Origin of the sequence: Legionella pneumophila subsp. fraseri, assembly GCF_000586315.1 — a bacterium.
Classification (GTDB): domain Bacteria; phylum Pseudomonadota; class Gammaproteobacteria; order Legionellales; family Legionellaceae; genus Legionella; species Legionella pneumophila_B.
This window is the reverse complement of record NZ_JFIM01000017.1, coordinates 1-57,671: the sequence shown is the minus strand read 5'-3', so window position 1 is coordinate 57,671 and position 57,671 is coordinate 1. Positions and strand designations below refer to the sequence as shown.

Below are 57,671 nucleotides of genomic sequence, written 5' to 3'. Positions count from 1 at the left end.
ATACCTCGATTGAAGCCTATTCCCACCATATTCAGCGATTAATGATAACAGGTAATTTTGCTTTGCTGGCGGGTTTGGATCCCAAACAAGTCTGTGAGTGGTATCTTGCTGTCTATGCGGATGCCTACGAATGGGTGGAGTTGCCCAATACCTTGGGTATGGCTCTTTACGCAGATGGAGGGCTTATGGCCAGTAAACCTTATGCTGCCAGTGGGAAATACATCCAGCGTATGAGTAATTTTTGCCAATCCTGCTATTATAATCCCAATGATCTTTTGGGTGAAAAAGCCTGTCCATTCAATGCGCTCTATTGGAACTTCCTTCACCAAAATCAGGAAAAGCTGAAAGACAACCCTCGCCTTCATTTTGCCTATATGAATTGGCAAAAAATGGGTCTTGATAAACAAACAGCAATTATTCATAAGGCACAACAACTATTGGCCGACTTGGATTCCTCCATTCTCTGATGTCTTATTTGATATAACCTGCCACATAGATAGTCGCTATCGAACTCCAGGAACACAGTACTATGCCCCATAGCCAATCAATAAATGCCATACCGATGGGAAAATCCTTAAAAATCGCAAGGCAGGTAAAATCATAAACTCCATAAATAATAGCGCCAAGAAGCGCACCATATAATGCGGCATAAGGTAGCGAAGTTTTAGCCAGCGGTATAACAAAGACAACAATACTCAAGGCAAAAAGCAGATAGACTAATAGGGCGGACCACCAGATTGGCTTTAATTGCCCCTCTGAAAGACGCAGCCACTGCTGGTATTGGTCAAAATAGAGATTTCTGGCGATGAACCCAAGCCATATCATATCTGTCACAATAAAGATAAAAAAGGCAATCGCAAAGACCTTAAACGTCCATCCATTCATTTTATTCCCTTAATGATGATTTTTATCCTTCTGGTTTTATATTTTACATTCAATTGGATTCAGGTAATAGAGCTTCATTTCCAAAACCTATCATTTAACAAATAACAAAAAGTTAATTTTATGGCTAGTCGAGATAAATGCTTCTTACTATAAAAGGGTATCGGTAATTACGATACTTGAATATGGTGTTTGATATTTGTGCAACCATTCTCTTAATTAGCTCCATCTTGGGATCAGCTATTTCGCATGCGAGAGCATGTTTGGGGGCTATTATTTCGCTTTGTGCGTTGCTCTCAATATTTACTTAATTTTCTCTTAATGATGATTTTTTATAATATCACGTCATTTTTATTCAAGTTTGTAAATATGTGAGGTTCCTTATGAAATTGCTTCGGTTTCATGAATTAAAGTCATTGCCAAGCATGGACGAGAAAGCATTAGAATTGTTGATAAAGGTTTTAGGCAACAAAGGCATTAGAAAACTAATAAAATCCGCTGATGGCAAGCCTATATCACGTGAAATAATGATTCATGAGTTTGGAATAGATTGTCAAATTCTATTTATTACCACCGAGGCATATCTTAAGCCAATCATCGTTCCCACTGAAAACAAGATTTCAGGAGGTGGTAAATCTTATTGCGAGCAATTTAAAGTTTATGCTTTGGATGATGGAAAAACTTATTTCCTAAAATCTGTTAAGATCGATGCTGAAAGCTTGACAGAGTTTACCAATGAGAAAGATACCTTAAGCAAATTGGGTCGCTTGGTAGGCACTTTTTTTAATGAACAAACCCAGGTGCATTATATTCTCACAACTTTTATAAAAGGGATTGATTTATCCCGGTATAAAAATGCGCTTCCTCTTAATGTTAATCTAAAACATTTTTGGGAAGTTCTCGGCATTATGATTTCTGTATGCCATCAGGTGAAACAATTCCATGAATTAGGCTTAATTCACCGCGATCTTAAACCTGGAAATATTATGCTGGATGCGGATATGCAGTGTCATTTAGTTGATTTCGGCAGCAGTTCTTCTGATAAAGAACCTAAACCGGCATCATGGGGAACCGCATGCTATTTAGCCCCAGAACTTAAAGCAAATGAGGATTTCATTGCGTTCTCTCAGGCTAGCGATCTTTTTGCTTTGGCCTATTCCCTCAATGAACTTTTTAATCCATTCAGACAGGTTAAATTTGCGAAGGTGGATATAGGAATTAAAAACAAGCATCTTGCGCTTTTGCACGCTGAAATCGAGGAATGTATTACTGGGCTCATGTCAAATGAAACATTAGTACGAACACTTTATTTTTCTCGTATCCTGCAATTACAAAGAGTCCCGGAGAGTTTCAAATCGAAACCAGAAGCATATACCTACATGATTATGCTGCTCACTCAATGGAAAATCTGTTATGAAATACCGGAAATGAACAAGGAGTTAGATGAAATCATTGCAGAAATAAAAGTGGCTTATGAAAACCATGAACAGGATGCCGTAAGGATTATAACATTGCTTGAGCAGTTATCTAAAGCGGACGGGCTGCTTAATTCTCATAAAGCCTTGCTCTCTGTTTTGATTAAATCGCTTGCTAATGTCCAGCAACAAGAACTCGGGCACGACGACATCTTGCCGCGTCGCTTTGAATCAGACGTTGTGAGCCACCTGATAAAAACTCCAACAGCTAAAATGATGGCAGCGATTAAACAAGTTTCAGATGCTATCGTAAAAATCCTGGAACAATATGAACATTCCCCTACCGAATCTTTTGAGCATGAGGTTTTACAAGATTTTCTCGAACAAATGGTTCAATCGGACATTCTTTTTGGTGCCCCCAAAGAGAAAATTGAGATTTCCGATGTTATAGCAATACTTAAGGCAAACAGGCCAGAAGATTTCGTACAAATTCAGCATATTTCTTTTAAATTTGCCCAAGTTGCTTTACGCGATCTTGCTTTGCATGACCTGCCAAAACATGAGCCAAAAGGCGCATTTTTAGAAATTTTGCGAAAATATCAAGCAAAATATGCGCCTGAAGAGACATCACTTTTTGAGCTCTATCATCACATGGCAGGTGTTAGAGATCACAACCCATCGAAAGTAAAAAAAGGAGAGGGATACCGCTTTAGAGCATTCATTTGTGATGAGCTTTTTTATGGAGATGAAATTTTTACTACCGGGGATAATCGTGGCCGCGAAGGCAAGCCTAACCAAAGATTACAAACTAATCAAGTTGGTTTAATGAAGTTCGAACATTCAGCCCACACCAAAGGACTACTGACGTTAAATGGTCAATCCTGGTATGCTGATTGTAAGACCCAGCTACCAAACTACGATTCAATTCATTATCTCTCAGCCCTGAAAACGGACTGCCCTTATATTACGGGGCCTTCCGGGATGACTTCATTATTTATGAATATGATGTTTCTTCTGCTCAATCCTAAGGATCAAGATGTCATTCTCTCTTACAGCCTTGGGGTAATGACTTATGTAGTTGGTGCTGGCTACCACAGCATTAAAGAAATTCTTATTCCGATGGTCAAGTGCGTAGGTATTGTGCCTGAGTATCCACAGCATAAAGGAACAGAGTGTCTTACAGCCCCGCCTTTATATAACCATTACTTTAAGGCAATAGAGGAGTTTGATAAAGAGTTTGCTGAGGTTCATGAAAAAATTTGGCAGGAATACCTTGCGTATTTCCGTATGACTTATATGCCCGTTTGTATGCGTAGTCATTGCCTGCCACATCAAGTCCCCTCAATGGAGGATATAAGCTCAGAAGTAAAAGAAATGCTTGAAATTGTGTCTAAGTCTGTGAAAAATTGCTTAGAAGAGCATAAAGTTAAGCGTACTGGCGATATGGGTTTGTTCCTTTCAACACCATGTGGACAAACAAAGGCGCTTGAGGTTTTAAGTCATGTCTGTCAACAACAGGTAGGGCTAACCGCAATTTTTAGGCAGATTCAGGCGTATTTTAAAGGAACTTTTGAGACAGAAGAAGGAATAATAATAAATAGAGAAATGCAACTTAAATTTATTGCTCATTTCTTTGATGTATTGAAGGAAAGCCCAACACTGCTTTCACAATTCAATTTGACCTTAAGGATAGAAAATACGATTGGTGTGCATCAGTGCGAACTGGGAAGCTCTAAGCGAAAAGAGCTCTTCCTGGAGATTAAGAAGACGTCCATCGCAGCAAATGAAGAGCGGATGGTCGCAAATCATGAACCCAGGAAAGAAAACCACAACGTCATCATTTTGCCATATTAACCTCAAGGAAGGCGCTCTATGTTAAGTAAAGAAAAAATTAACCCTTCTCTAAAAAATACAAAACGCCAAGGCAGCGATAACCTTGCTGCCATGGCTGATCCGACATCATTAAAAAACACGGGTGACTACCGATGTTTTAATTCAAAACCAGAGGCTTACACTTATTTTATTTTTTTATTAAATCAATGGCAGACCAATTACATGGGCGACAAAAGAGAAGCCATAGCTAAAGCCATTGATTCAATAAAAATGGCTTATGAAAATCATGAGCAAGATACTTTGGTCGTTCACAAAACGTTACGTGGCTTGAGTCACTTGCTTGAGCAGGAGCATGCCGATGAGCTAAATGCTTTATGCTTGGTGCCTATCAAAGACAGTCAATCTAATGAGAACAATATTCTGCCCCGGAGATTTGAATCAGAGCTGGCTTGCCGCTTGATAGAGTCACCAACGAAAAGCATGATGCAAGCAATTGATCTGGTATCTCAAGCTATAATCAATTTAATCGAAGAGTATAGTAAACTAGACTCGAAATCTTCCGAACGAACTGCGCTGAATTTTTTTCTGCAAGAGTTAGAGGGTTCTGATATAGAGTTTGGGGCTTTTAAAAAAAAGCCGTCTCTGGAAGAAGTTATTGCTATTTTAAAGGAAAATAATCCGAAGAATTTTATTCAAATTCAATTCATATCCTTTATGTTTGCTCGCAGTGTAATCGGACCATTTCCATTACGAAATTTGCCACCATTTAAGCCAACTGGCCTTTTTGCCCAAGTTCTGGATAAGTATTTACAGGCTCACCTCGATTTGAAAGAAGAAGAGGAAGGCTTTTCCTATCAGCTTATGGCAGCTAAAAATGAGGCAGAAGAATTTAGAACTTTCATCACTAAAAAATTATTTTACCAGGATGAACTTTATACTCAAGGAGAAAACAGAGGGCGTCAAGGGCCTCGTAAAACCTACTTAAAAACCAACCAGTTAGGATTGATGAAGCTGGATCATTCAGCGCATAGCGTGGGGTTAACCGTTATTCCTGAACAAATTTGGTGTGCGGATGCTCAAGCACAAGAAGCCAATCAGAATTCAATATATTACAAGACTGCACTTACAAATGATTGTCCTTATGTCACTGGCCCTTCTGGCATGACTTCTATCTATATGAACATGATGCTGCTGCTTTTAAATCCTCAAAATATCGAATTAATACAAGCCTACAGCCTTGGAATTATAGCGTATATCGTCGGTGCCGGTTTTCACAGTGTCAACGAAATTCTTATTCCCCTGGTGAAATGCATTAACCTTCTACCAGGTTATCCAAACTACGATGGACTTGAGTATTTAACCCATCCTCCTCTTTATCATGAATACTTTAAGCAAATTGCACAATTTGATTCTGATTTTATTCAGTTAAGAGAACAAGTATGGGCATACTATCTAAATTATTTTAAATCCTGCTATATGCCCTTATGCATGAGAGATTTCTGCGAGGTAGAACAGCTTGCAAATTGCCCTGACCCCGCTCCTGAAGTAAAAGTATTATGCAGTATTGTGCTTAAATCAATTGAGGACTGCATTAATTTTCATAATCTTAATAAGCATCTGGACAGCAGGTTTTTAGGTACGCCTACGGCGGACATTGATGCTCTTAATCAATTGAAGGAGGCTTGCGCGAGTCAATCTTCAATTAGCGGTATTATGCGATTATTGCAAAAATATTTTTCAGGGGAAAATATTGCTCGGCCAACAGTAATGCATAAATTTGAAACTCGTTCTTATATCCGTTTTTTTCTTGATGTTTTAAAAGATAACCCGCAAATCATATCTCATATCAATGAGAAAATGAAATTGGATCCTCCATTAATAATCAGTACAAAGGCTGAAATTTTTTCAGATGATTTTCGAATAGAGTGCTTTAATATGCATCGAATTCTAAAAAGAGAACACCAGGTGAGTGAAGATTGTAATAACACTAGCCAGTTTTTAAAGTTGTAAAGGAAAAAGGGAAATAGTTTAAATTTTCCTTAAATTTCATTATAATGAAAATTATATATCCAGGTAGAGTAATTTGTGATATGAAAAATGCAACAATTATCAAAAATCGAATTTTCTTAAACCTAGATAAACCTGTTAAGCGCTTTCTGGCGAGTGATAAAGCAGATACTCCCATGACAGCGGAATTTTATGCCGAAAAAGATTTCGAACAGCTCTTTTTAGATTTTTTATCCCAAGCTACTGGTAGTTATGATGAGCAAATCAGCACGCTAATTGCTGAATTGGATGCAGGAGCAGATCGTGTTGCGCAAAAATTAATGTCAGCCTTGTACTCACCATGGCAAAAGAACCTATTGCCCAAGGCAATCAAGACTATTGCGAACAAATCTGAGGAATATCCTTTGATGTGTGATTTGCTAATCAAATTTTGCCAGCAACATGTTGGTTCTGTAGATGCTGTTGATGATTTTGGTGAGACAGCCCTAGCCAAAATCTTAAAAAAAGATCAGCAAAGGAAGTCCCCTCTTTTATTTTTAGTCAAGCACGGCGCAAAACATTGCCAACTCACTTCTGCGTTACAAGATTCCTTTATTGTTAATAATTCGGACATTTACAATGTCGCGGAAGATAATACTATGGATTGGATTTCCAGCCGCCCTCAACCCTAATTCTTCAGAGGGCAATATTCTGTTGGTTCAAAGATGATTGCTTCAGGACTTACGAAAACCCCAATCTCTATGTTAAAAAAAGTTTTTAATTCGGTCATTTAGTTTATCTAAACTCCCTCATTAAAAACATTTTTTGCCTTGACCTTGGAGTTTTTCGTAAGTCCTGTACTTATCTCGCAAAGTAAGATTTAGCACGATTTCGCTATAGCCAGTTTGTATTTGGCTTAAGAGAAAACTTGGGAACAGTTAATTGAGAAGCCATATCACGCCATTGAGATAGGCGGCAAAAAGAAGCCAAACGAGATAGGGGAGCAACAATATAGCAAGGCTTTTTTTCTTATTTTTTAGGCTCAAAATCAGAAGCTCAGTGAGACTCGCCATCACAAGAATCCATAACAAACTAAGCCCAGTCCAATGCAGCACAAAAAAAAGCGGGGTCCATGCCCAATTCATCAGCATCTGTACTGAATATAAATAAAACACAGATCTCATCTCAGACTCATTTCGAGAGCACCATAAAACCCAACCAACTATTGCAAGAAGGGCATATAAAATCGACCAAACAATTGAAAATACTGGTCCAGGAGGAGTTAAACCGGATTTATTGAGCCCCTCATACCAAGAGGGAATATTCGCTTGCGTCAGCATTCCTAAAAAAAAACCAATTGCTTCAAAGGTAATGATCCAGGCAATCAGCTCCGTCCAACTTTTTTTATTCAATGGGGTCTCTCCAAATTTTAGTTAATCTCTTGTCAATCCATTCCTTTTTTTATTTGCTGATAGTAACTCAATGCCTTAGTTCTCGCTTCTTGGTGATCAATGATGGGTTTGGGATATTTTTTCCCTAAAAAAATGGAACTGGCGTCAGCATCTGTCCAGGGTTGATGAATTGACTGACTATTTAATTGGGCAAGTTCGGGGATCCATTGGCGTATGTAAACGCCATCCGGGTCAAATTTTTGGCTTTGTAAAACAGGATTGAAAATACGGAAATAAGGTGCTGCATCCGCACCGCATCCTGCTACCCATTGCCAGCTCGCGCTGTTATTCGCCAGATCCGCATCGACTAGGGTGTCTAAAAACCACTGTGCGCCCGAACGCCAATCAATCAGTAAATCTTTGGTAAGAAATGATGCGACAATCATGCGAACGCGGTTGTGCATGTATCCTGTGGCCCATAATTCTCTCATTCCAGCATCAATGATAGGATACCCAGTCATTCCCTTTTGCCAGCAAGTTAATAATTGCTCATCATTTTGCCAGGGGAATGCATCAAATTCTTTTCTGAAATTCTCGCAATCCAGCTTGGGGAAGTGGTAGAGCAGATGGACAGAAAACTCTCTCCACCCCAGCTCTGATAAAAAGTGTTCTACGGAGGCCAGGTCACAGGTTTGTTCCAGTTTAGCCAACTCCAGCGCCCTTAAAATGGCCCAAGGACTGATTTCGCCAAAGTGCAAATGAGGTGATAAACGTGATGTCGCATTTTTTGCCGGAAAATCACGGTTCTTTTTATATCCGTTAAGGTGATGAGCAATAAACTCATTCAGTTTCTTTTGCGCGCCCTCTTCTCCAGGAGTCCAATATTCAGCAAATCGTGCTGCCCAATTAATCGTTGGCAATAACTTCCACTCTCCAATGTCATCACCTGTAATTTCGATTCTTCTGGGGCGTTTAGTGAGTATGACAGGCGAGGGGATATCAAGAATTTGTCTACATTGTTTCCAGTAAGGGGTAAAAACCTTAAAAAATTCTCCATTTTTATTTTTAATTGTCCATGGCTCATGAAGTAAATTCCCATTGAAACTCTGAACCTTAACTCCTTTTTCAACTAAAGCAGCTTTAATTTTTTTATCGCGCCCAATGACTTGGGGTTCATAGCAGCGATTCCAATAGGCTGATTTCACATCATACCGGGTAACTAATTCTAGAATGATGTCTAGGGGATTTCCTTTGCGAAGAATGAGGCTTAAACCCTGTTGGTTTAACGATTTGCCCAAAGCAATTAGACTATGATGGAGCCACCAAGCTTGAGCTTGCCCTAAAACACTGCATTTATCATCATAAATATAGAGTGGAATTACAATTTCATGATGGGAGCATGCTTCGATGAAGGCGGGATTATCGGTCAATCTTAAATCTTGACGGAACCACACAAGAGCAATAGTCATTCTTTTCTTCTATTGATGGAAAAACCATAAAATAACATGCTTATGATTTTTTCTTAACTAGAGGAGTTCCTTTTAATTTCTACTAAACGCACTTTTATTTCAAAAGATGGCTGATAAGGGGGAGAAGAAGTATATTGAAGAGTCCTACTAAAATCATAGCCAAACTGGCAATGGCGCCTTCCGTATTCCCTATTTTATGGGCCTGAGCGGTTCCTGCCGCATGGGCTCCAACCCCTAAAAGCGCGCCTCTGGCAAGAGGCGAATGAAAAGGCAGGCGTGACAGCATGAACTCACCGAGAATGGCTCCCAATATTCCTGTAACAACAACGAAAATCGCAGTCAAATCAGGTGTTGCACCAATGCCGCGTGAGATTTCTATCGCAAACGGTGTGCTGATAGAGCGAGGGAGCAGACTTAAACGTAAATTGTCATCAAGACCAAGAAGGCTTGCCAATCCCCAACTGGATACTATGGCAGTGAAACTTCCTACAATCACGCCAATTAAAAGTACTGGCCAATGCTGGCGAATGAGGGCACGTTTTTCATAAATGGGAATGGCAAAGGCTACGGTTGCAGGACCGATTAACAAGACTAGCCATTTTGTTCCGCGGAAATAGTCCTGGTAGTTGACATGCAGTAAAAGAACTATGCTGGCAACCAGTATTGGTGTTAAAGCAAGTGGCATTAGCCACCAAAAGGGCCACCTTCTATATAGTTTCTGGGTAATAAAATACATGCCTATGGTGATGAGCGACCAGAAAAATGTCTGTATTATGGATTCAGAGAGAATGCTGCTTGGCATGATGCGTTCTCCAACGATAGCAATAATCAACAACAAGAGCAGTGACTAGCATCACCATGATGGTACTGAGCAGAATAATGAAGAGAATTTTAAGACCTAAAAGGCCAATAAATTCCTGATGCTCCAGTATTGCAAGTACACCTGGAATAAAAAACAGTAACATATTGGCAAGGAGTAACTCAGCACCCCGCCTTATTCGGTTTAGTTTTAGGCAGTTTGTCGCCAAAAGCAGTAAAACAATTCCCAAGCCAAGAATGCCCCCGGACAAGGGAAGCTTGACCAGTTTGAGCAATAATTCGCTAGCTAACCAAAATAAGCCAACCAATACTATTTGGAAAAATGAATTTTTCTGAATTTTTTTTGCCATATATATGCTCATGATGGGTATTAATTTTTCATTTAAGTTTACACTTTTAATCAAGATGAATAAAATGAATTTATAGACTAATAACCTTTCCAATATGGAATAATTATGGAATTTAAACTGCTTCAGACTTTTATAGAGGTTGTACGGCAGGGTAGTTTTTCCAAAGCAGCTGAAAATCTCTTTGCGACCCAGTCTACCGTGAGTAAAGCCATAAAACAGCTTGAAGAAGAGTTAGGGTTCACGCTCATTGAACGATTTAAAAAGCGTAACATCCCAACTGCAGCAGGTGAAATTGTTTATCAGCGAGGAACCAAACTGCTTGCTGATCGAGATGATCTTCTTAAAGAATTGGATGAAATCCGAGGTTTGAAACAAGGACGATTACGTTTGGGTATTTCTCCCGTGGGGAGCAGTACTTTATTTGCGCCTCTTTTTGTTCTCTATAGACAACGTTATCCAGGCATTGAAGTAGAACTTGTGGAACATGGCAGCGACAAACTGGCAGAGTGTTTACGAGCGGGAGATATCGATTTTGCTGGAGCCTTGTTACCAATCTCTGAAGAATTTGATTATCAATTAGTACGCTCTGAACCGTTGGTTGCACTTCTGGCATCCAAACATCCATTAGCCACTCAACATTCCATTTCTTTACCGGAACTGAAAGAGATACCATTCATCCTTTTTGGCAGTGGTTTCGCTTTACATCGAATCGTATTGGATGCATGCCGCCAGGCCGGTTTTGAGCCAAAGGTGGTCGCTCAAAGCAGTCAGATTGATTTTATGCTGGAACTTGTTGCAGCTGGTCTTGGAGTTGCTTTTTTGCCACAGATGATTGCCACTCAAAGACCTGTGACACAAATTCGCTCTCTTTTACTTAAGGGAAGTGAGTTTCAGTGGAATATGGCCATGACTTGGCGTAGAAACTCCTATCTCTCGGAGGCGGCAAAGGCGTGGTTATCTCTGGTGCGTGAAGTGCACGTTGATAAATAGTTTTAGATTGGGGAATGCATGAGGTCTATTTTCTTATTGATCTAATGAGGTGGATATATTGAAAAGCATAGGTTGTGTAGCGCATACTTTACGTCTAATAAAATAAATTAGCATAACCGTGATGAACAACCAGCAAAAAATCAAATGCCCCATTTGCGACAAGCAAAATACCTGGCGCCCTGATAACCAGTTCAGACCTTTTTGTTCTGAACGATGCAAGCTAATTGATTTAGGCGAATGGGCTAGCGAGAGTCGGAAAATTCCTGGGAGTCCTATTGATCCTGAGTCTATAGTGACAACCGATAATAAGCAGGATAATTTGGATGAGCAGTAGGCAACAGAATACAAAGCCCAGCTTTTCAAATTTCGAACAATATTCAGCAATTACCGACTGTCATCGCTTGTTTTTTCACTCTCCGCTGCTGATGAAATTTCAAGGAGTATGTCTTTACTTTTTGCATAACGTTCCATCTGAGTATCAACAAGGGTAACATGACCTACCTTGCGATCTGGCCGGGGTGTTTTTCCATAAGCGTGATAATGAACTCCTGGAATGGATAAACAGGGCTCCAATGGCAGCAGATTGCCAATGCAATTTAGTAAAAAACAAGAGCCGGGCACTTCAGTACTTCCTAAGGGTAAATCAAAAAGAGCGCGCAGGTGATTCTCAAATTGGCTGGTATGTGCCCCCTCGATAGTCCAGTGGCCGGAATTATGAACGCGCGGTGCTATCTCATTAGCGATCAATTGATTGTCTCGATAAAAAAACTCAATGGTAAGCACGCCGACATAATTCAGGGCTTCTAAAATTTTGACTGCATGAGTTTGCGCCTCCTGTTGTAAGGTATGGTGATGAACAGGGGCTTCTGAGAAATGCAAAATGCCCTTTCTGTGATGATTTTTAATCAATGGGTAGAAACTTGTTTCACCACTCGTATTGCGAACAGCAATTAACGAAAATTCACTTTCAAAGGGGATTAATTCCTCAAGAATGAGAGGCTGACTGCCTAACAGGCCCCAACTTTTTGACACATCTGCTTGGCTTCGCAAAACATATTGGCCCTTGCCATCATAACCAAATCGCCTTGTTTTTAGCACAGCAGGTATTCCTATGTCTGAAACAGCTTGCGTCAACTCATTTTCTGATTCTATCGGTAAAAATTCTGGTGTAGGGATATTCAGCGACCTGAAAAAGCTCTTTTCATATAATCTGTCTTGAGTAATTTTCAAAGCTTGTGTGGAAGGATAGAAGGGCTTTATTTGGGCAACCAGTTCGGCACAAGCGAATGGTATATTTTCCGTTTCTATTGTGACGCAATCCACTTCCGATACAAATTGTTTTAAAGCCAATTCATCAGTAAAATCAGAGGTTATCAATTTAGTGAGTTCGCCTGCGCAAGCATCAGGGCTGGGATCCAGGCAGACAGTGTGAATCCCTAAGGGATAGGCTGCTAATGCCAACATTCTTGCCAGTTGGCCACCACCTAGAATACCAAGCTTCATGACTTTTCCTCTTTAGGGTTTGGATTATCGAGCACTTTTTGTGTTTGTTGTTCTCGATAGCGTTTTAAGGCAGCTCGAATATCGGGATATTTATTAGCAAGCATTGCTGCGGCAAACAGTGCGGAGTTGATGGCACCTGCTTTGCCTATCGATAAAGTGCCTACAGGTATACCCGCCGGCATTTGCACAATAGATAATAAGGAGTCGATGCCATTTAAAGTGTGTGACATGACGGGAACACCTAAAACAGGCAAAGAAGTTTTCGCGGCTACCATACCAGGGAGATGAGCGGCTCCTCCGGCTCCTGCAATAATCACTTCCAAACCTCGTGTCTCAGCCTGCTCGGCATACCGGAAAAGTTTGTCGGGTGTTCTATGGGCGGAGACAATTTCCGCCTCATAACCAATATTTAAAGTATCCAGAGTTTGAGCCGCGTGAATTAATGTTTGCCAATCACTCTGAGAACCCATAATTAGCCCAATTAAAATGGGTTTCATAGCGTACCTCCCTTGTTTGAATGTTTATAGCATATCATTGAATTGATGCTCATGAATGGTTATGGATTACAATAAGGACAATATCTTTGGTCAGCAAATTCTAGTCCATCATCTCGCGCTTGATAAGTCTTGAATTCACATTTTAGACAATTTAAAACTTTTCGATGGTAAAGTTCCGTCGGGGTTCCACAAGAAACGCAGGTCAAATGACCCTCTGCAGAGATTTTTCCAAATCCTGGTGTATGGCATTGAGGGCAATGCTGCTGAATACGGTGAACCAGTTTCACTGCAAGTTTATTAATGGTATTCATCCGAAGCGGGTTCATCATAGCCCGCATATCAGTCTCAAGGCGGATACGCGGGCTGAACTCAAAGGCTTTCTTAATCGCTGTTTTAAGGTAGTCGCGGTCACGTATCCCTTTTTCAATGAAATGATTTTCACTATCCAAGGCACGAATAATGATGCCATGGCTTGGAAATTTTGCTTTATCGAGAAATGCTTCGTAGTCATCTTGGTCACTGATATCAATGTGACCATAGTTTGTCTCTGTAGATAATTCGTGCTCCGCAATAATTAAATCATTGTCCAAATCAACAAAGGCCATCAACTCAGTATCAGCCGGACAAAAATAAAGCTGCGGATGGGGACCGAAGCTTCCCTCACTGGATATAACATATCGGTACCCAAATTGTTGCGCCGCTGCTTTGGCTTTCTGAATTAATGTTTCATAGGCGGAAGCTTTTCTTGGTATTTCTCCAGTGAAGGTGCCGAACTGATCAGTATCATAATCAACAGGAACATGGATAGTGCAGCCTAATTTCTCCTCAAAAGGAGGCTGAATCGCTTTTTCTTTTTGATGTTTTGAAGCCAGTAAAACACGCTGATTTTGATAGTGCATAGGGGGTTACCTCCAAGGTTAAATACTAAGAGAAATAATCAACTCTAGCAACAGAAACATCGGACACAAACATCACACCGGAATTCTTTTGAAATAGAGTTTTCATCCCAAGTGCAATATTTGCAATGGCTTCCTCAGGCGCTACGGCAATAAACATGACGAATGAAGCTTTGTCGTTAAACAATATTTTACCTTCATGAAACCCATGATGTCCTTTTCCAGAGACATTTCTCAATAAAGTAAAACCTGAAATATTTGCCTTCTCCATCATGGTAGCGACCATATTTTCATTTTCGCCCGAAACGATTACTTCGATCTTTTTCATCGGATGTAAGGTGATATTCATGTCTTTTTTCTCGGACACTTGAATTATATTCATTAGGGAGCTCCTGTTATTGAATTAAAGTCCATGTATTGGTTTTCTCTAACTGGTAAAACAAGTGATTTCGTGGATCAATCGCTACCAAATGAACCCATTCATTAAAAAACAAGGTTTTTAAGATATCGTGTTTTTCAACTAATCCACTGATGATTTCGCGAGGAGCATACACTATAGTTAATAGGCGTTGTGGCTCATGAAAGGATTTGTCATCATGGCTCATGACAGATTGTAGTGGCAATCCATGCATTAAATCACTGGCATTGCCTTGCATCACTCCAATTTTTCCAGCGACATTATGAGTGATTTTACTGCCACTTCCATATGCCACGTTGTCGATTGTTGAAAACAGGTATTGAGTATTAATCCATTGGGCAACTACCATAGGCGCAGTCAAAATGGTTTCCAGCAAAGCACCGTCCTTGTCCTGGGACCAGTCATAAGAGTGCAAGAAACAACGCCCTTCCAGATTAATGTTTTTTGTCAGTTGGCGAGGTGCTACGATGAAAGCGGCATTGCGAGCAAGTCCCCATTCTGGCCTTGTTTCAGACCAATCTGTGCTTCTTCGTGCAATGTCTTTCTCCGCACAATCTATGGAATTCAAATAGTTAATTCGTTCTAAATTGTTATTGTGCTTAGCCATGTTTAAGTCAGTTCTAAGCTGGTCCAGGATATCTTGGTGAATGAATTGACTGACATTTGAGTGATAAATTTCAACCTCATCTGTCGTCGTGTCATGTTGCGCGCCATAAAACAGGGTATCTTGAGGAATATTGATTCCATTTTCTGCCAAAGCCCTTCTCACTGTTATTTTATTGAGGATAGACGCCAGTAATTGCGCATTTTTTCCACCTTGATTACCTCCACAAGCGCCGCAATCCAGGGCCGAAGCATAAGGGTTATTTTGAGTAGAGCTGCCATGACCACAGAAAATAACAAGTTTGGCAAAGTTATCAGTCAGTCCCATAAGCCTCAATGCCATTTCAGCATAGGCAATTTGTTCTTGAAGTGAGATCCCTGCCTCTTTGTCTAATAAATCCAATTCAAAAACGGGCTGTGTTTGAATGGATGGACATATCATTTCGTTTAAGTCTTTGTTAATGCGCCTGGCGAAAAGTGGAATACATGATTTTAGGAGCATGGTAATCCCACACCAAATTCCTAATGATTCTACCAAGGCAAATGGGGTTGAAAAATTATACTTTAATTGCTGATAGACCCTGTTCAAAATATTTTTAAATTCTTTACCTTTCTCATGATGCTCTATGCAATGTTCATTTGCAGCAATTGCTTTTTCATGGATATTAAATCGTGGGTTTAATAGTACGGGGCAGGAGTCTTTTATTGTTTCACCGTCATAATCCCTGATGCTTACAGGTAAACCGAAGAATCCTGCAAATCCCAACGTCTCGTAGTGCCCCAGTTTTTCTATACAACGCCGAAACGGTTCTGAACGTACATCAATGCAAAAAACCATCTGGGCATTAGCTCTATTTTCTTTTATATGAACTTTGTTTAACTCAGGCAAAAGCTTTTTTAAAAGCAATTGCCTGTAATCATTTTCTTTATTCTTTATATTTTGAATAAGTTGTTTAGTATCCGCACTATCTTTTTTCTTTTTTTTTTCTTCCTGGCTTGCTTCTGGCCATAATACGCAGGTGATGACTAGCCTCACCGCAAGAAAATCGACAAGGCTTACAGGGTTTTCATTTTTGCTATTTCGGTTTTTCCATTCGCTTATCCATTTAATATATCCAGCCCATCCAGGTAAGTGAGACAGTGTTGTTTGGAGAAACTCCTCTTGTTTTTGGTTTAATACACCAAGTTTGTCAAGGCAAAGGCGGATAGATTGTTCAGGTGTTTCTGGCAGGTTAGATAACCAGCTCTTTGTTGATTTATTGTTTTGATGCAGTGCACTGTCAAAAGGGGCTAGCTTTAAAAAACCAAAATATAAACCTTTATCACGATGAGGCATTTCAATCGTACCTTGCCCAATGTCCAGAAAGCTTCCACACCATTTGATCATGTGCCAATTGACTCTTTCCAGGTTTTCATTGAATGGAGTATCCTTTTTTGCTGTTTGGTTTAGCAGGACGGCTTCTTCAAAGGTCATGGATTCAAAACCATGCAAGGAATTGCAGGCAATAAATTTTTCCAGAGGCCATACAGGTGTAATTTGTTTTGCAACATTATTTACCATGGCCCGGATAATCATGACATCATTATCGACTTTGTGGTTAAATTGGGTCATTTTATTTTCATTGTTTGTGTTAGTTTTGATTAGTGTGATGTGGCTACTCATGTTGACTCCTTTTCTTAATAATAATAAGTGTGGCGATTTGCCGTAATGGTTTTGGGGTGAGGCGTACTTGCGTTAAACATGTACATGTAAAACCAATCCCAAAGTCTGGTCTCTCTGATTTTTTTGAATAACCCCAGGCTGAATACAATCCAAAGGGAAAAGAAGACAATCATAGTTAAGCCTTGTAAGCTAGTTAATTGGTATTGAGGCAATCCTGTTAGATTAGGTAAGAGTGACTCGATGAGATGGATACTTCCCCCATAAAAAATTCCAATTGAGAAAACCAGAGCTAAGGTTAACATTACCTTTTTGAAACGCTTTTCACCTGCAATCAAGCCAAGAGTTAGTTGTGTACCAGTGATGAATGCGAAACTTAAAAGAAAGGTAGAGGCTTGCAGCGATAAAATCGGTTTTCCAGTGATGAAGGCAAAGCCATACATTCCTGCAAGCCCCCCTACAAATGAAATCAATAAGGTTGTCAATTTTTCAGGATGTGATTTATTTTGATATTTTTTCTGTTGAAGGGCTGAGCCTGAATTGAGGAAAAGATAGGATTTAAACAAGCCATGCCAGCATAGATGGGCGATAGCAGCAGGGAAAAGTCCAAGTCCGCATTGCATCATCATGAAGCCCATTTGTGCCATAGTTGAACTGGCAAGCATGCTTTTGATATTCCACTGCAATAGTTTCCAGAGGGTGCCTAACAGAGCAGTCAGTGCACCGAAGATGAATAAAATAGCTAATAGATTTGTTTGCACAACAAACAAAGGAGCAAATTTAACAATCAGAAAGCCCCCTCCGTTTACTAATCCTGCATGCATGAGGGCAGATACTGGTGTAGGAGAGTTTAATGAACTCATCAGCCAGCGATGAAAAGGCCAGATGGCAGATTGTGCCATCGCTGTTAAGATAATAAATCCTAGCGCAACGGTAATAGATAGCGATGATTTGTTGCTCACTTCGCTGGTTATTGTTTCAATCGACAGTGTATTGTTTGAGGCAAAAAGTATCCCAAATGCTGTGAGAAGAAACAGGCTTCCTGGTAGTAGCGTTTTTAAAGTCAGTATTCCTGAATTGTAGGCTGCTTTCCATTGTGATTTATGAATCATGAGGTTTATCAAGAGTAAGTTGCTTACTGACCAAGCAAGCCAGAACAATAAAAAATTGTCTGCCAAAGCCATTACCATAGTAGTTGATGTTATGGCTGAAAGATTGAAAAAATAACGTCGGTAGGATTTATCTCCATGCATGTATCGTATGGAAAAACGGTGAATAATGAAACTGATGAATAATATCAATGTGGTCAGTAAGAGGCTCAACGTGCTAACATGAAATAAAAAATAGCCCTTTTGGTTGACAGTGCCTGAAGAGACGATTAATGCTAAAAGACTGAAAAGAAAGCCAATACCTATAGCAGAGGTACCGTAGTATGTTGCGAGGGTATTCCTTTTCTTTCCTAATAAAAGGTAGAAGAATATTGCTAACAAGGGTGATAGGATGAGGGAAATCGATAGCCCATTTAAAAGTTGTTCCACATTGGTTCTCCATTAGAAATTCTGTTCTTATTGTGGGAATATATTAGATATGTTAATATAAGTAAAATTAAAAATATTGATTCGAATTATTAGAAAAACTTATGTCAATTGATACAATAACCTTACAATGCTTTCTCGCAGTGGCTGAAACTCAAAGTTTTACCAAGGCAGCACAGCGGGTTGGACGCACCCAGTCGGCTATCAGTCAGCAAATTGCCAAATTGGAAAATCTGATTGAGAAACCTTTGATTAATCGTGGACGTGAACTTTCTCTGACTACGGATGGTGAAATATTCTTAGGCTACGCCAAACGAATTTATGAGTTGCATCGAGAGTCTCTGGATCGTTTTAAAGCGCCTGAGTTACAAGGTGAAATCCGTTTTGGATTACCAGAGGATTTTGCCAGTATTATTTTATCAGATGTACTTGTTGAATTTTCAAGATTACATCCCCGTGTGCTATTGAATGTGGAATGTGATTTAACTCTAAATCTTATTGAGCGTTTTAATGAAGGTAAATTTGACTTAATTCTCATTAAAACCACTCAACAACAGATAGGTGCCGAGTGTATCCACGTTTGCACAGAACCCGTTGAGTGGATAGGAAAAAAGGAATTATTACCTCTTTTAGACAAACCAGGGCCAATCCCATTAGTGCTTTCACCAACACCTTGTGTTTACCGGGGTAATGTGATTGATGCTCTGGATAAAAAACATATTGATTGGCGACTGGTTTATAGTAGTGCGAGTTATGCGGGCAAAATGGCTGCTGTCCGCGCTGGTTTAGGGATTACTGCTATTCAACGTAGTATGATTCCCAACTATCTGGAACGGCTTGATTACGATATTCTCCCTGTATTGAATGATGTCCATGTGTCTTTATTAAAAAGGAGCGAAAGCAATAAAGCGATTGAATCGCTGAAATTTTTTATCTTGCAAAAACTAAAACATTAATAATGCAAGCAACGAGCAAGGGTAAAAGGGATATTTAGGGAATGAGTACAAAACCAATTAATTCAATTCTTGATGTATTAGATCGTCAAACAATCTCATCTATCATGATGATTAGTGTTTTTATTAGCTTATTGTCATTGAGCATCCCTATTGCTGCGCAAACGCTTGTGAATTTAATCGCGTTTGGCAAGTTAATGCAGCCGGTCATTACTTTAAGTTTCATGGTATTGATTTTGATGATGGCTTTAGGAGCCCTCCACATATGGCAAATTGTCATTATTGAGGTGATTCAGCAAAAACTGATGGTTAAAATCAGCCTACATCTGACACGACATTTCACTCATTTATCGCTAGACAATTTTTCAACACACCATGGACCGGAATTGGTCAATCGCTTTTTTGAAATCGTCACTATCAAAAAATCACTGGCGAGTTTATTGTTATACGGCATTAATTTGGGCTTACAACTTTTTTTTGGATTATTGCTGATTCTAATTTATCACCCTCTTTTTCTTTTGTTTGATGTTTTTATCATTCTTGGCATTCTACTGATCATTTTCATCCCTTACAAAAAAGCATTAGGCAGCGCCAAAAAAGAATGCTCTGAAAAACACGTCGTAGGTGCCTGGTTAGAGGAAATTTTGATTAACCGGTATCTGTTCCGTTTTAATTTATATCACCGCTATGTGGCCCAACAAACGGATAAAAAACTGGTTGCTTTCTTAAAAGCAAGAAATACCCATTTTAAACAGCTTATCAAACATCAAATTGGTTTTTACACGCTGTCTGCTTTGGCGAGCAGCCTTTTGTTGGGTTTGGGGGGCTATCTTGTTATTAATAATCAGCTAAGCCTGGGGCAGTTGGTTGCGGCAGAAATCGTTTTAGGCGCTCTTATTTACTCATTTAAACGCTTTGGTGTACTTTTAGAAAATTATTATGATTTGGTTGCCTCTGAAAATAAAATCGATGCAGTGCTTAATTTGTCGCTTGAACAGGTGAAAGAGGATGAGCATAGTGAGTTATTGACTCCAATTAATAGCATCCAGTTAGAGATGGATAGCAAGAATAAGGCATTGATAACTGTTGATAATCCATTATTAGTATTTTCGGAAAAATCAGATTTATGCCAATTTTTTGTTGAGCAAATATTTGGATTTCAAGATCCTGTTTCACTTCATGTACTTATTAATGGGATTCCTTGCGCGAAGAGAAACCTCATTTCTCTTCGCCGTTTCAGTTTATTGATTGCAGAGCCTCAGTGGTTTACGGGAAGCATTTATGACAATTTAGTACTCAATCATCGCAATATGTCTAACAAAGTCATTATTGAACAATTAAAAAATGTTGGGCTTGCTGATAAAGTAATACAATTACCGGAAGGCCTAAGCACCATTCTTTATGAATGGCAGGATGTATTTACTTCAGTTGAAATTACCAAATTGATGTTGGTCAGGGCTATTCTATTACAACCTGAATTAATTGTTATTGATCGCGCTTTTGATCTCTTTAACCGTCAAGAAATCAATGAGATGATGGGGCTGTTATTGACGTTAAAAAATACACTGCTCGTGGTCGTGAGCCAGCATTCGGATTTTACTCATTTAAACAACCGTCTGGTGATTCCCTCATGAAACTGCACGCTTATACAATGATAAGTAAACTGCCTAAGCCTCAAAAAATAGGGAAAATAATTTTCATTGTTTTTGTTGCCATTATTCTTTTCTTGAGTTTTACTCCGTGGCAACAGTTTGCATTAGGCAACGGAAAAGTCATCGCTTTTTCACCAACAGAGAGGCAACATACGGTTAATTCACCTGTTAGCGGGCGAATAAAGAAATGGTATGTCGACGAAGGCATGCGTGTTAAACCAGGGGATCCAATAGTCGATATTACCGATAATGATCCGGAGCTTTTGTCACGTCTTGAAGTCGAGAAAAAGGCGATTTTGCTTCGTATAGAAGCAGCCAAACAAGCTATTGCTGCAGGGAAAGCCAATGTTGACAGACAAAAGAAATTGTATGAACAGGGAATTAATTCGAGAAGGCAATATGAGTTGGCACAAATTGAATATGCAAAATACCAAAATGAACTTGCGCAGGTTAATATTGACAAAGTTAATGTCGATGTTCGAATCGCTCGTCAAAAAACACAAATCATCAAAGCCCATGTCGCCGGTATTATTTTTAGGCGTTTGACTGGTCAGGAAAGTGTCGTTGTGAATGCTGGCGACGTATTGGCTCAAATTCTCCCGGAAACGGAATCTCGAGCTGTTGAGCTATGGATTGATGGGAACGATATTCCTTTCGTGCGTCTTAATCAAAAAGCTCGTTTGCAATTTGAAGGATGGCCTGCTATTCAATTTCGCGGATGGCCAGAAATTGCAGTGGGAACATTTGGGGGAACAGTCTCCTTTATAGACCCTACAGATAATGGATTTGGCTTATTTCGGGTCGTTATTGTTCCTAATGAACCCTGGCCTGGTACGCGTTTTTTAAGGCAGGGAGTGCGGGTTCATGGGTGGGTTCAGTTGGGTCAGGTGCCTTTATGGTATGAGCTTTGGCGTCAGTATAATGGTTTTCCCCCGGAAAGTGATCGCGAGAATAAAGCATCATGATTTTTTTCTCTACAGGCAAAAACAGATTGATGGTCTTATGCTTGTTCTTGATGCTGTCATTCAGTTGTTTTCCAAAACCAAGCAAACCTTTGCTGCTTGATGCTGTACTCAAAAGTGTTGATCGAAGTTACCCTCAGATAGTAATAGCGCGTCTTGAAATTAGAAAGGCTGAAGGCGATTATGTCAATGCATTAGGAAAATTTGACCCCTCTTTCGATGTGAATCCCCGCTTCCAGCCGGTCGGGGGGTACATTAATAATTATGCGGATAATGTTTTTAATGTGCCAACCCTCTATAATGGGCTTAAATTGTTTGGAGGCTATCGTATTGGTAGAGGCGATTGGCCAATTTACTACCAAAACTATTTGACCAACTCTGGTGGTGAGTATCGTGCGGGCCTTTCTTTACCGTTGCTGAGAGACAGGCGAATTGATAAAGAGCGTACTGAGCTTTTTACAAGAGAAGAAACGATTCGCATGAAACAGCAAGATGCTGCCGCCACAAAAATTAAAATTTATCAGGAAACCATTAAAGCCTATTGGCAATGGGTTGAAGCGGGTTTCCAGTTAAGAACTTTCAAGCACCTGTTAAATTTAGCTAAAGAGCGGCAAAATGCGATTATTCAACAAGCTCAACAAGGTGATCTGCCTAAACTTGCCATTGCAGAAAACTTACAACTTATCGTTCAACGTGAACAACTGGTCAATCAAGGAGAAATGTTATTGGCACAAGCTGGCATCAATCTTTCACTTTACTATCGTGACGCAAATGGCAAACCGCAAAAACCGGAAGAAAGTCAATTACCGGCATCATTTCCTAAGCAATCAATTCAAGTATCCAATAGTATTTCACAGTTACAACGGCATCCTGTTTTGCGTAAATTGGAGAATTACTCAAAAATTGTTAAATTAAAACAAAATTTAGCAAGAAATGAACTTCTTCCTAATCTTGATGCAACAGCCTATACCTTTAAGCAATATGGAACAGGTGGTTATCCTTTATTGATCCCGCAGGCTGCTATGATCGGTGTGAATTTTAAATTTCCTATTTTTCAACGCGAAGCGAGAGGTAAGCTTATCAGCACCACGAGCGAACTGCAGCAAGTAAGAACAGAAATGAAATTTACCTACGAACAGTTAAATAATGAGCTGTCTAATCTCCTCGTTGCAATAAAAATATATCAGCAGCAAGTGGTTTTGCTTAATAAAGAGTTAAATCTCGCACGGCAAGTGGAGAGGGGTGAAACGAAGAAGTTTTATGAAGGCGATAGTACGCTCTTTCTGGTTAATCAACGTGAACAAACAACAGCGCAAGTCAAATTAAATTGGATTAACGCTGAAGTCAATCTACAAGAGGCCAGGGCTTTAGCGAGATTTTTTTCTTCCACGCAATAATAACGGATACCAAATTCGGACGTAAGTTATAAATATCTTGTGTACTTACTTGCAAAGCAAAAGATATTTGGCAACAACTTGCGTGTTCTCATGGCATGTGTTACATAATGTTTACTTAATGTTCATATTTTATAATGCTTGACTGAAACATTAAATCATTAACTCTAAAAGGGAGTATACAGATGTCATATTCAATAGATAATCCTGGTGGTGGGGATTGTGGATTTTATGCTCTTGCTATTGGTTTAATAAACATCATACAAAATGAATTCGAACTTCACGGAAAAAGTAAAACTTATGATCGATGGAAACAAGTGGAAGGTATTTATGGCGTACGACTGCAAGATATTCTTAATGTCGATTTAAAAAAACTGCATGATTCACCCTATACCTATAAAAGTGAATTATTGTTTCTATTGCAGATGTCTTTACGAAATATTGCTGTCATTGTGAATAAAGAGGATTTGGTCAAGAGAATAATGGACGAAGGGCGAAGTAAAGATCAAACCAAAATTGAAGGATCAAATGCTTATTGCAAATTCATGGAGTTAGTACAACTTTATCTGTATCGAAGAGGCTCTCTGGAAAGGATAAGTCAATTTAATGAACTAGCCTTCTCTCCGGAAATCGTGCAAACAGCTCGGGATATTGCCAGAATACTGAGACCAATTCTCAGGGATCAACCTTTTCATCAGGTGCAGAAAATAGAAAATGCTTTTGTTAAGGAAGTTTTAGTAAACGATGTCCTGTCAGGCAATACAATCAATTCAAATTCAATTATTTTAAAGAACCTTGAAAAAATTAAAGAACAAGGACGATGGGCAACGCATGATGATTTGAAAGAAATTGCCGAGCTGCTTAAAATAAATCTCAATGTTGTTGGCCAACCGAATGGCAAGCCTATTCCTAGCCACCCTACAGTAAACCTAATTAATCATTACAATACACACTGGACAACCCAAGTAGAATCTCTCCAGGGACCCAGACAATACAGCGTGCCTCATAAGCGAGCGTTTGCTTATGAAACCGTATCTGACAGAGCCGTTTCTTTAAAAGAAGAACAAATTTTCGACAGGACCTTCAGAACCCAAACTCAATCAGAGCGAGCAAAACGTTACCGCCAACACTATGAAACACTGTTTGATACTTTATCGCCTTATGGTTTTTTCCCCCATGGACAGAATAAAAGGAATACTCATGTTCCTGGTAAAGCGCAGACCGGTTTGGAGTCCGATGAGTCTTTGGCAGCTCGATTGCAGGAAGCGGAGCTTAGACGAATCTTATTTTGATACAATCGCTTTATCGTAAAAAATTTCGAAACTCAATATAAATCAAGGGTATCGCGGCAGGAAGCAGGCTAGTTACCCTTGATTTATTTTGTCCATAAGAGATTGGGGGCTTATCGTAAGTCCTGTAAATTTCACAACAAAATAGATAAGAGCAATGAGGAAGTGCTTTTATTTTATCGCTTTGCTGCCCCAAGAATTTTATACTGGCAACTCTGTAACATTGCCCATCATTTCATCCTCGTGCTGTGATCTAACTAAAGTTTGGGACATATAAAGCATTAAAATGCTATAAGGCAAGAAGCAGATTAAATCGAAAGGGAATTTCAATAAACCAATGCCACCAAAAGATCCTAAATAGGAAATAATAGAAGATGATCCCATGTATATTATAAACCATGCCAGAGGTGAGCTATTTCTCAAAGAAATATTGCGATGATAAAAAAAGTAAATACCAAGCCCCAAAAGTAATGCGGCGTCCAATTTCCAAATAATAGAAAAACCACACCAGTACAGCATGAGATTACATATATAAAAGGCGATATGAGACAAGAAAACACTGTTGGCCAGTTTAAAAGGTCTATCCATATTGGGATGCATCTTACGCATGGCCAAGAGGCAAATCGGTCCTATTCCGTATGATAAAATACTTGCTGATGAAAGGAATGCCACTAATTTTTGCCATCCTGGAAAGGGCAAGAACGCAAAAGAACCAACCAAAAGATTCGCATAGAGCGTTACATAGGGTATATTGTGGCGGTTGACCTTTAAAAAAAACTTGGGCAAATGTTGGTTTAATGCCATGCCATACAAAATACGGGATGTTGCCGCAGTGTAGACTAAAGTCGTGCCAAAAGGAGAAAAAGCGGCGTCAAACAATAAGAGTGTCGCAACAATGCCAAGCCCTAACAAAAGGGTTAACCCAACCAATGGACCTTCATCCCCTGGATAACTCAATGCGTGCCAACCTTGAGCCAAATACTTTTGTGGTACTGCCGCTATAAAACTAAACTGCAACATAAAATAAAGAATAAATCCAACCAATACCGCTCCAAGTATGGCAATAGGAATATTACGTTGTGGATTTTTAACTTCTCCTGCCAGGATTAAACCATTTTGAAACCCTGTAAAAGCAAAGGCGACACCTCCTGCAGAAAGAGCGGTAAATATCTCTACCCAATGTTCCTTGCTTGACAGATTAATATTAATATTTGCAAGAGATGGTGATTGCTTTAACAGAGAGATAATAGCGATACTCGGCAAAACAAATTTAATGACGCTGGCATATTTGTTACACTCGGCTAAAAATTTAATTCCATAAGAATTCAAAATAACCACGAAGAACATAATCCCAATCGCAGCAAGGTAACCATAAGTGGACAGTGTGAGTGATTCGCTATGATTGTTGATTAATATTGGAAAAAAATGGCTTGAATATTGCAAAATTGCTTGTATCTCAATAGGCGTCATAACGACATAAGATAACCAGGATGTCCATGCGAATAAAAAACCCACTTCTCGACCATGTGTGTAAGTAGGATAATTGGACATGCCTCCGGAAACTGGAAACATTGTTCCCAGTTCACAAAGCGGCAGGGCAATAAACAACATAAATATTGCTGCAATAACCCAGCTTATCAGAGAATTACTGCCTGCCATTTGGGCACTAATAAATGGACTAAATAACCAGCCTGAACCAATCATTCCACCAGCTGATGCAACTAATATATTCAGGGTTGAAATATCCCGTTTTAACATCTGTTATCGTTCCATTTGTTTGTCAAAACAACGTTATCTATTGGATGTTGTTCAAATTTATATAAAAGTGGGTAAGGATTATATATAAAGTAATAAACCATTGTAAATCATAATACTTAGGCCACAATAACATCCTGGCGATGGGCTTTAACGAGGAGCGTTTGATATCTGATTCGTCATCGGATTTAAAAAATCCATCAGTAGTTTTAGAATTAATCCAAGTGCAACCAGACTGACGCTGATAGCCGCAAGTGAGCAAGTGGGTAGTTTCGAGTGATGAGTGTGCATATCACATAAGTCATCGTAAATATTGGTCATGGATTCATAGATGCCTTTGCATTGCTCAAGAATCTCTTGATACTCATCACCAGTTAGAACAATATTATCGACTTGTTTCATCATATCCTGATAAAGAGCGAGTGGTGAATGCTTTCCTGAGGATAAAAAGGAGATGGCAGAAGAAAAATCATATTGATCTGCTGTTATTTGGTAAGTGGTCAAACGATTACTTGGTTCAATGTATTTCGAGCGAATAATATTCCCGCCATGCATAAACCCGGCAATATGCAATAAAAAATGAGCCAAGAGGATTTTGGGTGTAAATTTTCCTATGTTTTCAAGGTAATGTTCGGTTGATTTTGTTATCTCATTCTTATGAATTTCATCAGGATTAATGCTGAGTTGCCGTAAATCATTTTCTATACCAGGGGTACGCCATAGGTGCTCTAGATAAGATAAAGCAAAAAATGCGCTGATTTCTGACTGTTCTGTTTTTGACAAACTTTGTAATTTTTTTTCTATCGCTTTAATAATCAAAAAATGCTGAATCAATCGTGAAGCGTATAAATCTTTAGGGATCTTGGCATTTTTAAACAGATATTCTGTCTTAAAGCGGTGATGCTCCGCTTTTTCATGTTCTTCTGTTAGTTGGCCGGGTTTTCCATTTTTATAGGTTGCAGTGATCAGGGCTTTGCTAAACATTCGAGATAATTCCTTGATAGAGCATGAAGAGAAGTCATGATGCCTAATGATGGGACAGTATACATTAATGCAAACTGGCTTGCCATTAAAAATCACGGAGTTTCTGAAGGTGGATAATGAGCGCTTTTTCCTGAAAATCCATGGGTTGTTGATAGGTTAAATTAATAGGTTACTTCGGAGAATAAGATCACTTTATTCCGGCCTTTGTTTTTGGCTTGGTATAAAGCCTTATCAGCCGCTTCAACCAGCTCAGCAGGTGATTTGGCATCGTCGGGATAGATGGATATTCCGATTGAGGCTGTTATCTGGCCAACAGGCTGTGCTCCGTATTTAACCTGTAAATTGGAAATGGCTGAACGCAAATTTTCGGCTTTCATTTTAGCGGCTTGAGCATCAATGTCATAGAGTAGCAGGACAAATTCTTCTCCCCCATACCGAGCTGCAATATCACCCAGGCGAATGTCACTATTTAAAATTTGCCCTATCTCTTTTAATACAAGATCTCCTGCGTCATGACCAAAACTGTCGTTGATCTTTTTAAAATGATCCAAATCCAGCATTAAAATGGCAAATGAAGCTTTTGTTCGTTCAGCCTGATGTAATTGTTTGAATAGAAAATCTTCCAGATAACGGCGATTGTATAATCCAGTGAGTGGATCACGGATAGATTGATATCGTAAATTCTCTCTCAGGCGGACATTTGCCAAAGCCAAGGCGGTAAGCTCTGCGAATGCGGTTATCAGTAATCGTTGGTTCTCATCAAACTTTAGGTCAATTTCAAGATATAACAAGCCGTAAATGTCATTTTGGGCCATTAAGGGGACACAAAGCAGCGACAACTCTGGTTGCTCGACAAACGCTATATGACTACACATCAACTCGATACGAGATGAACCTGCATAATGAATTCGACCAAGCCGAATAGCCCAACATTGCTCTGGAGTAAAGGTCAGATCGTGCGGGTGAGGGTTACCCCAACTGACCGCTTTTTCCAAATAGTTTTTGGAAGGATGCATGATAAACAGATAACCGCTTGAAAATTGCAGCAGTCGTTGGGAGTATTTAGCCATCACCTCGCTTAGCTCTTCCTGGGAGCTGCAAGCCAGCATAATGTCACTCATCTCAACCAGTAGGGTAATTTGTTCATTTTTCTCTTGCAGTTCCTTCATTCCATTAGCCAGTTTTTCATATGATTCTTGTAGTTCGGTATGTTCTTGTACCCGTTTGGTGATATTGCGAACGCTGTGCACAACACCTTTAATTTCATTGTCACCATTTTGAATGAGTCTGGAGGTCGTTTCATAAATAATCTTTTCATGTTCCATATTCAATTCGATATTTTTGGTTTCTTCATCCCTTTGCAGAGACTCTTTCCAGGATTGCGCCAATTGTTTTTTATTTTCAGGAACATCAGCGAACGCCTCATCCAGAGACATGTTGATGCTGATGGATTTATCAAAAAGACGTTTAAACTCGCGCTGATAAGCCTCATTGAAAGTGATAAATCGTTGCTCTTTGTCAAAAGCGGCTATCAAATCACTGGCGCTTTCTATAATTTTCTTTAAACGAATCTGCGTGTTCTGATTCTGCAGTTCCGTTTTTCTGCGCGTCGATAATTCTATATTTGCCAGAATAAAAGCTATCGTTAAAAATAATATACTTGCAATGCCTCCAGATATTAAAATGAAGCTGCTGGTATCAGCCCAGCGAACGGCACGGGTATTTCTTTCTGATAGCAACACCAATTCAACAGATTTGATTTCTTGTCCGAGACTTTTAAACTGATGAGACAAGTCTTGACTTTGATTAAGTAAATCATAGCCTTCTTGTGTATTCAGTTTGCCACTCATCTTTAACTGGATGAGTTGATTTAACAAGCCTAATCGCTGTTCAACCAAATCAATAAAACGACGGGTTCGCTTGTTTTGTTCGGGGTTATTTCTGGTTAACTGCTCAAGTTTGTCTAAATTCAGTTTTAAAGCTGATTTTATATTATCCACATCGACCATAAATTGAGAGTCAGATCCGCGAATCAGGTAAAACCTTTGGTGAGACTCGATATCGATTACATCATAAAGACAAGTATCTATAGTTTGGATCACTTCATGAGTATGAGAAACCCAGTTATTGGCTGAGATTAAATTTTTAACCTGGTTATAAGAAATAATATTGATGATTAAAAGCAGAGAAAGGGCAATAATAAATATGACGTTAAGTACAGTTCTACTCAATCGCAAGTTACTTAAAATGGAGTGGCGTCCAGTGGCGGTTTGATGCCAAGCGTTATTCATGGCATTGAATCATCCTAATTTTATGGTTTGATGCTTTGTATTGTCTTGATATGAGTATAGTCCAAAAAAACAGTGATAAACGAAAGGATAACTATCGTAACAACTGCCTTGAATTAGAAAATCAAGGCAATTGCAGTACTACTTGCTCAACAGATGCCGCATCCCAATTTTTGTTGAGTGACATCAGATTTATAAGAAGAAGGATGTTCCTTAGGCGCAAACAAAGTGATTACTTTGGGATTGACTTGTTTGGGCTCTGTTGCAACAGCTAAATTTTCTTGAGGCTGGGAGCGATGCCCTAAAGCATACAAAACTTTTGAGGTTGTATTCCCAGCGGGTTCCACCTCTTCAGCATTATTGATATGGGATGCTGCAGACACAATTTCTTGTTGCTTGAAAAGATATAAATTTGTTAAAACGATAGTGGATTCAAGCACCATCAATGCAACACCAAGAACAGGATTGAGCGCAAAACCTAATGCAACAAACAACCCAGCTGCCACCAGAGTAATTGTTGAGTTATAGCTTAGGCTCACGAACAGGTTTTGGAAAATATTTTGTTTGGTTTTTTTAGCTACATCAAATGCAGTCGCAATAGAGAATAATAACCCTTGTTGTACCACAATGCCTGCATGTTGTTCAGTGATGGAATCGCCGATACTTGATTTAACAGCAATGCCTATATCGGAATAGGCAATTGCGGTAGCGTCATTAGCGGCATCACCAACCATAGCCACTTTAAAGCCTTTTTTCTTTAATTGTTGAATATAACTGGTTTTGGATACTTCACCTGTTTTCGTGACAGCCCCCACGGTGTTCGCACAGATATTATCCTTGGGAATGCCTAATAATGCCGCGTATTTTTCTGCAGAGGCTTGATCAGCTCCTGTACAAATGTGTACGCTTTTACCAAGACGTTTTAATTGCTTCACTGTGGCAATGGCATCCTCGCGCAATGGGTCAGTTAAGGCAATCTGCCCTATCACCGTTGTCCCACGTACAATATAAACAGAACCGTTTTCAGGGTTATCATAGGGTTTGTCGAAGGAGGTAATTCCATTGACTGAAAGCATGTCTTTATTCCCTATCATAAAGACCTCGCCATTAATAATACCTTTCATGCCGGAATGATGACTCTTATCAATTGACGTTATTTCTAATGGTTCGGTTGAAGCCGTGTCTTGCTGTTCCATGTAAGATTTAATAATTTTCGCTACCGGATGATCCGACTGGCTTTCCAGTAATGCAATAGGGCGCAAATACTTTTTATCGGTAATATGCAATGATTTCACCACCATTTTGCCCTGAGTCAGAGTGCCATTCAAATCAAAAACAACGGTATCGATGTTGGCTGCTGCTTGTAACGCTTTACCGTTGTTAAAGTGGATGCCGTTTTCAGAGGCTTTTTTCATACCGATTTTAACTGCCATGGGGGTAATTAAACTCAAAGCGCACGGGCAGGCACTTACCAGAACAGATACGACGCATTGAATCGCCAGTGCGGGGTTAAATAATGAACCGATGACAATCCCCGATAGGAGCGCTACCGCAATCAAACCAGGAATGAAATATTTCAATACCTTGTCTGCGAACATTTCGATAGGCGCTTTCTCATCATTCGCTTTATTAATGTTTTCGGCAATCAATGACAAATAAGAATTTTGATAAGTTTTGGTAACCTGCATTTCCAGGGAAGGAATATGATCTGCCAATTGCATGCCGGCTTTTACAACATCCCCAGGGTGAAATTCTTTGAGTTTGGGCGAGCCATCAATTCTTGTGGTATAAAGGAGCGCTTTTTGCGTTAAGACACCATCAACAGGAATGACCTGTCCTTTTTTAACGATAATCATATCGTTAGGAATTAAGGTTTTGACTGAAATTTCTCTATTCGGAGTGCCTTTTAACAGGACTAATGGTGGTACACAATCACGTACATCTAATTTTTTATTGATTTTACCAACCAAAGTATGTTCAATTCCTTCACCTAAATGCCAAAAGCCTAAAACCAAAGGCGCTGCCTCAAACATCATAGGTAGACCTGGGATAAAAACACTCGCAATAGATACAACAAGAATGGTTAGAGTGCTAATTGAGTATAATGTGGTGGTATCCCATTTTTTTTCTTTCAATGCTTGCCAAGCTGATTGATAAACAGTATGCCCCAAATACAATGTCATCAAAGCGGTAAGCCCTGTGATGATATAGTAGGCAATTAGAGGAATATTAAAGGTCCCAATAGAAAGGACAAGCAATCCTATTCCCCAAATCAAACCTAATGCGGCTTTGATCCAATGATTTTCATGATGATGTCCATGGTGGTGCCCATGCCCATGAGAATGGTCATGTTTTGTTTTTTTCCGATGCTTTTTAACCGGATGAGGATGTGTATTCCTGGACGCATGTGTATGATGGTGATGCTCCATTGGTTCAATATCCTGGAGTACTTCCGTTTCCATCATGTCTGTTACAGTAAGTCCTTGCTCCTTTAAAAGCTGAGTTACTTTGGCTTTTATGACATGATGCTCTTTGGATGCGCACAATACGCTGATGCTTTTATTGGAACCAGTCAAATCGACTGCTACTCGTACTAACTCCAGTTCTTTGGTTTTAGCCAAAATCTGCTCAATTGCTTCTTTAGATAGTTCCGGGTCGAGCAGTTGGGCATCTTTTGCAAGGTAGAATCGATAATTACTATACAGCATAGCTTTCCTCTATTAAAAGGGTTATCTGGTTGCTATAGAGAAAGGTTCATTTTCTGCAAATGCCTTATTTTGAATAATGGATCTGCACAATAGATCCAGCAATTTGTCCCTAATAAGTTTTCTTCCTAAGCCAGGCTTTGCAATTACTTACTGCCTCTCTCAAAAATGTTATATTGTAACATTTAATTGTCAGATAACAAGAACAATTAAATAATTTTTAGACAGTAAATGATTTTTATGGAATAATTGTTGTCAGTTGTTTGATCATTTTTCCTTGAAACAGGGATTATGATAAAATAGTGCGCACTAACTATTAGTTTAAAAGAAGATTAATGAAACATAATTTGTTGGATAAGGCTTATAAACATTGTGTAAACCATGGCTATCGATTTACAGAGCCAAGGGAGCGTGTCCTCAAAATATTAGTCGATGAGAGAAAGCCTCTCGGTGCTTATGATATATTGCAAAGATTATCTATGGAAGTTGATAATCCCAAGCCGCCAACGGTCTACCGAGCCATTCAATTTTGGCATCAAGAGGGATTTATTCATTGCATTGACAGTCTGAAATCCTATGTCGCCTGTTTGCATGGGCATCATGTGGGACAAGCCCAATTTCTTATATGCAATCAGTGTGATTTTGTCAAAGAATTGGAATGTGTAGTTGATTTTACTGCGGTAACAGAAGCGGCGAATTCCATTCAATTTTCAATTATTAATTGTACGGTAGAAATCAAAGGCTTGTGTTCTGATTGCAATCTGACTAACCTGAAAAATTAATTCCCGGCAATAATTTTCCTATGAGTTGTAAAATAAAAATTTTTAAATAATGAGACTGATTTTAAGCTTTACATTTTTAGATAATGCAAAAGCCAATGTCTGGCTTTCGAAATGTTTTATTGATGATGTAGGGTAATAAATGTTGGGCCTTGGAATGCAAAGCTACTCTTGAGAACAGTCTCTACTTCTTCTTTTGATTTAATGGTCTTCACCTGTGCCCCGAAAGATAAGGCAATTTGTTGAACATCAATTGGTGGATGATTCAAATCCAGGCGAAAAAAATCTTCTTCTGTGAAAGATCTATTTTGAGACATATCTGTTTTTAATACTCTGTATTCTCGATTAACAAAACAAATGAAAATGACAGGAATCTTATATTTGGCAGCTGACCATATTGAATGAATCGCATACATGCTGCCCCCATCTCCTACAAAACAAATTGAATGGTGTCTGGTCGCTAGAGAAATACCTATTGCTAATGGCATAGCCCAGCCAAGTCCACCCCCTCTTGGTGAAAAATTCACATTTAAAAAACCTAGTGTTGTTGCAATGTCCTGCACAATAGCATCTTCTGATGATCCTTCTGTTATTAAATGAACAGAGCGATTTACTTGATTCAGGAGGGTAACAATCAACGAATGCAGAGGATGTTGCTTATATTTTTTTCCAAATTTTTAATGTTGGTGGCTGGTTTAAGCGGCACATTTAGCCCATTAATTTTTAAATGCTTGCTAATAGCAGTTAAGGTCGCCTCAAGATTGCCAAGAATTGCCAGATCGCAAGGATAGTCAAAGGCCAGATGCTCCGATGCGGCACTGATTTGTATGAATCGTATACCCTGTGGAATAGAAGATTGACCAGTATACAAATACCCTTTCACTTTTTCGCCTAAAAGTACCACAGTTTCATATTGCAGCAGCAGGTTGTGCACTTCTCCAGATTTATCTGACAATCTACCTTTGTAATTTACACTTAAGGGATTAATTACTTCACGCACATGATAGGGGGCAGCATAAATATCGGCATTTAGCCGATCGGCAATGGTATGTAAAAGGCGAATACTATTTGATGCACCTACCTCATAATCCGCTATAAATGCCAATTTTCCTTTGGGGGTATTTGTTAAAACCTCACAAATTTGCTCTATTTCAGCGTTGATGCAAGCATGTAAAAATCTTGTCTTCTTTATCGTGGTTTCTTGAGTTTCTTCTTGCCAAATGTCCATAGGGATTGATAGAAAAACCGGACCTGGCCCAGGCAAAATTGCCTGAGCATAACCACGCTGTAAAGCAACGACCAGATCGCTGGCGGAATTCACCTCATAGGCATATTTTACTGCAGTGTGAGCTAAAGAGGTCAATTCTCCGGACATGACTGGGCTATGAATTAAATAAGGACGTGAATGTTGGCCAGCAATTATTAGCAGGGGAATTCCTGAAGTGAACGCATTATACATATTACAGACAGCATTCGCTAATCCAACATAATTATGTAAATTAATAAGAGCTGGTTTCCTGGTGATCATGGCATAGCCTGCGGCTATACCTACGGTACTGGATTCTTGTAGTGTGAGAAAATAGGTAGCATTATCACACTGCTCAATCGCTTCCAGAAATTTCAATTCTGTAGTGCCGGGGTTGCCAAAAATATAATTAATTTCAAAGGTCGTTATAAATTCTTTGAGAACATCACTTCCTGTTTTCTTCACAGATAAGCATCCTTAGAAATAGTAACGCTTTCCATATTTATATTCCTAGCACAAGAGAGCTATTTGTTCAATTTCGCTCACTCATAAAAAATAGGGCAAAGATACGGTTTTTAGGAGCTAATGCTGTGGTAAATGTTGTGATGGGGTATTGCGAGCAAAAATAAATTAGATGGCAGCGATTAGATATATCCTTGCATTTTAAATCTGGCAAGAGGTGATAATTATAATCTTATTTTCCGTAATCTTCTAAAATATCCCACGGGGTAGCCCTTAATGGGCTACCGTGGAAGATAAAGAATTACAATCTTAAGAGAGTTCCTTGTTTTTCCTCAACAGTTTTTATCATTTCAGTTCGGGGCGATTGCTTGCCAAACTCGTTTAATAGCTCATCAATAGACTGTAATCGTTGGTCGATTTTATTCATAAATGTTGTACTATGGTTTAGATGAGTTAACAGTTTATGCAATTTCTGAGCGCTCTCTTTAGATATCCCTATGGCTTCTTCCAATTCTGACGGGTTTTTCTCAGCCAGGTTACTGATGAGTTCCTGCAAATCATACTCGTCATTATTTAAATCTTCCTTGAATTTAGCCAATTCTTTTTCTTTGTTGGCAAGAGTTACCCGCTCATCTGTAGTTAAACCAACCCAATCAGTCAACCATTGCACTTTCCATCGTCCATTGGTGATTTCTTGTGCCCTTACATTTCTTGTTTTAGCCATTTGAGCTTGATGAGCTTCACATAATTCACGTAAATGGATAATTAATGCTTCACTCCTGAATTGCAACTGCACCATTGCGGGATAGGCTTTTCGCTTCTCGACAAGCAATTGGTTTAATTTCTCGAGTTCTTCTTTTTGTTTCTGTACAGCATGAGAACTTTCCAATTTATTGATCAGTTCATCTAATTGCTTCAAATTTTGTTGTGCTTCTTTTTCCTGGGCATCAAAAGTTTTTACTTCCATTTGATTCAGTGAAACCCTGATATTAGTTCCCATCGCCTTCACTAAAAATTGATTAATTTTTTGTAGTTCTTCTTTTAATTTATCAATATCAGACATATCAATGGGATCTTTTGACTCACCGTGTTCTTTTAGCTTTTCCTGACGCAATTGTTCTAAATCAGCTGACCTGGCATAGAAATTCGAAACCATGCTTTTCACGTCGGCCAGGTTTTTCGGTTTTTCTTTAGCCAGTGCTGAAATTTCTTTGGTTAATTCAACCAAATAGGCGTCATATAATTTAGTATGGATTTTTTGTAGTTGCGCCTCTAATTGTGCGATATCTGAAAAATCGACTTTTTCAGAGCCAGTGTGCATGCGAATTTTTTCATTACGCAATAATTTTAATTCTTCTTGCAGCTGATTAAAACGAGAGACCACTTTTTTAACACCGGCAAGATCAGAAAGCGCAGCTTTTTCAAGATCGGCGATCTGTTGAGGTATGCTTGCTATCAGCTTTTCATAACGCACTTTCACTTTTTCTTGATCGCTTACTAATTTAGCAGTTATGGCGCGTTGAAGTGGCTCCAGAGTTTCAGTCAAATCTTGCTTGGCACGCTGGATTTGTCCTCTCAAACCACCACTAATTGATAGCATGGTTTGCATTTCTTTTTCAGAAGGGATGTTTCTAAGTGCTTGTAATGCACCTGCGATATTTTGTTTCTCCAAAGCATTCTGGCATTGAGCCAAGGCAGGGAGAATTTGACCTTCGAGGACGGCTTTCTTTTCAACCATTTGCTTAATGGCATCCATCTGTATTTTCATTTGTCTCGCTTCAACAGAATTAAAGGCAGACCATTGCCCGTCTGAGGGAAATGTTGACAATACTTTGCCTAGAGCGACTGCATTATTGTCCAAGAGTGCATTGAGGCTTTGCTCCAATACCGGTGCAACTCTTTCATTCAGAAAGGTTTTATATCCGGATTCAGTGGAGTGTAATCTGGCTTGCCTCGCCACTCTCGATTGTAAATTGAATACCCTCTCCAAATCAGGTTCTTCTCTTGCTTGCTCAACTGTCTTTTGAATTTCTGCTAATTTTGGCGTTTGCATTTTCAAAAGAGGTTCAACAGCATAACCACTTTCATGCCTTGGCGTGAAATCGGGGCTTTTTACCGCGACTAAAGTAAAAATATGTCGGTCTTTGCCTTTACCTGTTTTTCCATCAAAGCGTACTTTGATTGGAACCAAGGCAACATCTTCCGGCAAATAAATGGAATATTCACTTTCTGACCCTGATACATGGGTTCCAACTTGTTTGGGGTGTAATAAACCATCGGGATCAAGTATTTCAAAGATGGTATTGGAGCCAAAGATTGTCCTGGGAACTTCAATGTTAGTGGAAGTACTGGCACAAGTTCTAGCAGAAACCTGGCTAAAGTCATTTAATTTGATTTGTTTAAAGGCTTGTGTCGACAGATCAGTAAAGAGATGTTCTGTCGTATTGGCAATGATGGTTTCAGCCTGGTTAATTAATTTATTTTTAAACTCTTCTGATAGATCCAAGCCACGGAATAGCGTTTTTGGGGCCGGGGAACGTGATGTATCTATCAATGATTTGTTAGTCAATGGTGTCATTAAAGCGGTAATCAACACTTCTTTGAATGTTGAATCTTTATCCCGGTTTTGTGCAATCGCATTGACTCGAGTATGGTACCAGGCATCATTTTGCATGAGGAAAATTAAATCATGTTTTATCTGAGTAACCCCACCACCCGATCTGATTGTTTTTTCCCATGTTTCTCCCAGTTTCACCGGTTTTGCTTTGGCATCTGTTGAGTGAAATTCTGTGTTTCTCTCATGTTGCATTAAGGTGTCGATATTTCTAATGTCTGTATCGTTTAGCAGCGACCCTACAACAGCCATGTCACATTTCGCCAACAAATCACGGAAAAATTTTTCTTCCAGTTTTTGACCATTGAGCAACACATGATCGTCATGGATGCAATCAGGATTGGCCATGATTTGCTGAATAATACGGGCAGCAGCAATTTCATCCATATTGGGTTGTCTTCTCGCTTTATCAGAGCTGGATTGGAAGGCTCTTTTTATTGGAGTAATTTTGGTTTGATGATGTGCCGTTTGTAATTGTCCCAAACAAAAGTCGACGTCGTTTTCACACCGTGCTCTGTTTATTGAGTTCAAGCGTTGTAAATATTGATATTCTTTCAGTCCAGGCAGCCCCCCATCGAGTTTTTTACCAGCGCCAGGGAATCGCTTTTGGACCTCATCAAGTTTTAAATATTCATCAACGCGCATGTAACGTTGGTTTTCCTCGAGTTTCTTTTTTTGTGAGAAAAATTTTAATTCACCTGATTCTTCCTCGTCTTCGTCATCAGATTCTTCTCGTATTGGATTGCCATCTTGTCCAATCACATAGCGACCTAAACCATCGACCACCAGATGAGGTTCTTTGTTTTCGCTATCAAAGCCCGCAACTGCTTCATAGGTGGCATGGAAAAATTGTCTCTGTGTCGCAAAAACTGCTTCCGTAGCTGTTGAACCTATCCAGGGTTGAAGTTGTGAAAAATAATACTCCAGATAAGATTCAGGGGGTTGCTTGACTCTGACCAGATCAACCATATGGCCCTGATTGACCAGAACATGTGCCGGTGAATCTGACCATTTATGATCTTTGTCTTCAATCACATCAGCATAAAATTTGACATCTTTTTCATCTTTGAAGACATCAGGAATTAAAGTGGATTTATTCTCTTCGACATACTTCAAAAAAGCATCTCGGCTTTGTTCGTGATATTTTTCATAATTCTTGGAGGATTCTTCATCATCTCTTCCGGTGACAAAGAAGGCCTGGGCGATCATGATTTTTCTCAATTCTTCCGGCGTGACATCAGCCAGAGTACGTCCATCAGCAAATGTTTTTAATGATTCACCTCTTAATTTTGCTTTTCGCGCTTCTTCAACAATCACTTCCGCATAGGCCATGGTACGCAAAGTATGGGCAAGACCATGGTGTTGCCTGTATACCATTTGCCCACCAAAATTGACAGGTGTCGCCTCTACTGTACCGGTATAAGGTTTTCCCAAGTAATTATCATACGCGTATCTGGCTGCGTTTCTTACGGTTTCATCAGTATATAAGGAAAAACCATTCCAGGTGGGAACGGATACTTCTTGAGGAGCAGTGGGATTTATCGAAATTTCTTTAGGTGATGTTCCAGTTAAAACAGGCTGAAGTTCATCAATACGTACATTCTTTTCAGTAGCACGTCTTAAGGCTGTGGCATCAGGTTGTATATAACCATCTGGAAATTCATTGCCAACGGCCCGTAACCATTGTGTAATTTTTTCGCTTCCATCTTGTGTTAGTTCATCTCGCATTTCCTGGGTAATGGTTTGACCCACATTTCTTAAAGAAGGGGGAATAGGTTGTGTTAATGCCGCATGAGCTCTTAAACCAACTGAGGCAACCCAATAGCCGCATAATCCCATATTTAATCCAGCATTATTAGGAATAACAGAAAGTGTAGCGCCAGGTAGTTTTTTAGCTAAAATATTTTGGTAATATTTTCCCGAGCTTTCTCCCAGCGGGTCAAAGAGGAAATATTGATTGCCTTGACCTTTAATTAACATAATCCAATGTCCCGAGTCTTGCCTTGGGCTGACCCCGGTCAATACTGGCATAAAGCCTTGCCTGTCAAGAGCACCTTTATCAATTGTAGGCTCTCCGTTGTAGATAGTACCGCTGGTAATATTTGGATGTCCCATGCGTTCAAAAATAGCATGCATCCCTTCTTGGGTTAATTCTATCCCTTCAACGTACTTAGGCATTACACAACTCCTGGATAAATACTTTAAAATTAATATTCGTGACTTAAAAATTAGCACAGTGGATAAATATTATAGCTGTCAAACTTTAAGAGAATATTAAGAGATAAAAAAAACATCCGGCTTAAGATCTGATCCCAATGTCCTTTGGTTTTTATCATGGATATAAAAGACAAAAATTATTTGACAGGACTTACGAAAAACCCCAATCTCTATGTTAAAAAATGTTTTTAATTCGGTCATTTAGTTTATCTAAACTCCCTCATTAAAAACATTTTTTGCCTTGACCTTGGGGTTTTTCGTAAGTCCGGTTTGAATTAGTTTTGGCAAAATGGTGTTTTGTCGGATTGAAAAAATATGAGAGCCAGATCGAGCAAGTGTGCTGAATATTTTGGAAAGATAAAGGCATAGGGTACGGTTTATCACCTGGCATGTAACGATTCAAATAATTCTCCTGAACCAAACTGTTCTTTAGGAGCATCCTTAAATTTTGGCAGGTCATCATCGAAATCCATAATACGACAGGCATACCATATGTGCCTTATCGGTTTAAATGAATCTGGGATGCTCGTATCAAAGCGAAAGTTATTTACATTAATCCCAATACCATCCTGTTGCGCGGGATCAAGTGCAATACCATAAACAAGGCTGTTACAATCTGAACAAAGAAATAATTTTGCCTTTTCTTTAACTATGTCCTTAAAATGATTCTCTCCAGACACGATACTGAAATTTTTCGTCAAATAAGCGGCAGTGCAGGAGTAACCTGATTTATCCTGTTCCTTTTGAGATAAAGAAGCAATTTCCCGGCATTTATTGCAATGGCAGTATTGGGTAAAGACAGGTTCGCCCGTACATATGAATTGAATTTTTCCACAAGCGCATTGCCCATAATAAGTTGCCATTATTCTATATGCCTCCTTCAATTGGCAGTAATGGAAAAGTATATTTTAAAGAAAGCCCACAAACCGAGGTTATTTTATACTTTGTAGCTATTAATTAAAACGTAAAATTCCATGATGAGTTATTAATTGGTTCTGAGGGCGGCATGTGGATATCTTTGATATTATGAATAATATCGTCTCGTTTACACCAGCGCTCTTCAGACCAGTGAAGAAAATCGAAGACCTGGTATCCCATATTTTTCAGCTGAGTAATGCCGATTTTTTGCAGTTTGCTTTTTTCCTCTTCAAATAGCTCTGCTACGCGTAGCACATAAAAGGGGTTTCCTGGTACGGCTTTCATCGCCATTTTATAATGCTGGTTAATGTCTGGGGCATTGATATCAAAGAAGCATTGAACATCAGCGAGGAGATAATGTGCTTTACCGAGTTGCAAGCGCAAGGCTTTATCTTGAGTTCCTTGCAATAGTGCGATTAACTCCTCCAATGTTTTAATTAAAATTGCGATGTCTTGCTGATGCTGTATTTTATGTTTTCTGATGGAGTTAAAATCAGAAGAGTAATAATTAAAAGCAATTTTTTCACGCAAGGTATCTACGCGACGCATAAGCCCAGTTGCCAGAGCACGCTTCTGATGTTCTTGTTCTTCTTTATTGTTTGAATGGCATTCCCTGAGCAGAGTTATTGCTTTTTGGATACTGGCAATATCACTGTCCTCTGCTTTGTTCAGGTCTATATCCGCGTCGATTAACAGCAAGGCATATAAGCGTTTGTGAGCGTATAAATCTTCCAGGTATTCGTCAGATGGATCCAAATGATACGCTGCTTTTTTTTGCTCCAGGCTTTGCAGATAATATTGTTTTGCTTTTTCCCAATTTTTATTTCCTCGGTAAGTTTTTCCAGCTACATAGGCTGTTTCCGCTTCACTAAAAAATATCTTGGCAAGCGATTTACGTTCAGGAGTTGAAAATAGGTCAGGGGATTTGTATTTCTTAAAGATATCATAAGCCTTTTCATAATTTTGTTCCTGAATTTCAATAGCAAAAGCGGCATTAGGGCTAATTTCTTCAATATTGGTGTAAAATTGTGTTGCCAGGAGATATTGTTTTTTTTCAATATAATATTTCGCCATAATGGCGGCGATTGCTGCGTCTTTTTGAATTAAAGCATGACGTTCTTTTTCTGGAATCGCTAACAAAAATTTTAAAACCAGATTGGAGTCGTTCAATATGCTCAACAGATTAAACGCATTGTCATATTCTTTTTGCCCAAGATGATATTCAATGAATTTCTGAGTATCCCGTTTGGCTATTTCAGGATCGTAAGCTAATGCCAACGCAAGATAGCGAGGACGCGGATCAACCCAAAGCAAGCGGAAAAAAAATGAAGGGACAATCGTATTTTTAGCCTTATCACAATAGTACTGAGCAGCAGCTTTGGCGTATTTACTGTGTTGTAAAAAGAACAAATTTTTTGCTGAAATCCCATTTTTATCCAGGGCATTGATTACCTCTGCAATCAAGCTGTCATCCTGGGGGTCTAATTGCGGAATCAATTCCCATTCGCCTTCGCGCAACCAGCTTTCACCAAAGCGATGATTGGGGTTTAGTTTCTGGTAGGAATAGTTCATTCCAAGATGGGGTTCTACTTTAAAATAACTATTCACCAATTTATTTTGTAGTTGGGCTGTCGTTAAATTATCTCTGCTGTTAACCACCAGAGCAGAAATTTCAGGAGACATTGAGTAATTTCTCATGGATGAAAAATCAGGCTGAAGAAATTGTTTTGTGTATCCATAATATGAGACTTTGTTTAAAACATATGAAACTTTCTCCGGTTGGCAATGGTTATCAAAGCCAAACCAGCCTTTAACCGTTTGAAAGGCATACATCAACCAGTGAGTAGGTTTTATCTCATATCCGTTGGTATATAGATATTTTGCAGAAGCTAACTCATGCCATAAATGGGTATACTGTATTTGATTCAATTGAAACAGAAGCACATCGGGGTAGTATTCCATAACCCCTTTAAGATGCTGTGGGATTCTCTTTAATAATTCAATATTAGTATAACGCATTTATTTTTATCTAAACTAATAGAGCAAGATGAGATGAAGCGGAGTATAGTAAACCTTAATTAAGGAATTATGAAGCGAGCTGATTTTCTCGCAATTATCTTGCTAGTTATCAGGCAGTGTTTTTTATAAGAATCAACAATTATGGTACCAGAAACTTATCAACCCCGTTTGTTGACAAATAATTTAATTCATCGAAACAATAGAGAATTGAGGTGAATAGTCATTGAATGAAGCGTTGCGTTTGCCCGTTAAAAAATCAACTAAGGAGTTTTTGCGACATGGCCACACTCAAGATTAATGGTGTTGATATTTATTATGAGCTCCATGGACAAGGTAAACCTCTGGTTTTAATTGCGGGTTATTGCTGTGATCATACCTTTTGGAGTGCCATGCTTCATGAGTTAACTGAAAAATTCCAGGTACTGATATTTGACAATCGCGGGATAGGGCAAACAAGAGACAATGGAGGAACTTTTACATTAGAAGCCCAGGCGGATGACATCATGGTTTTCCTGGAGCAATTAGGTTTTAGAAACCCTTTCATTCTAGGGCAATCAATGGGTGGGGCTATTGCTCAACTGATTGCAAAAAAACATGGTGAAAAAATTGCTAAACTCATTATTTTAAATTCGGTGGCAAAATTTAATATGAGAGCAAACGACGCGATGGAATGCCTTTTGAATCTGCGTAAGGAGAATATTTCATTCGATTTATTAATAGAGGCTGGAATACCATGGTTTTTTTCAAGCGAATATTTAGCGGAGCCCAAAAATATCTCCATTTTTAAAGAGAGTTTGAAAAATAATCCTTATCCGCAATCCATACAAGATCAAGAGCGGCAATTTAGAACCATCCCATCATTTGATTCTCGTGGGTGGTTACATGAGATTAGAGTGCCAACACTGGTTATCGCAGCCGAGGACGATATCCTTACCTTACCGGCAGAAAGTCAACAGCTTGCAGCAGGGATCCCGGATGCTCAATTCATTACTATTCCAGGCGGACATTCGAGCCCCTTAGAACAACCCTCGATAGTCAATGAAGCCATATTAAAATTTTTGACCTCTACTTAACCCAAGTGTTTTGTCAATTAACAATAATACAAGGTTACTGAGGTACAACGAATGCATGTAATTTAGTTGAAGAAACATAGTGAAATGATATGCTTAATTAAATCCACCTATTGTCGCTGCTTATTTTTCAATTATTTTTAGTTGGAATAGTGTTGTTTGTTGACCGTAAATATTTTTGCAACAGATGCAACATGAGTGGTCATTGATATGATTGTGCTTAATAAAAAAGGTGCTGAATAAATGGAAATTTACGAAATGTACATTGATGGAAAATTTACTTTAGCCAAAAGCCGGGCTACTCGGGACATTATTGATCCGGCTAATGGCGAATTGATTGCAAAAGTGCCGGAAAGTACCAAAGAAGATGCCATAGGTGCTATCAAAGCAGCAAGAAAAGCCTTCGATGAAGGGGAGTGGAGAAAATCACTGGCCCTTGATCGAGGCAAACTATTATTCAAGCTCGCTGATTTAATTCGTGCCAATGCAAAAAGGTTAGCAGAGCTGGAAACCCGAAACTGTGGAAAGCCTTTACCTGAAGCGGAATTTGATGTGACCGATGCGGCCAACTGTTTTGAGTTTTACGGTGGGCTTGCGACTAAAATTCATGGTGAAACGATGTCGGTTCCTGCGAATTCTTTTAGTTACGTAGTGCGCGAACCCATAGGCGTGTGTGGGCAAATCATTCCATGGAATTTTCCACTGCTTATGGCGGCCTGGAAACTTGCTCCCGCACTTGCAGCAGGCAATACTGCGGTATTAAAACCATCAGAACTGACACCGGTAACAGCACTTGAATTATTCAAGTTGATTGATCAATGCGGATTTCCAGCGGGCGTGGTTAACCTCATTACTGGGCCGGGTATAGGAGTTGGAGAGGAGTTGGCAAGTAATGCTATGGTGGATAAGGTTGCTTTCACCGGAGGATCGGCAACAGGAAGAAAAATCATGCAGGCGGCTACTGGCAATTTGAAAAAAATCTCGTTAGAGCTTGGCGGAAAAAATCCAAATATTGTCTTTGCAGACTGTGACCTTGAAATGGCAATAGACGGCGCCCTTTTTGGTGCTTTTGCAAATCAAGGGGAAGTCTGTTCTGCGGGTTCCCGCTTGCTAGTGGAGCGCTCTATTCACAAAAAAATAGTAGAGGGAATGTTGAAAAAAATTCCAAATATCAAGCTTGGCCATGGTTTGGACGCTGGGGTAAAAATGGGGCCTTTGGTTTCAAGTGCACATCGTGAAAAAGTGGAAAGCTATGTCAAGCTTGGAATGGAAGAAGGAGCCAAATTACTTTGCGGCGGTAAACGCCCGACAGGCAGTGAATTTGCAAAGGGACATTTTTTCGAGCCAACCATTTTTGATGAAGTGAAATCCACGATGCGCATTGCTCGTGAAGAAATTTTTGGTCCAGTACTTGTGGTCATCCCCTTTGATACAGAAGAAGAAGCCATTCGCATTGCGAACGATACTGATTATGGTTTATCTGGGGCTGTATGGACGAAGAGCGTTACTCGGGCCCATCGAGTCACATCTCAAATCCGTGCTGGGATTCTTTGGGTGAATCATTATCATCCAACCTATAATGAAATGCCTTGGGGCGGATACAAACAAAGCGGAGCAGGTCGTGAGTTAGGTTTGTATGGCATTGAGAGTTACCTTGAGGTCAAGCAAGTGAATATTAACCTGGATGAAACACCAATTGGTTGGTACTAAACTAATGAAAAAAATTCATATCAAAACGCCAATACCCGGACCCAAATCGCAACAGTTGATGGAATTGCGACGTCAGCATGTTGCAAGAGGGCCATTTCATGCTACTCCTATCTTTGTGAAGCAGGCCAAAGGGTCTTTTGTGGAGGATGTTGATGGAAACGTGTTTTTGGACTTTTCTTCCGGGTTTGGGGTGGTCAATACGGGGCACTGTCCTGATTCGGTGGTCAATGCCATCAAGCTCCAGGCTGAAAAATTCATACACACCGGCTTCAATATCATTCCCTATGAATCTTATATCAAGGTGTGTGAAAAATTAAATGATCACACCCCGGGATATTTCGAAAAAAAATCGCTCCTTTTGAATTCCGGTGCGGAAGCAGTTGAAAATGCCATTAAAATTGCTCGTGCCTATACGGGCAAACAAGCAGTGATTTGTTTTGATCATGCTTTTCATGGACGCACGTACATGGCAATGACACTCACTTCGAAAAACAAACCCTATAAGCATGGATTCGGCCCGTTTCCTTCCGAAATCCATCGCGCTCCTTTTCCTTATGAGTATCGTTGGAAGGGAGCAAATTGTGTAGACGAATGTTTCAATGAGTTTACCGACCTTGCCAATTTCCGTGTCGGTGTTGAAAATATTGCCGCTGTCATTATAGAACCAGTGTTGGGTGAGGGTGGATTCATTCAATCCCCAGCCTTATTTTTACAAAAACTTCGTGAGTTTTGTACGACAAACGATATTGTTTTCATTGCCGATGAAATCCAATCCGGTTTTGGCCGCACAGGAAATCTGTTTGCGATGAAAACATTAGGAGTGACCCCCGACCTCACTATATCAGCAAAAGGCCTTGGTGGTGGGGTAGTGCTTGCTGGTGTAACAGGTAAAGCTGAAATCATGGATGCGGCTATGGAAGGTGGCTTGGGCGGTACATTTTGTGGAAATCCTTTAAGTTGCGCCGCTGCTCTTGAAGTGTTCAAAATTTTTGAAGAAGGAAGCCTGCTGCAAAACGTTACCCATCTTGCAAAGACGCTGCAGTCCAGGCTTTCTGAATTTAAGGAAAAATACAAAGTGGTGGGCGATGTCCGTGGTTTAGGCGTCATGCAAGCGATCGAATTGGTAAAGGATAAAAGCACGAAGGAACCCAATAAGGAAGCTGCAGTACAATTGGCTCAATTTTGTTTAGAACATGGTCTGGTCATTTTGACTTGTGGAACATACGGGAACATAATTCGCCTCCACATGCCACTGTCTACTGGCGTAAAAGATTTGGAAATAGGTCTTTCGATTATTGAGGAAGGGCTTAAGCGACTATCAATATAGATAAACAGTCTGAAATGAGATAGGTCTCTTAATGTTCACTTAATTAGTTTTTGATATCATTTGTTCCAATTAATTACAGGTGAATGACATGTGGTATCAAAATATAATGCGCAACTTGCTTGAAAAACTTCCGGAAGCAAATAGGAAAGATGGGGAAAATTTTTTAAGTAAACTGTTTTTGGCTATTAGAAAGGTGGATAATAAGCTTGAGATGGAATTCTTTTTAGGTCTTATTGAAAAATCTTTTTTAAAATTTGAGAATGAAAAACCCGGCTCAGTTACCTTAGCCAAATTTTCCAGGCATATTTTAGGACTAAGCTTGCTCTATGTTAAGTCAGGCAATGATGCAGCTATATGGAACTCAGATTTTATTCCATACCTTACAGAAATTAAGAAGTTCCTCGATACAGATAAAGAGGGTAAATTGCTTAATAAGTTTCTCAATCAACTTGAAGTGGAGACGTTTGTCAGTTTAAATCATCAACTTGACATTGATTTCAAACACTTAATCTCTATTCTAAAAGGAAATTGCACTTTGGAAACCATTCAATCTTTTACCGAAGCTTGTAAAGGATTAGATAACGATTGTTCGAAAGGGTTTAGCCAAATGATGAAAGAGATAGAAGCGCAAATGATCAATTTGCAATTTGCTGTTGATTTCGATTCTGAAGCTAGTCTTAATATTACTGATGAAAATCTGGAAAATACTCCATTGCAAAAGAATGTTCACGTCAATTCCATGCCTAAGAGTGTAAGCATATTGCATCGACTTGGTATATTTAAATTATTTACATTGTCTGGTGTTGAGTTGAGTGACCAAACCAATGTGCTTGTAAATAAAAAATAATGTATTAACACAGTTGTTCTCATTATTTTGTCCCTGAATTCTTTCAGGGGCAAAATTGATGCAGGTCTAGATATTATCATCTACTATAAAAATAGTAGATTGAGTGCTTGGGTATGACCTCCAATTGATGTAAAAATAATTAATTCCCAAAGAGGTCTTATTTCCAACATAGCCTATTTATCAAAAATATTCTTTAGAAATAAAATATTTGTCTTAATGTGCTAAATTTACCATAATAGCCACTTTTTTAATCCAATAGTACTATGCCATCAAAATTGCTTACCATCAAATTGTTAGAAGATCTCGTGCACACTGCCGAATTAAATCAAGAAGGCAAAACTGCAGACTATATTCCCGAACTGGCGAATGTTAATCAGGAATTGACAGCAATTGCTGTCCAACCCTTGGGTGAGAAACCCCTGGCTTATAGCAATAATCCTCTTCATCCAGTGACTTTACAAAGCACAGGGAAGATGATCCCTTTGATTGGATTACTTGAAGAGTTTGGTGCCGATCAATTGTTTGAATGGGTCAAAGTGGAGCCCTCAGGTGATGATTTTGCTTCCATCACCCGCCTGGAACAGTTTGGCCCTAAGCCGTCAAATCCCATGTTGAATGCAGGTGCGATTGCCTTATGTTCACGTATTCCAGGCGTGGGTGAGCAGCAATTTAGATGGTTAGAACATTGGGTGCAAAAATTATTTAATCAACGCCTCAGCATTAATCCCCTGGTCTTTGCCTCTGAAAAACGAACCGGTAATCGCAATCGCTCCCTCGCTTATTTACTGAAAAGCAGAAATAATCTTGGAACGGATGTTCATGAAACCCTCGATTTGTATTTTGCGCTATGTTCCTATGAGGCAATGTTGGAGCAGATGCTGTACTTACCTGCTTTGTTAGCTAATAGAGGGCAAGATCCGGACACGGGTGAACAAATACTGTCTACGGAAACCTGTAAAATTACCTTGGCTATTATGGCAACCTGTGGATTATATGATGAAACAGGCACTCATATGGTTAAAACAGGGATGCCAGCTAAAAGTGGTGTGTCTGGTTATACCATCGCGGTTGTCCCTGGTAAAGCGGGCATTGTGGTATTGAGTCCAAGAGTGAATGCGAAAGGCAATAGCATCCGGGGTGAACTCATGCTGGAAGATTTGTCCAAAGCAATGAATTGGCATTTTGCATTGCCTTAATTTTTAAGAAAAGAGTGCTACAGAATGAGATGTTATCGCTTTCATTGAAGTGAAATAACGATGACAAGCTTGGAGTAGGAAAACTTAATTAAATTTGGATTAAAGGATTTTACATGAAAATTGCTGTTATTGAACCTATAGGGATTGCGATTCAGGAAATTCGTTCTGAATTACCAGGGCACATGATTATCGAATGTGACAGCCGTCAATGGGCTGATGAGCAATTAATTGATTTTGTGAAGGATGTAGATATCATTGCACTGACGAATCGACGTTTATCGGCTGCAGTCATTAACTCGGCGATGCGATTACAATTGATTGCTGTTGCATTTGCTGGAATTGACCATATTGATAGGGATGCTGCGAATAAAAGAAATATTCTGATAAAAAATGCCGCGGGCTATGCCAATACAGCGGTATCTGAATTAGTATTTGGACTCATGATTTCTCTTGCGCGTCATATTCCAGATAATAATCAGAAAATAAGAGAGCAAGGTATAACCAATACCGGTATTGAATTAAAAAATAAAGTGCTGGGCATTGTCGGTTATGGAGCAATCGGAGCAGAAGTTGCACGACTTGCTAACGCATTTCAAATGACAACTCTAATTTATGACAGGAAATCTCAAGTAACACTAGACGATTTGTTTTCCCAATCTGATTTCGTCACTTTACATGTGCCACTTACAAATGAAACCAAAAGCATGGTTAACTTAAGACTTTTATCTCAAATGAAAAAATCAGCTTATTTGATTAATTGTGCCAGAGGGCCCATTGTGGTTAGCAATGATTTAAAAAAAGCCTTGGAACAGGGCATGATAGCAGGTGCCGCATTGGATGTATTTGATGTTGAACCACCATTACCTGCAAATTATAGCCTTTGGGAGGCACCTAATCTTATCGCAACACCTCACATAGGATTTAATACAAGGGAGGCACTTATGGTCAAGGGGCAATTGACTATCAAAAATATCAAAGAGTTTCTTGCGTCCCGTCTATAAAACCATGTAAAAACATAAAGAAACATAAGACGTTGATTACAAAATAGTTTGTAGTACTTCAGATGTAATCTAACCCAGGGCAAAATCATGCTTTAACGTAATGGTATGGATAAGGATTATATAAAAACCAGTGAATATCCAGAAACCGTTTGGGCTGAGGAGGCATTGATGCCGTCTCGAAGCCTTGAACGGTTCGAAATAACAACCGATCTTATCCATAATTCACTTTACTTTACCTGCAATAATATACAAAACCACGCTTGTTGTTTTTTAAAATAATTTTAATGTTATCCTACATAATACACTTGGCCTGTTTGAGCTCCCTCAATACTCTTGCTGTAGGCGAGTGCCGCACGAGCAGCAGATACAGGTTCATAGCCTCGGAAATAGGGGCCGTAGTTTTCCATGGCTTCGGTGATTACTGTGGGGCTTACACCATTGATTCGGATCCCTCTTGGCATTTCCAGAGCAGCACTTTTAATAAAACCGTCCAATGCGCCATTGACCATGGCAGCAGAACTTCCATAGAGAATGGGGTCGCGATTTAATATTCCGCTTGTTAAGGTAAATGAGCCATTATCATTAATATAGTCTAATCCAGCTAACACTACGTTAACTTGTCCCATTAATTTATTAGTCAAACCAATTTTATACCCTTCTTCTCCCATGTCTTTTAGGGCGCCAAAGTGCACTTTACCGGTAGCTAACACGACTGCATCAATATTATTTAATTTTTTATACATCGCATCAATTGATTGTTTGCTGGTTATGTCTACTTGAATATCGCTATTTTTATAGCTTGCTGAAATCATTTCATGTCTTGGGCTTAATTCAGCAACTATTGCTTTTCCAATTATTCCCGTAGCACCAATCACCACTATTTTCATAATTCATTCCCTCTTTATTCAATAAAAAGCAAGCGTTCCACGTAGAATATTACAGTATCAACAATGAATTAAGCAAAAAAGACGTGATCGGCTGTATGTGATTACGGCCTATATTAACAACTTGCCTTGCAACATGTGATATGGCGAGTATGGTTTACATCAATTCAAATTATTTGCGCAAACCACAGATTGATGCCTTCCACTAGAGTAGGGTGAGCGAACATCATATCGCGCAATTTTTGATAAGGTACACCCAACTCCATTGCTAATTGGATGACCCCTAATATTTCACCGGCTTCCGCACAGAAAATAGAAACGCCTAAAATCAAATCGGTTTCAGTGTCAATGACTGCTTTTAAAACGCCAATGGTTTCTCCTTGGGTTTTGGCTCGAGGAATTGCTGCTGCTGGAATTTTAGCTATTTTAATTGGACGGCCTTGGGATCTCGCCTGAGCCTCAGTAAGCCCGATGCGTGCTAATTCCGGGTCGAGAAACACAGTATAGGGAATAAGCCTATTCTGGGAAGAAAGTTTTTCCTGTGGGTTTTGTAAATTATGTTTCACCAAGCGATAGTCATCGAGAGACAGATGGGTAAACTGTGCTCCTCCCTTGACATCTCCCAATGCCCAAATCCCTGCTGCAGTCGTTTCCAGATACTCATTGACTTTGATGAATCCACGCTCATCAAGTTCAACACCTGTTTTGTCCAAATGCAATCCTGCCGTATTGGCAATACGCCCTACTGCAACCAAGAGAGCGGTGCCACGGATAATTTCTGACTGACCTTGTCGATTAGCCTCGACAATCACTTCTGTTTGTTCTTGACGAATGGAATTAATTTTTGTATCGATAGCAAATTGAATACCTTCATTGGATAAGGTCTGAAAAACCTGTTCAGCAATGTCTTTGTCTTCCCGGCCAAGGAATTCACGGCTGGCTTCGATGACGGTGACTTCAGCACCAAAGCGGCGAAACATTTGTGCAAACTCCAAGCCAATATAACCACCACCAATGATCACTAAATGCTGGGGTACCGAGTCGGCGTTCATTAAACTATCATTGGTATAATAATTTACTTTATCGAGCCCCGTAATTGGGGGAATGAATGGCAGAGCGCCTGTATTAATAATAATTTTATCAGCCGTGATGTGAAGTGTTTTTTGATTATCACGTGGTGAGGATAGAATAACTTCAATCATTTTTGGTCCAATAAAATGACCATGGCCTAACATGAGATCCATCCCTGAATCTAAAAACTGTTTTAAATTCGCTTCACGCATCCCTTTCACCACAGCTTCTTTACGTGCTCGAATCGCTTTAAAATCAATGGTCTCCAATTTGGTGTTTAAACCATAGTCTTTTGCTTTACGGCAGAAATGTGCCATTTTAGCTGACTGAACAAGCGTTTTCGTAGGTATGCATGCCACATTAATACAAGTCCCACCAATCTGATTGTTTTCAACCATCGCGACTTTCTGCCCGCTTTTGGCCAAATCCATTGCAAGAGTCTTCCCTCCTTTGCCTCCACCTAAAATGATGGTATCAAACTGTAAGACCATTCTTTTCTCCTGATAGTGACAATGATTGATTCAACTAGTAGCTACTCTTGCTCACAATACTTGAATTAATGAGGAAAGCTCGCGCAAGGCGATAAAAAATATGGTGTAATCGATGTTTTCACCACCCAATAACATTTCTAACAATTTTTCCCAGCGTTTTTGAATAGGATAGTTTTCCTGCAGCCAGTTGTTAATCAAATTTTCAGAAGTGCGTTCTTTGATGTTAGTGGTTAAAATCGCAATAGTCAAACGTCTTTGAAGATTATCCAATTCATCACGCAAAGACAGCCGTGCCATAGTATTCCAATGCCCTTCACGTGAATCACTGGCTATTTGGTCGCGAAACCAAACAAGATTAAATTGACTACCAACTTTAAAGTAGGTTTCTGCAGTGAGTGATAACTCGAATTGATTTTGAGAGGCCACTTCAATGATATTTAATGAAGTATAAAGAGCACGAGTTATAGCAATTTTTTGAGCCATATCTTTTTCAATGCCAATACCGACGAATTGACTAATGAGTTTCTCAAGGTATTCTTTAGTGACGCCACCCATAAGCTTGGGAATTAACTGTTCGAGTTTGTTGACTGACTTGCCATAATTTTTAATATTTTCTTCAATACCACCAGCCAGTCGATTATTATGCAAAAACCAGCGTGTCGCCAAGTTGAGCAATTGGCGAATATGATGTAATAATTCATATTGTGTTGATAAAGATATTTTGTCTTGAAATGAATCAATCAGATTTTGTAAGACATCCGTTTGGAAAATACTTGCTGAAATGGTGTAAGCGCAGGCAATATCAGCAATCGACATACCGGTTTCCATCAGCATTCGGTACATGAAGGTAATTCCCATGTTGTTAACCAGCTTATTACTCAATTGCGTTGCTATGATTTCACGAGATAAAGGGTGTTTTGGCAAGGCTTTTGCGTAAGGTTTTCTCAGTGAGAGGGGAAAACCTGTTTCCAAAAAAGTTGTAAAGTATGGGTCATCTGGTAAATTCGATTTTAATAATTCGTTAGCAATATGAATTTTGGTATGCGCCATTAAAACAGCAAGCTCTGGCCTTGTCAGCCCTGTACCTGTAGCTTTGCGTTCCAGGAGTTTTTTTTCATCAGGAAGAAATTCGACACTTCTGTCCAGGTTAACCCACCTTTCCAGTTCTTTGATGTAATCTTGATACAAGCCACTGTAATGAGATGAATGAGCTGCTGATATACTTAAAATCAGAGCTTGATTGTAATTGTCTTGCAAAACAAGGTCGGCGACTTCGTCTGTCATTTTGCTTAGCAATTGATTGCGTTCTTTTTCTGTGAGTTTCTTTTCTCTAATCTCTTTATCTAAAAGAATTTTGATATTGACTTCATGGTCAGAGCAGTTAACGCCGGCGGAATTATCAATCGCATCCGTATTAATAAGACCGCCCTTTAATGCAAATTCGACGCGTCCAAGTTGTGTAAAACCCAGATTTCCTCCTTCTCCCACTACCTTGCAGTGTAATTCTGCGCCATTAATACGGCAGAATTCATTGGTCTTGTCGCCAACATCCGCATGTGATTCCGTGGTTGCTTTGACATAGGTTCCAATACCGCCATTAAACAGTAAATCCACTGGTGCTTTTAACAGCGCTCGAATAAGCTCGTTGGGTGTAAGAGCATTTGCTTCTATGGCCAGTGCTTTTTTTACTTGCGGGCTAATGGGGATAGATTTGCTTGAGCGTTTGTAAACGCCTCCGCCTTTAGAAATAAGTTGTATATTGTAATCTTCCCAGGATGAAGTAGGTAAATTAAATAGACGAAGTCTTTCTTCATACGATTTTACAGGGTCGGGATTCGGGTCGAGAAAAATATGACGATGATCAAAAGCAGCTAACAGTCGTATATGTTTTGAATAAAGCATGCCATTGCCAAATACATCACCACTCATATCGCCAATACCTACTACTGTAAAGTCTTGTTGCTGAATATTGATATCAAGTTCACGAAAATGTCTTTTGACGGATTCCCACGCACCACGTGCCGTAATCCCCATTTTTTTATGATCGTACCCGGCAGAGCCTCCAGAGGCAAAGGCATCACCTAACCAAAATCCATGCTCCTTGGCAATACTATTGGCAATATCGGAAAAAGTAGCCGTTCCCTTGTCAGCAGCAACAACCAGATAAGGGTCAGGATCATCATAGCATGTAACATTTTTTGGAGAGATCATTTGATCATTGATTAAATTATCGGTGAGATCCAGTAAACCATTGATGAACGATTTATAACAAGAGATGACTTCCTGTTGGATTTGTTCGCGGCTGGCTGCATGAAGCGGCTTTTTCAAGACAAAACCTCCCTTGGCGCCAGAGGGAACAATGACTGCGTTTTTTACCTTCTGCGCTTTCATAAGTCCTAAAATCTCGGTTCGAAAATCTTCTGGCCGATCGGACCAGCGAATCCCGCCTCGCGCTACTTTAGTACTTCGCAAGTGAATTCCTTCAAAACGTGTTGAGTACACAAAAATTTCATAAAGCGGTTGACCTGGAGGTAAGTCAGGAATTTCCGAGGATTTTAATTTGAAGGAAAGGTAATCTTTAGATAATCCCGCGTGATTTTTTTGAAAGTAATTAGTACGAAGAGTTGCTTTCATCAAAGACCAAAAATAACGCATGATGCGATCCTCATCCAGGCTGCTAATCGCATCAATGTTTATTTGAATTTTCTGTTCTAGTGCCGATATGTCCTTGTGAATAGTAGATTTCCTTTTAAGGCCAAATTTCAAATAAAAAAAGTGAATCAGATCACGGGCAATGGCCGCATGCATTTCTATGGTTTTTTCAATGTAAGATTGACTGTAACGAATACCAATTTGATGCAGGTATTTTGCATAGGCTCGCAAAATAGTAATTTCTTGCCAGGAGAGTCCCGCGCATAACACCAATTTATTAAAACCATCGTTTTCACAAAGACCAAGATTGATAGTAATGAGTGCCTCTGCAAAAATGTCCTTAACCTGAGTAATATTGAGTGACTCAGTTTGAGAATAGGTTACGTTAAAATCACTAATCCAGAATAATTGCCCGTCCCGTGTTTTGATTTTATAAGGACGTTCGGTATAAGTGCGCAGCCCCATGTTTTCAAGCATAGGCAATATGTCAGACAAGGGGATTGGGGTTTCATATCGATACAGCTTAATGTGCAAAGGATATTGGGAGTGAGTGTTTTCATAAAAATCGATAACCAGCGGATTGTCTTTGGACAGTTTTTCTATTTGTAAAATGTCCTGGATTGCCTCTTCGGGAGAATGCTGCTCGCAATAACTCATTGACAGTGTTTCGGTGTATTTATCAATAAGTTGTTTTCCTTTTTGAGCACCATAATGTTGTATTAATTGCTTTTGCAATTTATCTTTCCATGAGTTTATCATCATTCTTAAAATTCCATGCAAGATATGTTGTTATCGTTACTCAAAAGTATAGGCCATTTCAAAGAATAAAATAAAAATTTGCTAACTTGTTTTATACAAAGTGCATTATCTGTTTTCAGGAAATTTTTAAGTAAGCTTTAATAAAATGTTAAGGTCATAAAAATATAATAAAGCCTCTTTTACAAGACAAAGCATCTGATATGTACAAAAATATATTGTTTTTTTCAAATTTTAGCTGTATGCGTTGGAACAAGTACGATGGGAATCGATATCAAAGTCTTTGGGAGCATAATAAGCGAGATATTAAACACACATTTTTTGGCACGATTGCAAACACCAAGGATTTGCGAGAAGTATTATTCCACCAGTCACTGCTTCTTTTTCGATGCTAGTTGCTGGGGCATTCGCCCAATTATTGGTGCCCTATTCCATTTTCATTCTTTGCATGGGCGAGGGTGGGTTTGCGGATAAAACATTAATTAATTATTTGGAGATAACTACGGTTGCTTTGGCAATGCCGTTTATTGCTTTATTAAGTACTGTAGGCCGATGTATTGCAACGGTTAAATGCCTGGTTGAAGACCAATACAACTTGGCCGAGATGGTTGAAGACAAGGATGTTAAACCAAATAAAATCTATCTTAGTTGTACGGAAGGAAACTACACTGTGTTAGATATGAGCACAATAATCAGATCACTCGAAAATATTATAAGTTCCAATATAAAGTGAGAGGTCTCAACGATGAGCTTTGCCAAGGAATTTTTACTTTCTCAGATTTAGAGCGTGCTCCTGAAAAGGACGATTTCAACGGAAAACTTTCCAGCCTTACACTGTATAAATATAACATCCTGGATTTGATTAAATGAGCTCATAAAGATAAATTTGAAGAAAGGGAATATGAAACTCTAAGTCGTTTATCCATTTAATTTAAATTAATTAAAAAATCAGGATGTTTTTGTTGAAAGCTGTAATGGAGCGTGATTATTTGTCTCAACTACTTGCCACTTAACAAACCGCGTTATATCGTTTATGAAGGATGTCATTGGTTCCCGCCTATATTTTTGATGTGCTGACTTAATAATAAGTTATTGAGTTGGCATTTAAAGCAAGACAAAACAGAGTGATGGACTAAATAAAATTATTAAGGGAATGAGAGCGTGCGTGTATTTTATGGCTTATTAGGTTTCACGATATTTAATTTGGTGGCTTGTGAAAAAGTTGCCTTAATGACCACACCACCTAAAAAACAGCAATTATCTAATAGTCCGCTGGCTACTCGGGCAGAGCGATATTTTTGGCAGACCCTTCATCAGGGGCGATACCAGGATATTCCCAAAGCAGACTATTTGCTGATGGCGGCTTACCTTGAAAATCCTTATGATTCGAAATTAGCTGCCCATCTTGGTTTTATTCATATTTGGAAACTTACGGAGCGGGAAAGGGTAAAAAATAATTCTCCCTTGCTTCCCAATGAAATTATTTTGTCTAAAAAATACTTTGCCGATGCTTTGCAGCTGGATCCGGGAAACCCAATTTATCAAGGTTTCTATGGCGACACCCAATTAGTTGAAGGGCAGATTTTTAAAGACAAACAAGAAGAAGTCAGGGGATATTTCACTTTAAAGGAAGCGATAAGCAATTGGCCTGAATTTAATTATTTTACAGCTGGATATCCAATGAGTAGTTTAAATGCTGACTCGGATCATTTTAAAAAGGGTTTGGATTGGCAATGGAAAACATTGGATGTCTGTGCCGGTGAGAAGATCAGTAGACAAAATCCTGATTTTACCCCTTATATGAATAGGGAAACGACACTAGGCACACAACGGGCCTGTTGGAACTCAGAAATTGCGCCTCATAATTTTGAAGGTTTTTTTATGAATATGGGTGATATGCTAGTTAAATCAGGAGATCCCGAAACGGGCATAAAAATCTACAATAATGCCAAATTGACTAAAAGTTACAATAAATGGCCGTATAAGGACATGTTGGAGAAACGTATTCTGAATGTGAAAGCCAATGTACAGAATTTTAATCAAAAATCCAATGACCCAGATCAGTCGATTATGATTAATTCGGGTTATGGTTGCGTGGTTTGTCATCAACGCTAGAGACCATCTGATTGTTCTGTATTAGGTGCGTATTCCGGAGGACTTGATCACTAATTCCGTTAGGCAT

At 39.3% G+C, this 57,671-nt stretch carries 42 protein-coding genes and 1 pseudogene (1 of these 43 running past the window's edge); 20 read left to right on the top strand and 23 right to left on the bottom strand.

Annotated elements, in window-relative coordinates:
- Positions 1–467, top strand: the end of a protein-coding gene (locus CC34_RS0105825) for a cryptochrome/photolyase family protein (RefSeq protein WP_027227958.1). The gene continues 1,072 nt to the left of window position 1, outside the view; 467 of the gene's 1,539 nt are visible here — the last part of the coding sequence; its start codon lies beyond the left edge, outside the window; its stop codon occupies positions 465–467.
- Positions 468–471: 4 nt separating this feature from the next.
- On the opposite strand, the gene CC34_RS0105820 is transcribed toward CC34_RS0105825, so the two are convergent.
- Positions 472–885 carry a DUF2177 family protein gene (locus CC34_RS0105820; RefSeq protein WP_027227957.1) on the bottom strand — a complete coding sequence of 138 codons (414 nt, stop codon included), beginning with the start codon at positions 883–885 and terminating at the stop codon, positions 472–474.
- A gap of 380 nt (positions 886–1,265) precedes the next feature.
- Here CC34_RS0105820 and legK4 point away from each other — a divergent pair, with 380 nt between their 5' ends.
- The 3 genes from legK4 to ravG are packed head-to-tail and all read left to right on the top strand — an operon-like array spanning position 1,266 to position 6,808.
- A complete protein-coding gene (legK4, locus tag CC34_RS0105815; protein WP_028379235.1) occupies positions 1,266–4,151 on the top strand; it encodes a Dot/Icm T4SS effector kinase LegK4 in 2,886 nt (961 codons plus the stop codon).
- A gap of 18 nt (positions 4,152–4,169) precedes the next feature.
- Positions 4,170–6,140, top strand: coding sequence for a hypothetical protein (locus tag CC34_RS0105810; RefSeq protein ID WP_028379234.1), 1,971 nt, complete (start codon positions 4,170–4,172; stop codon positions 6,138–6,140).
- A 44-nt stretch (positions 6,141–6,184) separates the two neighbouring features.
- On the top strand, positions 6,185–6,808 hold the full coding sequence (gene ravG, locus CC34_RS0105805; protein ID WP_080274115.1) for a Dot/Icm T4SS effector RavG: 624 nt from the start codon (positions 6,185–6,187) through the stop codon (positions 6,806–6,808).
- A 246-nt stretch (positions 6,809–7,054) separates the two neighbouring features.
- Here ravG and CC34_RS0105795 read toward each other — a convergent pair whose 3' ends face one another.
- The 4 genes from CC34_RS0105795 to CC34_RS0105780 form a co-directional block, all read right to left on the bottom strand.
- Positions 7,055–7,528, bottom strand: coding sequence for a TspO/MBR family protein (locus CC34_RS0105795; protein WP_028379233.1), 474 nt, complete (start codon positions 7,526–7,528; stop codon positions 7,055–7,057).
- Positions 7,529–7,560: 32 nt separating this feature from the next.
- The gene (locus tag CC34_RS0105790) at positions 7,561–8,976 is read right to left on the bottom strand and encodes a cryptochrome/photolyase family protein (protein WP_028378255.1); all 1,416 of its coding nucleotides are present in this window, start codon (positions 8,974–8,976) and stop codon (positions 7,561–7,563) included.
- 94 nt (positions 8,977–9,070) lie between these two features.
- A complete protein-coding gene (locus CC34_RS0105785; protein ID WP_028378254.1) occupies positions 9,071–9,778 on the bottom strand; it encodes an LrgB family protein in 708 nt (235 codons plus the stop codon).
- Positions 9,756–10,145 carry a CidA/LrgA family protein gene (locus tag CC34_RS0105780; protein WP_027227950.1) on the bottom strand — a complete coding sequence of 130 codons (390 nt, stop codon included), beginning with the start codon at positions 10,143–10,145 and terminating at the stop codon, positions 9,756–9,758. The genes CC34_RS0105785 and CC34_RS0105780 overlap by 23 nt, the downstream gene beginning before the upstream one ends.
- Before the next feature lie 105 nt (positions 10,146–10,250).
- Between CC34_RS0105780 and CC34_RS0105775 the strand changes: the two genes are divergently transcribed.
- Both CC34_RS0105775 and yacG read left to right on the top strand, forming a co-directional pair.
- The gene (locus CC34_RS0105775) at positions 10,251–11,135 is read left to right on the top strand and encodes a LysR family transcriptional regulator (protein ID WP_027227949.1); all 885 of its coding nucleotides are present in this window, start codon (positions 10,251–10,253) and stop codon (positions 11,133–11,135) included.
- 121 nt (positions 11,136–11,256) lie between these two features.
- The gene (gene yacG, locus CC34_RS0105770) at positions 11,257–11,469 is read left to right on the top strand and encodes a DNA gyrase inhibitor YacG (RefSeq protein ID WP_028378252.1); all 213 of its coding nucleotides are present in this window, start codon (positions 11,257–11,259) and stop codon (positions 11,467–11,469) included.
- A 50-nt stretch (positions 11,470–11,519) separates the two neighbouring features.
- On the opposite strand, the gene CC34_RS01000000116200 is transcribed toward yacG, so the two are convergent.
- The 6 genes from CC34_RS01000000116200 to CC34_RS0105740 are packed head-to-tail and all read right to left on the bottom strand — an operon-like array spanning position 11,520 to position 18,250.
- Positions 11,520–12,638, bottom strand: a complete 1,119-nt coding sequence (locus CC34_RS01000000116200) for a 5-(carboxyamino)imidazole ribonucleotide synthase (RefSeq protein WP_050598198.1) — start codon at positions 12,636–12,638, stop codon at positions 11,520–11,522.
- On the bottom strand, positions 12,635–13,135 hold the full coding sequence (purE, locus tag CC34_RS0105760; RefSeq protein WP_028378251.1) for a 5-(carboxyamino)imidazole ribonucleotide mutase: 501 nt from the start codon (positions 13,133–13,135) through the stop codon (positions 12,635–12,637). Before purE ends, CC34_RS01000000116200 begins: the two co-directional genes overlap by 4 nt.
- A gap of 59 nt (positions 13,136–13,194) precedes the next feature.
- A complete protein-coding gene (locus tag CC34_RS0105755) occupies positions 13,195–14,034 on the bottom strand; it encodes a DUF6671 family protein (RefSeq protein WP_027227946.1) in 840 nt (279 codons plus the stop codon).
- A gap of 25 nt (positions 14,035–14,059) precedes the next feature.
- The gene (locus CC34_RS0105750; RefSeq protein WP_027227945.1) at positions 14,060–14,413 is read right to left on the bottom strand and encodes a P-II family nitrogen regulator; all 354 of its coding nucleotides are present in this window, start codon (positions 14,411–14,413) and stop codon (positions 14,060–14,062) included.
- 13 nt (positions 14,414–14,426) lie between these two features.
- Positions 14,427–16,715 (bottom strand): DUF2309 domain-containing protein, encoded by a 2,289-nt coding sequence (locus CC34_RS0105745; RefSeq protein ID WP_027227944.1) that lies wholly within the window; start codon positions 16,713–16,715, stop codon positions 14,427–14,429.
- 14 nt (positions 16,716–16,729) lie between these two features.
- The gene (locus CC34_RS0105740; protein ID WP_027227943.1) at positions 16,730–18,250 is read right to left on the bottom strand and encodes a proton-conducting transporter transmembrane domain-containing protein; all 1,521 of its coding nucleotides are present in this window, start codon (positions 18,248–18,250) and stop codon (positions 16,730–16,732) included.
- A 101-nt stretch (positions 18,251–18,351) separates the two neighbouring features.
- Here CC34_RS0105740 and CC34_RS0105735 point away from each other — a divergent pair, with 101 nt between their 5' ends.
- The 5 genes from CC34_RS0105735 to CC34_RS0105715 all read left to right on the top strand — a co-directional run bounded on the left by CC34_RS0105735 (position 18,352) and on the right by CC34_RS0105715 (position 24,500).
- Complete coding sequence (locus CC34_RS0105735) at positions 18,352–19,203, top strand: LysR substrate-binding domain-containing protein (RefSeq protein WP_027227942.1); 852 nt, start codon at positions 18,352–18,354, stop codon at positions 19,201–19,203.
- Between the two features lie 41 nt (positions 19,204–19,244).
- Positions 19,245–20,834 carry an ABC transporter transmembrane domain-containing protein gene (locus CC34_RS0105730; RefSeq protein WP_027227941.1) on the top strand — a complete coding sequence of 530 codons (1,590 nt, stop codon included), beginning with the start codon at positions 19,245–19,247 and terminating at the stop codon, positions 20,832–20,834.
- Entirely contained in the window at positions 20,831–21,817 is a 987-nt protein-coding gene (locus CC34_RS0105725) for an efflux RND transporter periplasmic adaptor subunit (RefSeq protein WP_027227940.1), read from the top strand. The genes CC34_RS0105730 and CC34_RS0105725 overlap by 4 nt, the downstream gene beginning before the upstream one ends.
- On the top strand, positions 21,814–23,211 hold the full coding sequence (locus tag CC34_RS0105720; protein WP_027227939.1) for a TolC family protein: 1,398 nt from the start codon (positions 21,814–21,816) through the stop codon (positions 23,209–23,211). The genes CC34_RS0105725 and CC34_RS0105720 overlap by 4 nt, the downstream gene beginning before the upstream one ends.
- A gap of 182 nt (positions 23,212–23,393) precedes the next feature.
- Positions 23,394–24,500 (top strand): hypothetical protein, encoded by a 1,107-nt coding sequence (locus tag CC34_RS0105715; RefSeq protein WP_028378249.1) that lies wholly within the window; start codon positions 23,394–23,396, stop codon positions 24,498–24,500.
- A gap of 198 nt (positions 24,501–24,698) precedes the next feature.
- On the opposite strand, the gene CC34_RS0105710 is transcribed toward CC34_RS0105715, so the two are convergent.
- From CC34_RS0105710 to CC34_RS0105690, 4 genes are all read right to left on the bottom strand, one after another.
- Positions 24,699–26,255 (bottom strand): APC family permease, encoded by a 1,557-nt coding sequence (locus tag CC34_RS0105710; protein WP_028378248.1) that lies wholly within the window; start codon positions 26,253–26,255, stop codon positions 24,699–24,701.
- A gap of 147 nt (positions 26,256–26,402) precedes the next feature.
- A complete protein-coding gene (locus CC34_RS0105705) occupies positions 26,403–27,236 on the bottom strand; it encodes a biliverdin-producing heme oxygenase (protein ID WP_027227936.1) in 834 nt (277 codons plus the stop codon).
- A 161-nt stretch (positions 27,237–27,397) separates the two neighbouring features.
- Entirely contained in the window at positions 27,398–29,527 is a 2,130-nt protein-coding gene (locus CC34_RS0105695) for a sensor domain-containing diguanylate cyclase (RefSeq protein ID WP_028378247.1), read from the bottom strand.
- Between the two features lie 146 nt (positions 29,528–29,673).
- Positions 29,674–32,232: a heavy metal translocating P-type ATPase gene (locus CC34_RS0105690; protein WP_028379232.1), complete on the bottom strand. Its 2,559-nt coding sequence runs from the start codon at positions 32,230–32,232 to the stop codon at positions 29,674–29,676.
- Positions 32,233–32,564: 332 nt separating this feature from the next.
- Here CC34_RS0105690 and CC34_RS0105685 point away from each other — a divergent pair, with 332 nt between their 5' ends.
- On the top strand, positions 32,565–33,011 hold the full coding sequence (locus tag CC34_RS0105685) for a Fur family transcriptional regulator (protein WP_025862461.1): 447 nt from the start codon (positions 32,565–32,567) through the stop codon (positions 33,009–33,011).
- A 116-nt stretch (positions 33,012–33,127) separates the two neighbouring features.
- Here the strand turns inward: CC34_RS0105685 and CC34_RS1000000117370 are convergent, their stop codons facing one another.
- From CC34_RS1000000117370 to CC34_RS0105665, 5 genes are all read right to left on the bottom strand, one after another.
- Complete coding sequence (locus CC34_RS1000000117370) at positions 33,128–33,571, bottom strand: thiamine pyrophosphate-dependent enzyme (RefSeq protein ID WP_231957859.1); 444 nt, start codon at positions 33,569–33,571, stop codon at positions 33,128–33,130.
- A gap of 71 nt (positions 33,572–33,642) precedes the next feature.
- Positions 33,643–34,719 carry a thiamine pyrophosphate-binding protein gene (locus CC34_RS01000000116195; protein ID WP_231957858.1) on the bottom strand — a complete coding sequence of 359 codons (1,077 nt, stop codon included), beginning with the start codon at positions 34,717–34,719 and terminating at the stop codon, positions 33,643–33,645.
- A 298-nt stretch (positions 34,720–35,017) separates the two neighbouring features.
- Complete coding sequence (sidE, locus tag CC34_RS0105675) at positions 35,018–39,508, bottom strand: T4SS effector NAD-dependent ubiquitin ligase SidE (RefSeq protein ID WP_028379231.1); 4,491 nt, start codon at positions 39,506–39,508, stop codon at positions 35,018–35,020.
- A gap of 419 nt (positions 39,509–39,927) precedes the next feature.
- Positions 39,928–40,410, bottom strand: coding sequence for a GFA family protein (locus tag CC34_RS0105670; RefSeq protein ID WP_028378243.1), 483 nt, complete (start codon positions 40,408–40,410; stop codon positions 39,928–39,930).
- A gap of 94 nt (positions 40,411–40,504) precedes the next feature.
- Complete coding sequence (locus tag CC34_RS0105665; protein WP_028379230.1) at positions 40,505–42,484, bottom strand: hypothetical protein; 1,980 nt, start codon at positions 42,482–42,484, stop codon at positions 40,505–40,507.
- Positions 42,485–42,762: 278 nt separating this feature from the next.
- Here CC34_RS0105665 and CC34_RS0105660 point away from each other — a divergent pair, with 278 nt between their 5' ends.
- The 6 genes from CC34_RS0105660 (at position 42,763) to CC34_RS0105635 (ending at position 49,635) form a co-directional block, all read left to right on the top strand.
- Entirely contained in the window at positions 42,763–43,557 is a 795-nt protein-coding gene (locus CC34_RS0105660) for an alpha/beta fold hydrolase (RefSeq protein ID WP_028379229.1), read from the top strand.
- A 240-nt stretch (positions 43,558–43,797) separates the two neighbouring features.
- Positions 43,798–45,264 carry an aldehyde dehydrogenase family protein gene (locus tag CC34_RS0105655; protein ID WP_028378240.1) on the top strand — a complete coding sequence of 489 codons (1,467 nt, stop codon included), beginning with the start codon at positions 43,798–43,800 and terminating at the stop codon, positions 45,262–45,264.
- A 4-nt stretch (positions 45,265–45,268) separates the two neighbouring features.
- The gene (gabT, locus tag CC34_RS0105650) at positions 45,269–46,591 is read left to right on the top strand and encodes a 4-aminobutyrate--2-oxoglutarate transaminase (RefSeq protein WP_161513083.1); all 1,323 of its coding nucleotides are present in this window, start codon (positions 45,269–45,271) and stop codon (positions 46,589–46,591) included.
- Between the two features lie 88 nt (positions 46,592–46,679).
- The gene (locus tag CC34_RS0105645; protein ID WP_027227925.1) at positions 46,680–47,438 is read left to right on the top strand and encodes a hypothetical protein; all 759 of its coding nucleotides are present in this window, start codon (positions 46,680–46,682) and stop codon (positions 47,436–47,438) included.
- Positions 47,439–47,701: 263 nt separating this feature from the next.
- Positions 47,702–48,634, top strand: coding sequence for a glutaminase A (gene glsA, locus CC34_RS0105640; protein ID WP_028378238.1), 933 nt, complete (start codon positions 47,702–47,704; stop codon positions 48,632–48,634).
- A gap of 113 nt (positions 48,635–48,747) precedes the next feature.
- The gene (locus CC34_RS0105635) at positions 48,748–49,635 is read left to right on the top strand and encodes an NAD(P)-dependent oxidoreductase (protein WP_027227923.1); all 888 of its coding nucleotides are present in this window, start codon (positions 48,748–48,750) and stop codon (positions 49,633–49,635) included.
- A gap of 287 nt (positions 49,636–49,922) precedes the next feature.
- Here CC34_RS0105635 and CC34_RS0105630 read toward each other — a convergent pair whose 3' ends face one another.
- The 3 genes from CC34_RS0105630 to CC34_RS0105620 all read right to left on the bottom strand — a co-directional run bounded on the left by CC34_RS0105630 (position 49,923) and on the right by CC34_RS0105620 (position 55,495).
- Positions 49,923–50,522, bottom strand: a complete 600-nt coding sequence (locus CC34_RS0105630) for a short chain dehydrogenase (RefSeq protein ID WP_027227922.1) — start codon at positions 50,520–50,522, stop codon at positions 49,923–49,925.
- Positions 50,523–50,686: 164 nt separating this feature from the next.
- On the bottom strand, positions 50,687–52,081 hold the full coding sequence (locus tag CC34_RS0105625; protein ID WP_027227921.1) for a mercuric reductase: 1,395 nt from the start codon (positions 52,079–52,081) through the stop codon (positions 50,687–50,689).
- A gap of 51 nt (positions 52,082–52,132) precedes the next feature.
- Entirely contained in the window at positions 52,133–55,495 is a 3,363-nt protein-coding gene (locus tag CC34_RS0105620; RefSeq protein ID WP_027227920.1) for an NAD-glutamate dehydrogenase, read from the bottom strand.
- A 197-nt stretch (positions 55,496–55,692) separates the two neighbouring features.
- On the opposite strand from CC34_RS0105620, the pseudogene ceg9 reads away from it, so the two are divergent.
- A pseudogene (gene ceg9 / locus CC34_RS01000000116190) lies at positions 55,693–56,359 on the top strand (Dot/Icm T4SS effector Ceg9).
- Positions 56,360–56,650: 291 nt separating this feature from the next.
- Positions 56,651–57,604 (top strand): hypothetical protein, encoded by a 954-nt coding sequence (locus CC34_RS0105610; RefSeq protein WP_027227919.1) that lies wholly within the window; start codon positions 56,651–56,653, stop codon positions 57,602–57,604.
- Positions 57,605–57,671: the final 67 nt, after the last annotated feature.

Excerpts from the sequence above, each read along its gene's own strand:
- CC34_RS01000000116200 (WP_050598198.1), bottom strand. The coding sequence starts at position 12,638 with ATGAAGCTTGGTATTCTAGGTGGTGGCCAACTGGCAAGAATGTTGGCA.
- CC34_RS0105710 (WP_028378248.1), bottom strand. The coding sequence starts at position 26,255 with ATGTTAAAACGGGATATTTCAACCCTGAATATATTAGTTGCATCAGCT.
- CC34_RS0105635 (WP_027227923.1), top strand. The coding sequence starts at position 48,748 with ATGAAAATTGCTGTTATTGAACCTATAGGGATTGCGATTCAGGAAATT.
- CC34_RS0105685 (WP_025862461.1), top strand. The coding sequence starts at position 32,565 with ATGAAACATAATTTGTTGGATAAGGCTTATAAACATTGTGTAAACCAT.
- CC34_RS0105785 (WP_028378254.1), bottom strand. The coding sequence starts at position 9,778 with ATGCCAAGCAGCATTCTCTCTGAATCCATAATACAGACATTTTTCTGG.
- CC34_RS0105820 (WP_027227957.1), bottom strand. The coding sequence starts at position 885 with ATGAATGGATGGACGTTTAAGGTCTTTGCGATTGCCTTTTTTATCTTT.
- CC34_RS0105715 (WP_028378249.1), top strand. The coding sequence starts at position 23,394 with ATGTCATATTCAATAGATAATCCTGGTGGTGGGGATTGTGGATTTTAT.
- CC34_RS0105695 (WP_028378247.1), bottom strand. The coding sequence starts at position 29,527 with ATGAATAACGCTTGGCATCAAACCGCCACTGGACGCCACTCCATTTTA.
- ravG (WP_080274115.1), top strand. The coding sequence starts at position 6,185 with ATGAAAATTATATATCCAGGTAGAGTAATTTGTGATATGAAAAATGCA.
- gabT (WP_161513083.1), top strand. The coding sequence starts at position 45,269 with ATGAAAAAAATTCATATCAAAACGCCAATACCCGGACCCAAATCGCAA.
- purE (WP_028378251.1), bottom strand. The coding sequence starts at position 13,135 with ATGAAACCCATTTTAATTGGGCTAATTATGGGTTCTCAGAGTGATTGG.
- CC34_RS0105790 (WP_028378255.1), bottom strand. The coding sequence starts at position 8,976 with ATGACTATTGCTCTTGTGTGGTTCCGTCAAGATTTAAGATTGACCGAT.
- glsA (WP_028378238.1), top strand. The coding sequence starts at position 47,702 with ATGCCATCAAAATTGCTTACCATCAAATTGTTAGAAGATCTCGTGCAC.
- CC34_RS0105735 (WP_027227942.1), top strand. The coding sequence starts at position 18,352 with ATGTCAATTGATACAATAACCTTACAATGCTTTCTCGCAGTGGCTGAA.
- CC34_RS0105750 (WP_027227945.1), bottom strand. The coding sequence starts at position 14,413 with ATGAATATAATTCAAGTGTCCGAGAAAAAAGACATGAATATCACCTTA.
- CC34_RS0105670 (WP_028378243.1), bottom strand. The coding sequence starts at position 40,410 with ATGGCAACTTATTATGGGCAATGCGCTTGTGGAAAAATTCAATTCATA.
- yacG (WP_028378252.1), top strand. The coding sequence starts at position 11,257 with ATGAACAACCAGCAAAAAATCAAATGCCCCATTTGCGACAAGCAAAAT.
- CC34_RS0105810 (WP_028379234.1), top strand. The coding sequence starts at position 4,170 with ATGTTAAGTAAAGAAAAAATTAACCCTTCTCTAAAAAATACAAAACGC.
- CC34_RS0105730 (WP_027227941.1), top strand. The coding sequence starts at position 19,245 with ATGAGTACAAAACCAATTAATTCAATTCTTGATGTATTAGATCGTCAA.
- sidE (WP_028379231.1), bottom strand. The coding sequence starts at position 39,508 with ATGCCTAAGTACGTTGAAGGGATAGAATTAACCCAAGAAGGGATGCAT.
- CC34_RS0105725 (WP_027227940.1), top strand. The coding sequence starts at position 20,831 with ATGAAACTGCACGCTTATACAATGATAAGTAAACTGCCTAAGCCTCAA.
- CC34_RS0105755 (WP_027227946.1), bottom strand. The coding sequence starts at position 14,034 with ATGCACTATCAAAATCAGCGTGTTTTACTGGCTTCAAAACATCAAAAA.
- CC34_RS0105705 (WP_027227936.1), bottom strand. The coding sequence starts at position 27,236 with ATGTTTAGCAAAGCCCTGATCACTGCAACCTATAAAAATGGAAAACCC.
- CC34_RS0105720 (WP_027227939.1), top strand. The coding sequence starts at position 21,814 with ATGATTTTTTTCTCTACAGGCAAAAACAGATTGATGGTCTTATGCTTG.
- CC34_RS0105645 (WP_027227925.1), top strand. The coding sequence starts at position 46,680 with ATGTGGTATCAAAATATAATGCGCAACTTGCTTGAAAAACTTCCGGAA.
- CC34_RS0105780 (WP_027227950.1), bottom strand. The coding sequence starts at position 10,145 with ATGGCAAAAAAAATTCAGAAAAATTCATTTTTCCAAATAGTATTGGTT.
- CC34_RS0105690 (WP_028379232.1), bottom strand. The coding sequence starts at position 32,232 with ATGCTGTATAGTAATTATCGATTCTACCTTGCAAAAGATGCCCAACTG.
- CC34_RS0105630 (WP_027227922.1), bottom strand. The coding sequence starts at position 50,522 with ATGAAAATAGTGGTGATTGGTGCTACGGGAATAATTGGAAAAGCAATA.
- CC34_RS0105745 (WP_027227944.1), bottom strand. The coding sequence starts at position 16,715 with ATGAGTAGCCACATCACACTAATCAAAACTAACACAAACAATGAAAAT.
- CC34_RS0105665 (WP_028379230.1), bottom strand. The coding sequence starts at position 42,484 with ATGCGTTATACTAATATTGAATTATTAAAGAGAATCCCACAGCATCTT.
- CC34_RS0105625 (WP_027227921.1), bottom strand. The coding sequence starts at position 52,081 with ATGGTCTTACAGTTTGATACCATCATTTTAGGTGGAGGCAAAGGAGGG.
- CC34_RS0105655 (WP_028378240.1), top strand. The coding sequence starts at position 43,798 with ATGGAAATTTACGAAATGTACATTGATGGAAAATTTACTTTAGCCAAA.
- CC34_RS0105620 (WP_027227920.1), bottom strand. The coding sequence starts at position 55,495 with ATGATGATAAACTCATGGAAAGATAAATTGCAAAAGCAATTAATACAA.
- legK4 (WP_028379235.1), top strand. The coding sequence starts at position 1,266 with ATGAAATTGCTTCGGTTTCATGAATTAAAGTCATTGCCAAGCATGGAC.
- CC34_RS0105775 (WP_027227949.1), top strand. The coding sequence starts at position 10,251 with ATGGAATTTAAACTGCTTCAGACTTTTATAGAGGTTGTACGGCAGGGT.
- CC34_RS0105660 (WP_028379229.1), top strand. The coding sequence starts at position 42,763 with ATGGCCACACTCAAGATTAATGGTGTTGATATTTATTATGAGCTCCAT.